General features: G+C 46.3%; 60 protein-coding genes and 1 pseudogene (2 of these 61 only partly in view). 38 read left to right on the plus strand and 23 right to left on the minus strand.

Annotated features, from left to right (window positions below; translation table 11 throughout):
• Both ecfT and CTN_RS03960 read right to left on the minus strand, forming a co-directional pair.
• Nucleotides 1-704: the 5' portion of an energy-coupling factor transporter transmembrane protein EcfT gene (gene ecfT / locus CTN_RS03955; RefSeq protein WP_015919296.1), read on the minus strand. The gene continues 100 nt to the left of window position 1, outside the view; 704 of the gene's 804 nt are visible here — the first part of the coding sequence; its start codon is at nt 702-704; the stop codon falls past the left edge of the window.
• The gene (locus tag CTN_RS03960; protein ID WP_038067177.1) at nt 701-3,082 is read right to left on the minus strand and encodes a Lon protease family protein; all 2,382 of its coding nucleotides are present in this window, start codon (nt 3,080-3,082) and stop codon (nt 701-703) included. The genes ecfT and CTN_RS03960 overlap by 4 nt, the downstream gene beginning before the upstream one ends.
• Before the next feature lie 88 nt (nt 3,083-3,170).
• On the opposite strand from CTN_RS03960, the gene minD reads away from it, so the two are divergent.
• The 3 genes from minD to CTN_RS03975 are packed head-to-tail and all read left to right on the plus strand — an operon-like array spanning nt 3,171 to nt 4,677.
• A complete protein-coding gene (minD, locus tag CTN_RS03965; RefSeq protein WP_038067349.1) occupies nt 3,171-3,986 on the plus strand; it encodes a septum site-determining protein MinD in 816 nt (271 codons plus the stop codon).
• A gap of 4 nt (nt 3,987-3,990) precedes the next feature.
• The gene (locus tag CTN_RS03970; protein WP_015919299.1) at nt 3,991-4,266 is read left to right on the plus strand and encodes a hypothetical protein; all 276 of its coding nucleotides are present in this window, start codon (nt 3,991-3,993) and stop codon (nt 4,264-4,266) included.
• Between the two features lie 12 nt (nt 4,267-4,278).
• A complete protein-coding gene (locus CTN_RS03975; protein WP_015919300.1) occupies nt 4,279-4,677 on the plus strand; it encodes a secondary thiamine-phosphate synthase enzyme YjbQ in 399 nt (132 codons plus the stop codon).
• On the opposite strand, the gene CTN_RS03980 is transcribed toward CTN_RS03975, so the two are convergent.
• On the minus strand, nt 4,674-5,834 hold the full coding sequence (locus tag CTN_RS03980; RefSeq protein ID WP_015919301.1) for a type III PLP-dependent enzyme: 1,161 nt from the start codon (nt 5,832-5,834) through the stop codon (nt 4,674-4,676). The two genes, CTN_RS03975 and CTN_RS03980, sit on opposite strands and share 4 nt — an antisense overlap.
• Nucleotides 5,835-6,064: 230 nt before the next feature.
• Between CTN_RS03980 and CTN_RS03985 the strand changes: the two genes are divergently transcribed.
• The 3 genes from CTN_RS03985 to CTN_RS03995 all read left to right on the plus strand — a co-directional run bounded on the left by CTN_RS03985 (nt 6,065) and on the right by CTN_RS03995 (nt 8,550).
• Entirely contained in the window at nt 6,065-6,265 is a 201-nt protein-coding gene (locus CTN_RS03985; RefSeq protein ID WP_038067352.1) for a cold shock domain-containing protein, read from the plus strand.
• Between the two features lie 95 nt (nt 6,266-6,360).
• Nucleotides 6,361-7,755: a glutamate--tRNA ligase gene (gene gltX / locus CTN_RS03990; protein WP_038067182.1), complete on the plus strand. Its 1,395-nt coding sequence runs from the start codon at nt 6,361-6,363 to the stop codon at nt 7,753-7,755.
• A gap of 33 nt (nt 7,756-7,788) precedes the next feature.
• Nucleotides 7,789-8,550 carry a metallophosphoesterase family protein gene (locus tag CTN_RS03995; protein ID WP_015919305.1) on the plus strand — a complete coding sequence of 254 codons (762 nt, stop codon included), beginning with the start codon at nt 7,789-7,791 and terminating at the stop codon, nt 8,548-8,550.
• Here the strand turns inward: CTN_RS03995 and CTN_RS04000 are convergent.
• Nucleotides 8,537-9,286, minus strand: coding sequence for a radical SAM protein (locus CTN_RS04000; protein ID WP_038067185.1), 750 nt, complete (start codon nt 9,284-9,286; stop codon nt 8,537-8,539). The genes CTN_RS03995 and CTN_RS04000 overlap by 14 nt on opposite strands.
• 76 nt (nt 9,287-9,362) lie before the next feature.
• Between CTN_RS04000 and CTN_RS04005 the strand changes: the two genes are divergently transcribed.
• Entirely contained in the window at nt 9,363-10,889 is a 1,527-nt protein-coding gene (locus tag CTN_RS04005) for a bifunctional UDP-sugar hydrolase/5'-nucleotidase (protein WP_015919307.1), read from the plus strand.
• 691 nt (nt 10,890-11,580) lie between these two features.
• On the opposite strand, the gene CTN_RS04010 is transcribed toward CTN_RS04005, so the two are convergent.
• From CTN_RS04010 to tsaE, 11 genes are all read right to left on the minus strand, one after another.
• A complete protein-coding gene (locus CTN_RS04010; RefSeq protein WP_038067187.1) occupies nt 11,581-13,164 on the minus strand; it encodes a bifunctional aspartate carbamoyltransferase catalytic subunit/aspartate carbamoyltransferase regulatory subunit in 1,584 nt (527 codons plus the stop codon).
• Between the two features lie 34 nt (nt 13,165-13,198).
• Entirely contained in the window at nt 13,199-13,717 is a 519-nt protein-coding gene (folA, locus tag CTN_RS04015; protein ID WP_015919310.1) for a dihydrofolate reductase, read from the minus strand.
• Nucleotides 13,696-15,099 (minus strand): NADPH-dependent glutamate synthase, encoded by a 1,404-nt coding sequence (gltA, locus tag CTN_RS04020; RefSeq protein ID WP_015919311.1) that lies wholly within the window; start codon nt 15,097-15,099, stop codon nt 13,696-13,698. Before gltA ends, folA begins: the two co-directional genes overlap by 22 nt.
• Entirely contained in the window at nt 15,096-15,929 is an 834-nt protein-coding gene (locus CTN_RS04025) for a sulfide/dihydroorotate dehydrogenase-like FAD/NAD-binding protein (protein ID WP_015919312.1), read from the minus strand. Before CTN_RS04025 ends, gltA begins: the two co-directional genes overlap by 4 nt.
• The gene (locus tag CTN_RS04030; RefSeq protein WP_015919313.1) at nt 15,926-16,477 is read right to left on the minus strand and encodes an ABC transporter ATP-binding protein; all 552 of its coding nucleotides are present in this window, start codon (nt 16,475-16,477) and stop codon (nt 15,926-15,928) included. The genes CTN_RS04025 and CTN_RS04030 overlap by 4 nt, the downstream gene beginning before the upstream one ends.
• Before the next feature lie 74 nt (nt 16,478-16,551).
• Entirely contained in the window at nt 16,552-17,172 is a 621-nt protein-coding gene (locus CTN_RS04035) for a HEAT repeat domain-containing protein (protein WP_038067196.1), read from the minus strand.
• Complete coding sequence (locus CTN_RS04040) at nt 17,165-19,726, minus strand: AAA family ATPase (RefSeq protein ID WP_015919315.1); 2,562 nt, start codon at nt 19,724-19,726, stop codon at nt 17,165-17,167. The genes CTN_RS04035 and CTN_RS04040 overlap by 8 nt, the downstream gene beginning before the upstream one ends.
• Nucleotides 19,716-20,867, minus strand: coding sequence for a metallophosphoesterase family protein (locus tag CTN_RS04045; protein ID WP_015919316.1), 1,152 nt, complete (start codon nt 20,865-20,867; stop codon nt 19,716-19,718). Before CTN_RS04045 ends, CTN_RS04040 begins: the two co-directional genes overlap by 11 nt.
• Nucleotides 20,860-21,246: a hypothetical protein gene (locus CTN_RS04050; protein WP_015919317.1), complete on the minus strand. Its 387-nt coding sequence runs from the start codon at nt 21,244-21,246 to the stop codon at nt 20,860-20,862. Before CTN_RS04050 ends, CTN_RS04045 begins: the two co-directional genes overlap by 8 nt.
• On the minus strand, nt 21,243-23,606 hold the full coding sequence (gene lon, locus CTN_RS04055; protein ID WP_038067200.1) for an endopeptidase La: 2,364 nt from the start codon (nt 23,604-23,606) through the stop codon (nt 21,243-21,245). The genes CTN_RS04050 and lon overlap by 4 nt, the downstream gene beginning before the upstream one ends.
• The gene (tsaE, locus tag CTN_RS04060; protein WP_015919320.1) at nt 23,560-24,045 is read right to left on the minus strand and encodes a tRNA (adenosine(37)-N6)-threonylcarbamoyltransferase complex ATPase subunit type 1 TsaE; all 486 of its coding nucleotides are present in this window, start codon (nt 24,043-24,045) and stop codon (nt 23,560-23,562) included. The genes lon and tsaE overlap by 47 nt, the downstream gene beginning before the upstream one ends.
• A gap of 66 nt (nt 24,046-24,111) precedes the next feature.
• Between tsaE and CTN_RS04065 the strand changes: the two genes are divergently transcribed.
• From CTN_RS04065 to CTN_RS04095, 7 genes are read left to right on the plus strand one after another with little or no spacing between them, the layout of a single operon-like run.
• The gene (locus CTN_RS04065) at nt 24,112-24,897 is read left to right on the plus strand and encodes a DUF72 domain-containing protein (protein ID WP_038067203.1); all 786 of its coding nucleotides are present in this window, start codon (nt 24,112-24,114) and stop codon (nt 24,895-24,897) included.
• Nucleotides 24,894-25,196 carry a hypothetical protein gene (locus CTN_RS04070; RefSeq protein WP_015919321.1) on the plus strand — a complete coding sequence of 101 codons (303 nt, stop codon included), beginning with the start codon at nt 24,894-24,896 and terminating at the stop codon, nt 25,194-25,196. The genes CTN_RS04065 and CTN_RS04070 overlap by 4 nt, the downstream gene beginning before the upstream one ends.
• 11 nt (nt 25,197-25,207) lie before the next feature.
• Nucleotides 25,208-26,542: a bifunctional UDP-N-acetylglucosamine diphosphorylase/glucosamine-1-phosphate N-acetyltransferase GlmU gene (gene glmU / locus CTN_RS04075; protein WP_038067207.1), complete on the plus strand. Its 1,335-nt coding sequence runs from the start codon at nt 25,208-25,210 to the stop codon at nt 26,540-26,542.
• Nucleotide 26,543: 1 nt separating this feature from the next.
• Nucleotides 26,544-27,491, plus strand: coding sequence for a ribose-phosphate pyrophosphokinase (locus tag CTN_RS04080; protein WP_015919323.1), 948 nt, complete (start codon nt 26,544-26,546; stop codon nt 27,489-27,491).
• A 22-nt stretch (nt 27,492-27,513) separates the two neighbouring features.
• Nucleotides 27,514-28,161: a 50S ribosomal protein L25 gene (locus CTN_RS04085; RefSeq protein WP_015919324.1), complete on the plus strand. Its 648-nt coding sequence runs from the start codon at nt 27,514-27,516 to the stop codon at nt 28,159-28,161.
• Nucleotides 28,162-28,722 (plus strand): aminoacyl-tRNA hydrolase, encoded by a 561-nt coding sequence (pth, locus tag CTN_RS04090; protein WP_015919325.1) that lies wholly within the window; start codon nt 28,162-28,164, stop codon nt 28,720-28,722.
• Complete coding sequence (locus CTN_RS04095; RefSeq protein ID WP_015919326.1) at nt 28,719-29,117, plus strand: UvrB/UvrC motif-containing protein; 399 nt, start codon at nt 28,719-28,721, stop codon at nt 29,115-29,117. Before pth ends, CTN_RS04095 begins: the two co-directional genes overlap by 4 nt.
• 19 nt (nt 29,118-29,136) lie before the next feature.
• Here CTN_RS04095 and CTN_RS04100 read toward each other — a convergent pair whose 3' ends face one another.
• Nucleotides 29,137-31,500, minus strand: a complete 2,364-nt coding sequence (locus CTN_RS04100; RefSeq protein ID WP_041437598.1) for a glycoside hydrolase family 2 protein — start codon at nt 31,498-31,500, stop codon at nt 29,137-29,139.
• A 101-nt stretch (nt 31,501-31,601) separates the two neighbouring features.
• Here CTN_RS04100 and lepA point away from each other — a divergent pair, with 101 nt between their 5' ends.
• The 21 genes from lepA to pyrH all read left to right on the plus strand — a co-directional run bounded on the left by lepA (nt 31,602) and on the right by pyrH (nt 49,016).
• The gene (gene lepA / locus CTN_RS04105) at nt 31,602-33,419 is read left to right on the plus strand and encodes a translation elongation factor 4 (RefSeq protein WP_015919328.1); all 1,818 of its coding nucleotides are present in this window, start codon (nt 31,602-31,604) and stop codon (nt 33,417-33,419) included.
• On the plus strand, nt 33,416-33,880 hold the full coding sequence (locus CTN_RS04110; protein WP_015919329.1) for a DUF3242 domain-containing protein: 465 nt from the start codon (nt 33,416-33,418) through the stop codon (nt 33,878-33,880). The genes lepA and CTN_RS04110 overlap by 4 nt, the downstream gene beginning before the upstream one ends.
• The gene (locus tag CTN_RS04115) at nt 33,877-34,545 is read left to right on the plus strand and encodes a glycerophosphodiester phosphodiesterase family protein (protein WP_015919330.1); all 669 of its coding nucleotides are present in this window, start codon (nt 33,877-33,879) and stop codon (nt 34,543-34,545) included. Before CTN_RS04110 ends, CTN_RS04115 begins: the two co-directional genes overlap by 4 nt.
• Before the next feature lie 5 nt (nt 34,546-34,550).
• Nucleotides 34,551-34,916 carry a carboxymuconolactone decarboxylase family protein gene (locus CTN_RS04120; RefSeq protein WP_038067212.1) on the plus strand — a complete coding sequence of 122 codons (366 nt, stop codon included), beginning with the start codon at nt 34,551-34,553 and terminating at the stop codon, nt 34,914-34,916.
• On the plus strand, nt 34,894-37,575 hold the full coding sequence (polA, locus tag CTN_RS04125) for a DNA polymerase I (protein ID WP_015919332.1): 2,682 nt from the start codon (nt 34,894-34,896) through the stop codon (nt 37,573-37,575). The genes CTN_RS04120 and polA overlap by 23 nt, the downstream gene beginning before the upstream one ends.
• 13 nt (nt 37,576-37,588) lie before the next feature.
• Nucleotides 37,589-38,053 (plus strand): chemotaxis protein CheX, encoded by a 465-nt coding sequence (locus CTN_RS04130; RefSeq protein ID WP_015919333.1) that lies wholly within the window; start codon nt 37,589-37,591, stop codon nt 38,051-38,053.
• Nucleotides 38,053-38,340 (plus strand): AtpZ/AtpI family protein, encoded by a 288-nt coding sequence (locus CTN_RS04135; protein WP_038067216.1) that lies wholly within the window; start codon nt 38,053-38,055, stop codon nt 38,338-38,340. Before CTN_RS04130 ends, CTN_RS04135 begins: the two co-directional genes overlap by 1 nt.
• A complete protein-coding gene (locus CTN_RS04140; protein WP_015919334.1) occupies nt 38,276-38,626 on the plus strand; it encodes an ATP synthase subunit I in 351 nt (116 codons plus the stop codon). The genes CTN_RS04135 and CTN_RS04140 overlap by 65 nt, the downstream gene beginning before the upstream one ends.
• Complete coding sequence (atpB, locus tag CTN_RS04145; RefSeq protein WP_038067221.1) at nt 38,623-39,465, plus strand: F0F1 ATP synthase subunit A; 843 nt, start codon at nt 38,623-38,625, stop codon at nt 39,463-39,465. Before CTN_RS04140 ends, atpB begins: the two co-directional genes overlap by 4 nt.
• A gap of 12 nt (nt 39,466-39,477) precedes the next feature.
• Nucleotides 39,478-39,735 carry a F0F1 ATP synthase subunit C gene (locus CTN_RS04150; protein ID WP_038067226.1) on the plus strand — a complete coding sequence of 86 codons (258 nt, stop codon included), beginning with the start codon at nt 39,478-39,480 and terminating at the stop codon, nt 39,733-39,735.
• A 12-nt stretch (nt 39,736-39,747) separates the two neighbouring features.
• Nucleotides 39,748-40,242 (plus strand): F0F1 ATP synthase subunit B, encoded by a 495-nt coding sequence (gene atpF, locus CTN_RS04155; RefSeq protein WP_015919337.1) that lies wholly within the window; start codon nt 39,748-39,750, stop codon nt 40,240-40,242.
• Nucleotides 40,239-40,790 (plus strand): F0F1 ATP synthase subunit delta, encoded by a 552-nt coding sequence (locus CTN_RS04160; RefSeq protein ID WP_015919338.1) that lies wholly within the window; start codon nt 40,239-40,241, stop codon nt 40,788-40,790. Before atpF ends, CTN_RS04160 begins: the two co-directional genes overlap by 4 nt.
• Nucleotides 40,787-42,298, plus strand: a complete 1,512-nt coding sequence (gene atpA / locus CTN_RS04165) for a F0F1 ATP synthase subunit alpha (protein WP_015919339.1) — start codon at nt 40,787-40,789, stop codon at nt 42,296-42,298. Before CTN_RS04160 ends, atpA begins: the two co-directional genes overlap by 4 nt.
• A gap of 21 nt (nt 42,299-42,319) precedes the next feature.
• Complete coding sequence (gene atpG / locus CTN_RS04170; protein WP_038067229.1) at nt 42,320-43,141, plus strand: ATP synthase F1 subunit gamma; 822 nt, start codon at nt 42,320-42,322, stop codon at nt 43,139-43,141.
• Nucleotides 43,142-43,152: 11 nt separating this feature from the next.
• Nucleotides 43,153-44,559 carry a F0F1 ATP synthase subunit beta gene (atpD, locus tag CTN_RS04175; protein ID WP_015919341.1) on the plus strand — a complete coding sequence of 469 codons (1,407 nt, stop codon included), beginning with the start codon at nt 43,153-43,155 and terminating at the stop codon, nt 44,557-44,559.
• 4 nt (nt 44,560-44,563) lie between these two features.
• Nucleotides 44,564-44,887 carry a F0F1 ATP synthase subunit epsilon gene (locus CTN_RS04180; RefSeq protein ID WP_015919342.1) on the plus strand — a complete coding sequence of 108 codons (324 nt, stop codon included), beginning with the start codon at nt 44,564-44,566 and terminating at the stop codon, nt 44,885-44,887.
• Nucleotides 44,887-45,708, plus strand: coding sequence for a DegV family protein (locus CTN_RS04185; RefSeq protein WP_273027517.1), 822 nt, complete (start codon nt 44,887-44,889; stop codon nt 45,706-45,708). Before CTN_RS04180 ends, CTN_RS04185 begins: the two co-directional genes overlap by 1 nt.
• A 12-nt stretch (nt 45,709-45,720) precedes the next feature.
• Nucleotides 45,721-46,257, plus strand: coding sequence for a ribosome hibernation-promoting factor, HPF/YfiA family (gene hpf / locus CTN_RS04190; protein ID WP_015919344.1), 537 nt, complete (start codon nt 45,721-45,723; stop codon nt 46,255-46,257).
• A 69-nt stretch (nt 46,258-46,326) separates the two neighbouring features.
• Nucleotides 46,327-47,691, plus strand: a complete 1,365-nt coding sequence (locus CTN_RS04195; RefSeq protein WP_038067231.1) for an Rne/Rng family ribonuclease — start codon at nt 46,327-46,329, stop codon at nt 47,689-47,691.
• Between the two features lies 1 nt (nt 47,692).
• On the plus strand, nt 47,693-48,286 hold the full coding sequence (gene tsf, locus CTN_RS04200) for a translation elongation factor Ts (protein WP_015919346.1): 594 nt from the start codon (nt 47,693-47,695) through the stop codon (nt 48,284-48,286).
• 34 nt (nt 48,287-48,320) lie between these two features.
• Complete coding sequence (gene pyrH / locus CTN_RS04205; RefSeq protein ID WP_015919347.1) at nt 48,321-49,016, plus strand: UMP kinase; 696 nt, start codon at nt 48,321-48,323, stop codon at nt 49,014-49,016.
• Here the strand turns inward: pyrH and CTN_RS04210 are convergent.
• From CTN_RS04210 to CTN_RS04240, 7 genes are all read right to left on the minus strand, one after another.
• Nucleotides 49,013-50,221, minus strand: a complete 1,209-nt coding sequence (locus tag CTN_RS04210; RefSeq protein ID WP_049750508.1) for an MFS transporter — start codon at nt 50,219-50,221, stop codon at nt 49,013-49,015. The two genes, pyrH and CTN_RS04210, sit on opposite strands and share 4 nt — an antisense overlap.
• 67 nt (nt 50,222-50,288) lie before the next feature.
• Nucleotides 50,289-50,810, minus strand: a complete 522-nt coding sequence (locus CTN_RS04215; protein WP_038067236.1) for a transcription repressor NadR — start codon at nt 50,808-50,810, stop codon at nt 50,289-50,291.
• Nucleotides 50,811-50,830: 20 nt separating this feature from the next.
• Nucleotides 50,831-52,486, minus strand: coding sequence for a radical SAM protein (locus CTN_RS04220; RefSeq protein WP_015919350.1), 1,656 nt, complete (start codon nt 52,484-52,486; stop codon nt 50,831-50,833).
• Complete coding sequence (locus CTN_RS04225) at nt 52,483-53,232, minus strand: hypothetical protein (RefSeq protein ID WP_038067356.1); 750 nt, start codon at nt 53,230-53,232, stop codon at nt 52,483-52,485. Before CTN_RS04225 ends, CTN_RS04220 begins: the two co-directional genes overlap by 4 nt.
• Nucleotides 53,233-53,254: 22 nt before the next feature.
• Nucleotides 53,255-53,623: a hypothetical protein gene (locus CTN_RS04230; RefSeq protein ID WP_015919352.1), complete on the minus strand. Its 369-nt coding sequence runs from the start codon at nt 53,621-53,623 to the stop codon at nt 53,255-53,257.
• On the minus strand, nt 53,604-54,173 hold the full coding sequence (locus tag CTN_RS04235; RefSeq protein ID WP_015919353.1) for an RNA polymerase sigma factor: 570 nt from the start codon (nt 54,171-54,173) through the stop codon (nt 53,604-53,606). Before CTN_RS04235 ends, CTN_RS04230 begins: the two co-directional genes overlap by 20 nt.
• A 32-nt stretch (nt 54,174-54,205) precedes the next feature.
• Nucleotides 54,206-55,267, minus strand: coding sequence for a lysine racemase (locus CTN_RS04240; protein ID WP_038067243.1), 1,062 nt, complete (start codon nt 55,265-55,267; stop codon nt 54,206-54,208).
• 49 nt (nt 55,268-55,316) lie between these two features.
• Here CTN_RS04240 and CTN_RS10255 point away from each other — a divergent pair.
• The 3 genes and pseudogenes from CTN_RS10255 to CTN_RS04255 form a co-directional block, all read left to right on the plus strand.
• A pseudogene (locus CTN_RS10255) lies at nt 55,317-56,115 on the plus strand (purine nucleoside phosphorylase I, inosine and guanosine-specific).
• A complete protein-coding gene (locus CTN_RS04250) occupies nt 56,116-57,117 on the plus strand; it encodes a DHH family phosphoesterase (RefSeq protein WP_015919357.1) in 1,002 nt (333 codons plus the stop codon).
• On the plus strand, nt 57,074-57,671 hold the beginning of the coding sequence (locus tag CTN_RS04255) for a diguanylate cyclase (protein WP_038067249.1). The gene runs 3,026 nt beyond the window's last position; the window shows 598 of its 3,624 coding nt (coding positions 1-598); the start codon lies at nt 57,074-57,076; the stop codon falls past the right edge of the window. Before CTN_RS04250 ends, CTN_RS04255 begins: the two co-directional genes overlap by 44 nt.

Consider the following 57,671-nt stretch of genomic DNA (forward strand, 5'->3'; position numbering starts at 1 on the left):
TCTCTGTACTTCACCCTGGGTGGCTCTCCCGTGTAAAGACGAGCCTCCATTGCTGTTGCGAGTTCCTCTGCCTTTCTCAAGGCAGAGGCCAGCAGAGGAACGATGATCACAACGAGGGCTTTCAATCTATCGATGAACCTTCCTCTTTCGAAATTTGCCCCCCTGGCTATCTGGGCCTTCAGTATCCTGTCTGCTTCCAGGGCCAGAATGGGAACAAACCTCATGGCAATTGTCATCACCATGCCGATCTCATGGCCCAGTTTTCTTGCCCCAAGAAGTGAAAAGAGACTCTCTATCGCCCGCGCCGTCAGCAAGGGAGGGGTGGTGGCGGAGAAGTTCTCTGCAAGAAGAATGATCAGAAGCAGTCTCAGGAGTATGTAAACGGCCGACAGGATCGCCTTATCCGTTATAAACCAGACGATTCTTCTGCCATCCTGAGGTGAGAGAAACTGTACCACCACAGCGAAAATTATCAGAAACCACAGGCTTTTCAATCCTGCAAGATATATCCTGAACCCAGTTCTGCTGAGAAGTATAAGCAAAAAAACGACCGCACCGGGAACGATGTAAAAAACAAGATTGGGCACGATGAGAATGGAAGTTATCAGAAGAATCATGCCCAGGAGTTTCGCACGTGGATCGATTTTGTGTACAATCGAATCTGTCGGAATGTACCTTCCGATGAGAACCGTCGGTAGCCTCATTTTTTGCCCTTTTTCTTTTTGTTCCTTTCCTCGTAAGCACCGTCGAGGAGTTTTTTCATCTTTTTCAGCTCACGATAGACAAGGTAGTTCACACTGCCCCTTTCGAACTTACCCGTTCTGGTGAGTTTTCCTGCTTTCATTCCCGTTACGATCTCTATCGCGTCGTCCACCGTCTCCACGGTCCATATGTGAAAGAGCCCTTTTTTCATGGCCTGAACGATTTCATCTTTCAACACAAGATTCTTCGCGTTGGCCTTTGGTATGATCACACCCTGCTCTCCATCGAATCCCCGGCTCTTGCATGCCCTGAAAAATCCTTCGACCTTCTCGATTATTCCTCCAACCGGCTGGACTTCTCCATGCTGGTTTATAGAACCCGTTACAGCTATTCCCTGCTTTATGGGAACTTTAGAAATGGCCGAAAGAAGTGCGAGTGCTTCCGCAAGAGAAGCACTGTCCCCTTCCACTTCACTGTAGACCTGCTCGAAACTGATGGATGCACTCACAGAGAGAGGAAATTCCTGGGCGTACCTGCTTCCGAGGAACCCTTCCAGTATCAACACCGCCTTGCTGTGGATTTTTCCACTGAGATCCGCTTCTCTCTGAATGTCCACAACCCCTGGTCTTCCAAGATAAACCTTCGCCGTGATCTTCACAGGCACTCCAAAAGAGTAATCTCCAAGATCGAGTACCGTCAGGCCGTTAACCTGACCAACTTTTGATCCGGTTACCTCGATCATGAGATCGAATTTCTTTATCATTTCATCGTATTTTTCTTCAAGAAGATTCTTCCTTTTCTCCATCGCATCAAAGGCCCTGATGACGTGCGAGGATGTGGTTACCGTTGAACCATCCATCCTTGCCAGTTCACCGGATTCAACTATGAGGTTCACTATGTCTCCAAAAACTGCGGAGAGTTTGGTGCTGTCTTTTGCGTGCCTCATGGCATACCAGATGACTCTTTTCACGGCTCCCTTGTCGAAATGAGGCAGGTTCTTCTCCCGGCAAACGGCAGATATGAAGGATGTGTACTTCTGGACGTTGAGTTCATTTCTGGGAATTTCCCAGTCGAACTCCGCCTTTATCTTGAACAGTTTCCTGAAATCCGGATCCAGTTCGTAGAGAAGTTCATAAAGATAGGGTGTTCCTATGACGACAACTTTCAGGTTGAGAGGGATTTTATCGGGCTTCAACGTGATGGTATTGGAAATTCCGAGAGTGGTTTCCAGGTTTTCCGCGCCGATTTGCCCTTCCAGGAGAACTCTCTTCAGGTTGTACCACACATAGGGTTGACTAAGGAGCCTTTCTGCTTCGAGGATCAAAAAACCACCGTTTGCCCTGTGAAGGCTTCCGGATCTTATCATCGTGAAGTCGGTCTGAAGGAATCCTCCTCTCACGTAGTATTCAATTTTTCCAAACAGGTTGGAGTACGTGGGATTTGTCTCGTAAATCACGGGGGCACCATCCAGACCGGAGTTGTCCACGATCAGATTCAGGGAGTACTTCCTCATGTAGATTTCTTTTCTCTCTTTGGCGTCCATTTTCAAAAAATCGATCAGGTTTTCCATTATGTCCTTCTTTATATCCTCCAGGAATTTCCTTATCGTTTCTCCTTCGAATTCGCTCTCCACTTCAGAAAAGAGGGGTTCTATAGCGAAAAGGGCTGTTCTTTTGTGAAACTCTTCGAGGGATTTTCTGAACTCTATATCCAGTTTTCTGATCCTGTAGAGTGTGCCATCGACAAGGTGTTTCAGTTTTATCTGTCTTTCTTCGATCTCCCTTTTTGCACTGTCTGGCAGAGCGTTTATTGCCTCTGGTGAAAGGGGTTTGCCATCCACCACGGGGAGCATCACGACACCAGCGGGCGTCAGTTGAACCATGAAACCAAGTTCTCTTGCCTTTGCTTCAAGACTTTCCCAGAGTTCTTTTCTCATACGAGAGAATCTTTCTTCCATTTCAGAAATCCTTCTGGCGAATTCTTCGCTCTCGAAGGCTTTGTTCAGAACTTCTACCACTTCGTTTATCAGATCCTCGAGCCTTTTCTTGAAAATCCTACCCTGACCTGGTTTGAAGGATATCGCCCTTGGTTCATAGGGATTTTCGAAGTTGTAAACGTAACCCCAGTCTTCTGGAACGGGAAGGTTTTTTGCTGCATTCTGGAGCATCATCTGAACGAATGTGCGTCGTCCTGTCCCGGTAACACCGGTGACGAACACGTTGTAGCCTTTCTCTCTGATCTTTATTCCCATCTCTATGGCTTCTCTTGCTTTCTTCTGACCTATGAACCCTTCACTGGGAGGAATTTCCTCTGTGGTGCGGAAATTCATGAAGTCAAGGTCGAAATTGTTTATTTCCTCCGGTTTAAGTTTTCTGATCATAATGCCACCCCTTTTTTGCGTGATCACATTTTATTGTACAATATTCGAAGAGGAAGTGACTCAGTTGAAACGAGAAAGGGTGGGATTGATGGGAAACGTCATAGTGGTTACTTCCGGTAAAGGAGGGGTGGGTAAAACCACCGTCACCGCCAACCTCGGATGTGCCCTTGCAAAACTTGGAGAAAAGGTCTGTCTTATCGATGCGGACATAGGCTTGAAGAACCTCGATATAGTACTTGGCCTTGAGAACAGAATAGTTTACACGCTGATTGATGTGGTGAACGGAAAGGTCTCCCCCCAGGAGGCCCTGGTCAGACACAAGGTGCTGAAAAACCTCTACCTTCTTCCTGCCTCTCAGATAGCCACAAAGGAGATGGTCTCTCCTGAAGACATGAAATCGATTGTCAAAGAACTGGTGCCGAATTTCGACTACATAATCATCGACTCCCCGGCGGGTATCGAGAGGGGATTCAGAAACGCTGTAGCACCGGCTGAAAGAATCCTGGTGGTCACCACCCCGGAGGTTCCCGCTATCTCCGACGCAGACAGGGTGATAGGACTTTTGGAGAACTTCGGCTTCTCGGATGATAAGATTCATGTCGTGATCAACAGATTCAAGCCACATATGGTGAAAAAAGGAGAGATGCTCACCACGGATGACATCAAACACACCCTCTCTCTGGAGATCATAGCCGTTATACCGGATTCTGAGGAGATCATCATCGCTTCTAACACTGGAACACCCGTTTCTTTGAACGGAAATACCAGGATCTCCAAAAACTTCGAAAATCTTGCAAGGAGAATACGGGGAGATAGGGTGCCTCTGGAAGAAGATTTCGCAACCGTATCCAGGGGGTTCTTTGATTCTCTAAAGGATTTCTTCTCAAAATTCAAGAGGGGATGATACGATGAAGTTTCTGTTCTGGGAGTTTGGAAAGAAGAAAAAGAGCAGGGATACCGCCAGAAAAAGACTGGAACAAATTGTCGGACAGACGAAGAGAAAGCAAATGAACATAACGGAGATCATTCCAAAGGAGGTCCTTGATAAAAACTCCGACAAGATAAAGGAGAGGATCGCAAGTTGGCTCTCTGAGACGTTCAACGTGGAAAAGGACAAGATAAAAATAGACCTGGAAGAAAGGGAAGGCCACGTTGTTATAATCACAAACGTGTTCTTCAAGTAGGGGGTGTAAAAGATGGTGAAGAAGTTGACGTTACGATCTTCCTCCCGTACTCAGTTCATCGATATCACATCAGAGGTTATTCGGGTGATAGAGGAATCGAAGGTGAAAAGCGGCATCTGTGTGGTCTTTGTTCCGCACACGACCGCAGGTGTGACGATGAACGAAAACGCCGATCCAAGCGTAAGACACGATATAATGACCACGCTTGGAAAACTCGTTCCTGCCGCGGCAAATTATACGCACCTTGAAGGAAACGCAGATTCCCACATAAAAGCTTCTCTCGTTGGCTCATCCGTTACACTCATAATAGAGAACGGCCGGCCGCTGCTTGGAACGTGGCAGGGGATTTATTTCTGCGAGTTCGATGGTCCAAGAACAAGAAGCGTTTATGTGAAAGTTATGGAAGACTAAAGAAGACTTGCCTTCATTTTCTCTTCCAGAGAAATCTCCGTGAGTTCCTCCACGAACACCATTTTCGGTGGTTCTATTCCGTTGAAATACGTGTTGTACTCCACCGTGTATGCTCCTGCATTGACAAAACAGACAAGATCGTTCAGGGTGATGGTTTTTGGGAGGAGAATCCTATCGTATATAACGTCAACACTGTCGCAAGTTGGCCCTGCAAGATGATACTCTTCCAGTTCGTCGTTTTCTTTTCCCAGCACTCTCACTTCGTACTCGAAATTTTGCATGGTTTCGGCAAGACCATGGAACACACCGGCGTCCAGGTAGACCCACTTTTCTCCATTTCGTTCGCTTTTCAAAAGCACTTTCGTGACCAGCCAGCCGGCTTCTCCCACCATGTACCTTCCAGGTTCTGAGATGAGTTTCAATCCGTGAACGAACCATAGGTTTTCATCGATGGCTTCTTCGATGACTCTTCCTATTTCTTCCATCGTTGGAATGGGCTTTCTGTGTTGAACAGGAAATCCTCCACCGACGTTCAACAGAAAGAGATTCAATCCGGACCTCATGGCTTTTTTGAAGATCTTTCCAGCAACAGAGATTGCTTTTCTCCAGCTTTCAGGGTTCAGATTCTGAGACCCCACATGGAAACTCACTCCGGCGGGGATCAGTTTCATCTTTGCTGCATAGAAAAGGAGATCCAGAGCGTGATCCGGGTCGGTACCGAACTTTCTGGAAAGGGGCCAGTCCGCATCGGATCCATCCGTTGCTATTCTCACGAAGATCCTGCTGCCCGGTGCACTGATCGCTACTTTTTCTATCTCCATTTCACTGTCAACAGCGAAAAGTCTGATTCCGTTTTTGTACGCAAACGCTATGTCTTCTTCTTTCTTTATGGTGTTACCAAAACTCATTCGCTTGCCCGAAATTCCAAGGGCAAGGAGTTTTTCTATCTCTCCTTTCGATGCTACGTCAAAATTGCATCCCAGTTTTGCCAAAAGCGAAAGAATACGGGGATGGGAATTTGCTTTCACAGCGTAGTAAATATCGGCACCCTTCAACGCTGCTTTCATTTCTAAGAATTTCTTCTCCACAACGGAAAGGTCAAAAAGAAGAAACGGTGTTTTGGTTACCTCAAGGGCTCTTCGCACCCAGTATTCCATTTCAGATCCTCCCTGAAGAGTTTTTGCATATAAAGAATAGTGGAAGATGTCCCCTTTAAAAAGTAAATTTACGTTAAGATGATCTGACGTATAATGAACGATGGTATTACAAAATACGGTATCCTTACTTCAGGAAAGAAAAACAAACGTTTTGACAAAGCGCGTTCCGGGGTGTACACTTAGGAAGTGCCGCATTGAGCGGAAAGATTTTGAAAAGGAGTGATTTTTTCATGAGAGGTACGGTTAAGTGGTTTGACTCCAAGAAAGGCTACGGTTTCATCACCATGGAGAACGGAGAAGACATCTTCGTGCACTGGTCAGCGATCCAGATGGATGGTTTCAAGACCCTCAGGGAAAACGAACCTGTTGAGTTCGATGTCCAGCAGGGAACCAAGGGCCCTCAGGCTGTCAATGTGAGACCTGTTAGATAATCGAGGACGAAACCAATCCAGGCCCCGGTGTTCATCACCGGGGCTTTTTTTGATATATTAGAAATCGGACTCAAAAAAATCGGGAGGTGCTCGATTTGGTCAGAGTTAGATTTGCACCGAGCCCAACGGGACACCTTCACGTTGGAGGAGCAAGGACTGCCCTTTTCAACTGGATGTTCGCAAGAAAAGAGGGCGGAAAATTCATTTTGAGGATAGAGGACACCGATCTGGAGAGAAGTTCTATGGAATTCGAAAGGCAGATCCTTGACTCTCTGAGATGGTGTGGACTTGACTGGGATGAAGGGCCCGATGTGGATGGAGATCATGGTCCGTATCGCCAGAGCGAAAGGCTCGATATCTACCGTGAACACGCAAGAAAACTGGTGGAAGAAAAGAGGGCCTATTACGTTGTATACGATAAAGAAGATCCCACCAGAGAACTGTTTTCCACGTTCGACTATCCCGAAGAGTACGCCAGAAAAGGCCATCCTGTCACGGTGAAATTCAAAGTCCTTCCAGGAAAGACCACGTTCGAAGACTTGCTGAAAGGACAGATGGAATTCGACAACTCCACCATAGAGGATTTCATCATCATGAAATCGAACGGGTTTCCCACGTACAACTTTGCCGTCGTAGTAGACGATCATTTGATGGAGATTTCCCATGTCTTCAGAGGAGAAGACCACCTTTCGAACACACCAAAGCAGATCATGATCTACGAAGCGTTCGGCTGGGAAACACCTGTTTTCATGCACATTCCTCTCATACTGGGACCAGACAGAACTCCCCTCAGTAAAAGGCATGGTGCAACCTCCGTTGAGCATTTCAGAAAAGAGGGAATCTTGAGCAGGGCCTTGATGAACTATCTTGCCCTTCTTGGCTGGAAAGTGGAAGGAGACGAGATATTCACCATAGAAGAGCGGCTCCAGTCCTTCGACCCAAGAGATATTTCCAACAAGGGTGTAATCTTCGACTATCAGAAACTCGAATGGGTGAACGGAAAACATATGAGAAGGATCGAACTGGACGATCTGAAGAGAGAATTCGTAGAATGGGCAGAGTACGTAGGTAAAACAATACCCGATGTTGACGATGAGTACTTCCTCAATTCTCTTCGTATATGTAGAGAGAAGGTGAACACACTCTCTCAACTGTACGATATCATGTATCCGTTCTTGAGCGAAGAGTACGAGTACGAAAAAGATTACATCGAAAAGTTCTTGAAAAAGGAGGAATCCGAAGAGGTCCTGAAAGAGGTGAAAAAAGAACTGGAAAAGCTGGACAACTGGAACATGGAGCAAATAGAAAGAGTTCTGAGAGAGGTTGCAGGAAGAGGCATTGCCTCGAAAAAGGTGGTTTTTCAGCTGGTGAGGGGAGCTGTGACGGGAAAACTGGTCACACCAGGGCTCTTTGAAACAATAGAGGTGCTTGGAAAGGAAAGGACACTGAGAAGACTCGAAAGAACTTTGCGTTTCTTAAAAGATCTGTAAAATACATATGTTAAAACAAACAAGGGTGAGAAAATGAGGTTGGCCTTTTTCGGTGATGTGCATGGTAATCTTGAGGCTCTGAACGCTGTTCTGGAAGATATACAGAGAAGAGGTGTGGACGAGATCTTTTGTCTTGGAGACCTTGTGGGATACGGACCTGACCCTGAGGCAGTCGTTCAGTTGATAAGAGAAAAAAACATCAAAACTATCATGGGAAACTACGACGATGCGGTGGGTTATTCAAAGGAAAGTTGTGGATGTTCTTACTCACCGGGAAGAGAAACTGAAGTGGGTGATATCTCACTCAACTGGTCCATTGAACGCACTTCCGAAGAGACAAAAGAATTCTTGAGATCCCTTCCAAAAAGAATGAGTTTTGAAGTCGAAGGAGTAAAATTTCTCCTCGTTCATGGAAGCCCCTTCAACGAACTCCTGGAGTATGTAAAACCAGACACTCCCTCCGAAAGGTTAAAAGAGATAGCCAGTAAAGTCGAAGAAAGCGTAATCGTAAACGGACACACGCATCTTCCCATGGCAAGATGGGTTTTGGGCAAACTCATCTTGAATCCTGGAAGTGCAGGCAGGCCGAAAGACGGTGATCCGAGGGCTTCATACATGATCGTAGATGTCAAAAGTGGTGTGATCTCTTTCGAAACGATCAGGGTAGTCTACGACGTGAAAACCACCGTGGAAAAGATCGCAAAGAAGGGTCTTCCGATTGAACTTGCAACGGTTCTGGCACTCGGCCAAACGTTCGATATGGGACCAGGAAAAGTCACATTCACTCTGAAATAGCAAAGGCACAGCAGCCTTTGAACTTTCCAGATCCATCGACAGGTTTTGTCACAACATCGACGAGGTCTTTCACGATGCTTTGAAGTTCTTTCCTGTACGTACCCTTTGGTTGCATACAGCCTAGAATAACTGTTTTGAACAATTTTCTTGCTTTTTTGAAGATGCGAAGAATTTCTTTTGGATCCGGTGGGGAATACTTGCCAAATGGAGTGTTCGGTGTTGGAATGAAAACATTCAGAACAATGGAATCTGTTTCCTTCGAGAGGATCTCCAGTGCTTTTTCCTCATGGCTGATCTGACCACCGAGTATCCCTATTGTGATGTGAAACACCACTTTCCTGTAGAAACGAGAAATGTTCAGAATGTCCTCAGGTGTAAGATCGAGTCGATAGATTTTCTTTAAAACGCTGGTATCTCCGAAGAAATCCATGGAAACCACATTAGCAAGTTCTCTTGCCAGTTGAGACTTCTGAAAACCCACATGGAAGTTGTAGAGAAGGTTATACTTCTTCTTGTATTCTTGCAATTCATCTTCATAGCGCTCAAAAGGAATGGAACCGTCGGGAAGCATACCACCACTTATCAGAAAACTTCTGTATCCTTTTTCCACATAAACTGGTATCTCCTCAACGGAGATCATGTGTTTCAGGTAATGAGCTTCGCAGTGAGGACAGTTCAGAGAGCAAAACGTTCCCGTCACACTCACAGGGATCGTGTGGGATGGATCGACCGTCACGGACAACACCTCGTTTTGTGGAAAATCGTACAAATGATACCATTATGAGGTTACAATTTGTCTGGGGGGTGATGGTATGAGAAGGTATCTGGTACTGTTTCTTGTTCTTCTGCTCAGTGTGTTTCTCCTTGGTGTAAGACTCACCATTCTTCATGTAAACGACACCCACGGACATGCCTGGACGTTCGACGAATATCAAAATCCAGGAATAGGGGGACTCGCCGCTATTGCAACGATAGTAGAAGAGGTAAAAAGAGAAGTCGAAGAACAGGGAGGATACGTGATCTTCCTTCACGCAGGTGATTTGAACACAGGGGTTCCTGAATCCGACCTTCAGGATGCGATACCGGACATCGTGGGCTACAACATGATAGGACTTTCTGCCATGGCTGTGGGAAACCATGAATTCGACAATCCGAGGGACGTTCTTCTCAAGCAGATGAAGTTCGCTGATTTTCCGTTTCTTTCCGCAAACATCTTAAAGGAAAACGGAGAGCCGTTCTTCACACCGTACATACTCAAAGATTTTGGCAAATTAAAAGTCGCCATAATCGGTTTCACTACAGAGGAAACAACGATCCTTGAACCTCTTTATCTTGAGGATCTGAAGTTTGAAAACGCTCTGAAGGTGGCACAGAAGATAGCACCTGAACTGAAAAACCAGGCGGATGTTGTGATCGCCCTTGCCCATCTTGACTGGGGAGAACCAAAAAAGGAAAATATCACCACAACACACCAGCTGGCAAAAGTCGATGGAATAGACGTAGTTGTAGCAGGCCACAGTCATGTTCTCGGCTCTGAAGTGGTGGATGAAAAGATAATAGTTTCTGCGGGTGAATATGGGAAATACGTGGGAAGGCTTGATCTGGATATAGAGGATGGAAAGATCGTAGCATGGCACTGGCAGGCCATCCCCGTTAATTTGAAGGCGTACAGAGACGGAAAGTATGAATATGTTGGAAAACCCTATCTTGAGAACAGATACGTCGCGAAAGCGCTCGAATACTTCAGAAAAGTCGGCAACGAAAAACTCGATACTGTGATTGGAGAAACGAAGATCTTCCTTGACGGTGAAAGGGAACACGTGAGATCGAGAAATACAAATCTCACCAATCTCATAACAGATGCTATGAGATGGAAAGTGAAAGCAGACATAGCGCTCACAAACGGTGAAGGAATAAGAGCCTCTATAAAACCTGGAAAGATCACTGTGAGGGACATCCTCACAGTTCTCCCGTTTGGGAACACTCTTTATGTTCTGGAACTCACCGGTGAACAAATCATGAAAGTCCTTGAATACTCCGCCACAATACCTGAAGGAAAGGGAGCGTTCCTCCAGGTTTCTGGGCTTACATGGAAGAGCAAAGATGGAAAAGTCGTGGAAGTTCTGGTGAATGGAGAACCCCTGGATCCGAAAAAAACATACAGGGTCGTGACGAACAACTACATGGCAGGAGGAGGAGATGGCTATACAATGCTCAAAGAATGGGGAGGCTACGACACAGGCTTCCTCATGTCAGACGCTGTCATAGAATACATACAAAACGTTTTAAACGGTGTGATAGAAGAGTACGATAACTCACAGAGGTACGTCAGAGAATGAGGTGGGGATTCCCCGCCTTTTATTTTTTTTCTCATTCCTGAAGACTTAGTTTGAAAATTATAAGTGTACAACAACATAATTTTATTTACTAAACCAGGGTAAGTTCCATTTATTCACAAAGTAGGTGGTGATTGTAACTGGCACAGGAAGAAGGATGTGGAGTATGCAACTGTCGGTAACAAGAAAAATTCATGCGGGTTTGAGAGAAATGATGTATGCAAGAAAAATGGAATAGTGAGTGAGAAAGTGAAAAAAGATCTGAGAATATGCCTTCATCTGCGATCATGTATCTGGCATAAATAAAGAAACCACACACTTAGTTTCTAACCTTTTAAGGAGTACCTTTTTAAACAAACTTGTGAAAACAGGAACTAGACGATTTTCCCATAAAACACCTCAAAATGGCCTGACCTAGGCTCCCTTATTCCATTTTTCCAGACAGTACTTGACTGACCCTTTCTGTGTGTTAGAATCACCTGTGATGAAACACCTTCTGTATGTCCCCTTGTACTCTTGCTTTCTGAAAAGTCCTTGTGGTATAATTTCTTTGAAATCCAATGGGTTTCAATACTTCCTTAGAGGTATGGAAACTAAGTATAGAAACGAGGTACAGACTCAAAGAAAAACAAGATACGGAAACAAAAAACAAAAAGCGGGGAAAGATCCCCGCTTTGATTGCTTTTTAAAAAGATCAAATGCTCCATATCTCTTCGAACGAGTGGGGAGTTTCACAGTACTCACAGACAAATCGGCCGTTTTCATCTCTCACAAATGAGGGAGACACGTTCTCACCGTGTGCAGGATTTGTGATGCAGTTTTCGTTTTTGCACCGCAGTTCTTCAAAACCGTATATGGTGGGTGGCAGTTTTATTCTGTACTTTTCCACAACGGAACTGTTCTTTATGATGTTCACAGTCGTGTTCGGAGAGATCGCTGCGAGTTTCTTTATCTCCTTTTTGGAAAGATATCGGTCGGGCAGACTGATGTATCCTTTGAAACTACCATCACTCGACCTGAAGATACCATCCGCACTGTCCACATCGTAGAGTTTCAAAATCTTCCTTATTTTGACGATCGTGGCGTAGATCTCCTCAGGTGTTTTTCCTTTGGCGATGTGATCTATCACGGTTCCATTTTCTATTGGTTTTATTCCCCTCTTTCCGTCTTTTTGAACACCCTTTGTACCGTGCACGATGGGAGCCGGTATGATGAAATCTTCCTCCTTCTCCGGTGCTTTTTTCGACGTATCGAAGGGAGCCTCAATAGCCCCACCGAACATGGAAAGAAGCACTATCCTCACCCAGTATCCGTTTCTTGCCTGCGTTTCCCAGCCGTTCAAAGGAAGAGAGTCGAGAAAGTTCGGTATGGTCGGATACAGTTTGTGTCGTGGAAGGGGATGGTAGAACTTCACACCTTCTGGTAGTTTCTCAAGAAATTCTTTTCTGAACGTGACAGCCTCCCGCAAAAGATGAACCTTTTCAAGGATGTCTTCACCCATTCGTTCGAGTTGAAGCCGTGTGAAATACCACATCTTTGCCACATCTTTCTGGTTCAAATACTCTTCGATCGAGGAAAAGGTTCTGACTTCAAAGCCGTTCTTTTTCATTCTCTCGATGTAGTGCTCCGGCATCATGAGTTCTTCAGGAGCCACAAGATCCACCTTCACGTTTTTGAAGATCTTCAAACCGTTCACCTTCGAGTGGACTGTTCTTCCATGGAGCAGATCCCCAACGAGTGCCAGGTGTATGTAAGAGTTGTCGAAGTTGTTCTGTTCTAAAAACGTGTACTCGTCCAGAAGTTCCTGTGTAGGATGCTCGTGTTTTCCATCTCCTGCGTTTATGAAGGACGGTATCTCTATGCCGTTTCTGAGAGCAAACTCGGAGATCCTTCTTTCAAGGAGTCTGCAGACTCCCTCGAGTCTTGTCCTCACCACGAATATGGAATAATCACTGTATCCTGTGAGCATGGCGAAGGTATCGGTGTAACTTTCCTGTTTGTTGAAGGAGGAGTGTTCAGAATCGAAGATGTTCACCTTCACGTTCGGCCCGGCATGAAACTTAGCGGCGTTTATGAAAGACTCCTTTGTTCTGGTACTTGGCTCGACGAAAACGATGTATATACCAACGTTTCTCTTTCTTATCCTGAAATCTGACACATCCTCTCCGCTGTACCATCGCTTTTTCAGTTCCCTGGTTTTCTCGTAGAGAAACATCTGCTCTTCAACGCTCAGGTCCTCTATGACGGCGAGTGTTCTTCCAAGAAAGTCTCTCTTCAAAATCAACACCTCCCCTTGATAAAAAAACTCGCACCTAACGGTGCGAGTGTTCTACGGAGTATTTGAGAAACAGTGTGCCCTTTTCGTTCAACTTCGATATCTCCAGAAGTTTCAAAGTGAAAAAACCATCGAACTCGCTGAAGAAAGGCACTCCCCTTCCAAATAAGTAAGGTTCGATGGTGATGAACATTTCATCCACCAGTTTTTCTCTCAGAAACTGAGTGAACACAGTCCTTCCCCCTATGACGGCCACCTCTCTGTATCCTTTTCCTTCGAGGAATTCTACCACATCCTTTGGCGATCCGTTGAAGAAGACGAGGGAAGGATCGCTGGAGGTCTTTCTGTTTTTCGTCAAAACCACGTTCAGTCTTCCTGGAAGGGGCTTTCCTATCTCCTCGAAAGTGATCCTTCCCATCACCACGTTTCCAATCTCTGTGGTGACCTCTCTGAAGTGCTTTCTGTCCTCAGGGGAGTTCCATCCGCTGAACGAAGATGCGATCTTTCCGGAAAGATCCATGGCAAAGATGAAGATCACTTTTGCCACGGATCCCATTCTCCCGACAGATAAGAATGGATGAACTGTGCTGCCCTTTTTCCGGCTCCCATGGCCTCTATCACCGTTGCGGCACCGGTCACTATGTCTCCACCTGCAAAGACACCCCTCACACTGGTGGCCCCCGTGTCTCTGTCTGTTTTTATATAACCACGCTCGTTCAGTTCAAGACCTGGAAACTCAGAAAGGAGCACCCTGTTTGGTCCCTGACCTATCGCTTCTATCACCATATCGATTTCGAGAACGAAGTTACTCCCTTCCACAGGAACAGGTTTTGGCCTTCCGGATCTGTCCACTCCCTTGAGTTCCATTCTCACGCATTCCATTGCCTCCACGTTTCCGTTGGCATCTCCAAGGTAGCGAACAGGAAGGGTCAGCCAGAGAAACTCTATTCCCTCCTCAAGGGCATGGTGGTACTCTTCCCTTCTTGCGGGCATTTCGTTTTCTGTTCTTCTGTAGACGATGTACACCTTTTCGGCTCCAAGTCTCAAAGCGCTTCTTGCTGCATCCATGGCGGTGTTTCCGGCACCGATGACGGCCACTCTCTTTCCGACACGAACCGGTGTGTCGTAATCTGGGAAGAGATAGGCTTTCATGAGGTTGACCCGGGTGAGAAACTCGTTCGCGGAGTAGACACCGTTCAGATTCGTTCCGGGAATTCCCATGAACTTTGGTGTTCCCGCACCGGTTCCTATGAAGATGGCATCGTACTCTTCCAGGAGATCTTTGACCTTTATGGTTTTTCCAACGACGGTGTTCAGAAAGATTCTCACACCGAGTTTTTCTATGTAGTTGACTTCCCTTTCAACGATCCTCTTTGGAAGACGAAACTCCGGTATCCCATAGACGAGAACGCCTCCTGGTTTGTGGAGTGCCTCGAAGACATCGACGTTGTATCCAATTTTTGCAAGGTCTGCCGCCGCTGTGAGTCCGGCGGGTCCAGAACCCACAATGGCGACCTTCTCCTTTCTCTGGCCAGCACTTTCTTCCACTTTCTCTTCGAGGTTTTCGGCTGCCCAGTCTGCCACGAACCTTTCCAGTCTTCCTATCGCAACAGGTTCGCTGTCCTTCATCTTTCCCACAACACAGCGGAACTCACACTGAACCTCCTGCGGACAGACCCTTCCACAGACAGCGGGGAGGTTGTTGTAACTCTTCAATATCCTGTAGGATTCTTCGAGCCTTCCTTCGCGAAGTTCTCTTATGAATCCTGGAATATCGATTCCCACCGGACAACCAGACACGCACGGATGTGTGGGACACTGAAGACACCTCTGCGCCTCCGCTACAGCCTCTTCAAGCGTGTAGCCGAGTGCGACTTCGTTGAAATTCCTCTTTCTCACATCGGGTGATTGTTCTCTCATCGGTGTTTTTTTGCTCATTTTGTTTCACCTGCCGTTTTCAGGAATCTTTCGTAGGATATCCTTTCCTGTTCTCTGTACTGGGCAAGTCTCTTCAGAAGTTCATCCCAATCCACTTCTTCTCCCCTGAACTCCGGTCCGTCCACGCAGGCAAACTTCATCTGCCCCGAAACCGTCACCCTGCAGGCACCGCACATACCGGTACCATCGACCATTATCGGGTTGAGAGAGACCCATATTGGAACTCCGTACTCCATCGCTTTCAGAGTACAGAACTTCATCATGATGGTTGGGCCTATCGCCCAGCAGACGTCGAAAGATCCTTCCCTGAAGAGTCTGTCCATCGCATCGGTGACAACACCTTTCATGCCCGCACTTCCGTCGTCCGTTACAAGGAAGACCTCGGAGATTTCTTTGAACTCATCCACCATGATCAGATAATCCTTCGTGCGGGCTCCAAGCACGGCCACTACCTCGTTTCCAGAGTTCTTCAAAGCCTTCGCTATCGGATAGAGTGTGGCTATTCCCACTCCACCGCCAACAAGAAGGACTCTGCCATAATTTCTGATCTCACTCGGGTTTCCAAGAGGGCCTACCACATCCAGGATGGTGTCCCCCTCTTTTCTCAAAGAGAGTTCGTGGGTGGTCTTTCCCACAACCTTCACGACCATTCTGAAGAGTCCTTCTTCAGGCTTTGTGTCGGCCACAGTCAGGGGAATCCTCTCTCCCTTTTCATGGAGTCTGATGATGACGAACTGTCCTGGTTTTGCCTCTTTCGATATCGAAGGAGAGTGAACCCAGAAGTCGAAAACATCGAACGCAAGACGCTTTTTTACCACGATCTCGTTCACAGTTTTCTCCCTCCATTGTTGATGAAGAATATCCTGTCACACACACTTTTTATGTCTTCCTCTATGTGTGAAGAAACGATTATCGTGATGCCTTCTTCTTTCAACCTTTTCAGCATCTCTCTCACAACGGTTGCAGATTCCACATCCAGTCCACTGGTGGGTTCATCGAGAATCACAAGTTCAGGTTCACCAAGAAGCGCCACCGCTATTGCCAGTCTCTGTTTTATCCCCTTCGAAGCGTTCTGGACGATCGTGTTCAAAAAGGGTTCCAGCATGAGATCTGATATCAACGAATCCTTCACTTTGGCACCCTTGAGTTGAGAAAAGAACATAAGGTTCTCATAAACGGAGAGTTCCTCCAGGAGGGAGGGAAACTCCGGAACGAAGGCTATCTTCTTGCGGACACTCTTGAGATCCTTGAGGGCATCTTTTCCAAAGAGGATCAGTCTTCCCTCGTCCGGTTTCAGGATGGTCGCCAGGATCTTTAAAAGAGTTGTCTTACCGGCCGAATTTTTCCCAACAACACCGAGGGACTCTCCTTTTTTCACGTGAAGGGAAACACCTTCCAGTATCTGTTTTTTACCGTAGGATTTTTTGATGTTCTCCGCAACGACAGGTTCGACTATAATCCCAACTCCCTTCTTTCGTTTTCGTCTATGAGTGAGGCAAGTTCTGGCTTTTTGTACAGTATCATCTCCACTGCCTTTCTGAAGAACTCTTTTTGATCTTCAGAAAACTCGTTGCTTTTCAGGGACCTCAGGAGTATCTTCAAAGACCTCTCGTTCGGTATGTGTGCCAGGACCATGGCCACCTGTTCGCAGAGTTCTTTTCTGTAGGAATCTTCGAACATGAGGTACTCCAGTTCCGGCAGGAACACCTCTCCCTCACCTATCTTTGCCAGCGCTTCGTATATCACAAGCAGGGCCTCTTCTGAGTCGTATTTTTCCATGAGTTCGTAGAGGATGTTTTTCATTCTCTTTTCTCCTAGATCTCCAAGGATATCCACTATGTAGAGGTTCGTGATGTCGTTCTTCTCAAAGCCCTTTTCTCTTCTTTTCTGTATCTCGTTGAAGAGAAATTCCCTCGCTCTGTCTCCGAATCTGTAGAACACCTCCGCGACGATCTCTTTCACCTCTGGATCCTCGTCCTCCAGTAGTTCTATCAGTTTTGGAAAAGCCTCTTCACCCTTTTCTTTGATGATCCTCTCTATCAGTTCTTCTTTTTTTCTCCTTTCCTCATTCATTCGACACAACAACTCCTTCCTCTATTCTCAGTTTTCTTTCGAAGGCATTCGAAAATTCCCTGTCGTGCGTTATCAGAACGATCACCTTGTTTAGTTTCTTCAATTCTTTCAAAACGGAGGCAACTTTTGCTTTGTTTTCTGTGTCGAGGCTTGAAAAGCCTTCGTCTATGAAGAACGCATCAAGCCTTCCGGAAGCAACTTCTGCCAGAGACATCGCAAGAGAGATCGCTATAAGGGAACTTTCCCCTCCAGAGAGTCCACTTGCCATTCTCTCTGTCCCTCTATCGTATATAACAAATCCTTTGCCAGAAACAAAATCTATTTCGAATCGACCGTTTGTCAGCACTTCCAGATAGGAATTTGTTCGCTTCAGAACAGCTTCGAGCACCTTTTCTGTGAAATACGAATAGAATTCATCTTTCCGGAAAAGAAGCCGCTTCAAAAGTCCGAAGTCTTCGAGCCTTTTTTTCAACTCGAGCAGTTTGCTTTCCAGTTCCTTTCTCTTTTCCTCTTTTGCTTTCACCTCTTCCAGTATGTGTCGTATGCTGCCCTCTTCTCTGTTCAACTCGGAGAGTTTTTCTTTTATTTTCTCAAGATGATCCAGAATCTTTTTGTGTTCTTCCAGTATTTCCGGGCTCAGATCCTTTTCTTTTTCGATGTCTTCTTCGAGAAGACGGATCTCTGTTTCAACGGCTTTCAGCCTGTCTTCTGCGTTCTTTGGTTCTTCGTTCACCAGTGTCCTGAATTCTTCAACGCTTAGGCCTGCGTCTTCTAATCTTTTCATGAAATCTTCCTTCAGATGGGACAGTTCTGCCTTTGAATCTTCAAGTTCTCTTCTTTTTGCTTTCATCTCATCCATTATATTTCTGATCTGATCGTCAAACTGCTCGATCTTTGTTCTCTCTGAGATTATTTTCTCTGAAAGAATCCTGCACTCTTTTTCGAGTTCTTCGACAGCTCTTCTTCTTTCTTTGAGGGTTCTTTCCATTCCTTCTCTGTAACCAAGCCGGTTGAGATCTTCTTCCATCTTTTCTTTTTCTTTTCTCAATTCACTCAGATCTTTTTCTCTGATCATCAGAGATTCTTTTGTTTCCTCGATGGCCGATGAAAGGTTTTTCTTTCTCTCTTCAAGGATCACAATTTCACTTTCCAGAGAAGACTTTCTCTTTTCCATCTCTTCAAACTGTTCACGATCGAAGTCAACTGCCTTTGCCTTACCGTGGTACTCTCCACCACATACCGGGCATGTGTCTCCATCATTCAGTTGTGAGGCTATTTGATACACCAGCCATGCAAGATGGTTCTTCTTCAACTCAGCAAGGCTCTTCTTTGTTTCTTCAAGAACAGTTTTTTTCTCTTCAACTATACCTTCAATGCGGAGAAGTTCTCTTTTCTTTTCTTCCAGATCTTTGTGAAGTTTTTCCACCTCTTCTTCTGCTTGCCTTATGGATTCAAGCGTTCTGATCATCTTTTCCAGAATCGGTCGTGATCTCTCCAATATTTCCTCAGCCTCTTCCAACCCACGGCGAAGTTTCTCGGCCTGTTCTTTCTTGCGCGAAAGATCCTCTTCGTACAGCAAAAGCCTTTTTGATGCGTTTTCTCTTTCTGTTTGAAGTTTTCTGAGGCGCTCTACATATCTGTTTATCTCATCGGAAATGCGTTTTAGATTGCTTTCTCTGATGCGCAACTCTTCAAAGATGGGCTTGAGTTCCTTTGCCTTCTTTATTTTCCTTTCCTGTTTCACTTCTTCTTCCAGCCGCGTCTTCTCCTGAAGAAGTTTTTTCAGCCTTTCTTTCTTTTCCACTATCTCCCGGTATCGTTCAACAAGATAAGACAGCCTTTTTTCTTCACCTCGAAGTTTTTCTTCTTCATCCAGAAGTCTTTTCTTTTCACTCAACAGATCTGAGAGTTTTTTCTTCAAATCTTCCAGTCTGTACCTGTCGAGGTAACTGATGATCTCTGAAAGAAGTCTTTCGTAACCTGAGGTTTCCTGGTTCAGTTCGTTCATCTTTTTGTTGAGGGTGTCTTCCAGCCTTTTCAGGATGTCCTCGTCCAGAAAGACATCCGATATGATTCTTGATATCTCACCGGGGGTTGATTTTAGAAGTTCGTCGATCTTTCCCTGTGGGAGAAAGATCGTTTTTGTAAAGGTTCTGGAGTCCACCCCCAGTATCTCTTCGATTTTTTTTCTTACATCATCCACCTTCACCGCCTGTCTTGCTTTCTTTCCTTCTTCGAGCACTTCAACGAGGACAGCAGAATGTTTCTTTCTCACACCAGATTCTATTTCTCTCAGGACTTCATATCTTTTGCCTCCACGTTCAAAACGGAAGATCAACTGTGCTCTTCTTTCTGGAGATTCTGTGTTCACATAATCATAAACGTTTCTTCCGTACCTTATACCCTCTCCAAACAGCGCAAAGGAAATGGCTTCGAATATCGAAGACTTTCCGGCTCCGTTTGGTCCCTCTATGATCGTGATACCCTTTTCGAAGTTTATATCCACGCTTTTCAAACCGAGAAAATTTTTGGCCACAAGCCTTTCAGGTCTCATTCCCTTTCACCTCTTCGAGTAATTCCTCAAAGAGCTTTATGAGATTCTCATGATCTTTCACGCGGGTCTTCACGTATTCTTTGAAGAGTTCAAAAAAGTCCAGTTTTGATATCTCCTCCCTCACGTCATCCACACCGCTTTGAAACACCTTTTCGATTCTTTTTTCCACCTTTACCACGTTGTCGATCTCACCCAGAAGTTCGTGGGCCATGTTGAGGGGATCTTCTTCGTAGGTGATCCTCACATAACCGGGAAAGGTCCGACAGAAATCCTTTATTTCTCTTCTGGCCGATGTGTCCAGTGTTCTGTAAAAGAGGGTTTTCAGAGGAAGCGGGTTGGTGTCAATTTTTCTGAAAACAGGCTCGCTGCCTTTTTTCACGACCACAAGCACGGCACCCTTTTCATCCTTTTCCTCACCGAAATCCAGTCTTATGGGAGACCCAGAGTAGATCATCAACGGTTGTTCCTGAACCACATGAAAGCCATGTAAATGCCCAAGAGCCACATAGTCAGCAAAGAACGGTATGAGGTTTCGATTTATCACGATTTCTCTTCCCTGTTCAGCGCCCGCGTAAGGCTCCAGTCCTTCCACCGTGAAATGACCCACAAACACGGCAAAATCCTCTTTGCCCGCCTCTTTGAGTTTTGCCAGTTTCTTCTCAAGCCACTGCCTGAAATCCCTTCCTCTGGAGATTTTCGCTTCGAGATCCTCCGATTCTTCTGGATATGGGAAGGGAAGGATCCTCACTTTCTGACCTCTTCCTGCAACAACATCCACGGGTTCTGGATATCTCAAAAAGACAAGGTCATCCGATAGAACCTGAAGCAGGTCTCCAAACGCCGTCAGGCCGCGCCAGTCGTGGTTGCCCAGAAGTACCACAACCGGTGCGATCTGCAGCATCTTCTTTAGGTACTCCATAACATCTTTCATCGCGGTGACACCGGGATTCGATCTGTTGTGAAGCAGATCCCCTGCCACCAGGAAAAGATCCACACCTTCTTTCCTTGCCTCTTCGATCACCCTATCCAGCGCTTCATTTATTTCGGCTCTACGGTCCCTGGGTTTTGAACTGCTCCAGGAAGTGAGACCAAAATGCCAGTCTGCGGTGTGGAGGATCTTCAGTTCTTCCAATTCAATCACCCGCCAGTTTTTTCTTGCACTCTTCTACGTAGAAATCTACTATTTTCTTGATCTCTTCGTTTTCTGTCAGATTCGATACCTTTTCGAACAGAACAAGGGCCTCTCCGTAATTGGCAAGTTTGTACAGATCCTTTGCCTCTGCAAGAAGAGATCGTGCTTTTTTCTCTTTTAGAAGGTCCATTCCCTCTATTTTAAGTCCTTCTTTTTCGACGTAATCAGCGAATTTTTCGTAATCGGAAAATATGTAGAGTTCGTAAGCCTTCACCAGTTTTTCGGTGTACTCAACCCTTTCGTTGAGTGTCCTGTAAGAAAAGTACGTGATGGTGAAAAGAAGTGCAAATACCGTCAAAACGACCACGTAGAACACGTCTTTTTTCACCCGAGCACTGCCTCCTTCAGAACATCCGTTATTTCCCTACAGAACACGATTTCCAGTCCGTTCAAATACTCCTTTGGTATTTTTTCAACGTCTGGTCTGTTGCGCTCTGGAAGGATCACCTTTTTTATCCCTGCTCTCTTTGCTGCGAGGAGTTTTTCTCTGATTCCTCCAACCGGAAGTATCTTTCCTCTTAAGGTGATCTCTCCCGTCATCGCCACGTCTTTTTTCACTTTTTTCCCTGTGACGGCAGAGTATAGAGCCACGGTGATGGTAATACCTGCTGAAGGTCCATCCTTTGGCACGGCACCTTCGGGAACATGTATGTGTATGTCGTTTTTTTCGAAAACATCCCTGCATTCTTCTCCGCACATTTTTCTCACCACACTGAGAGCGATTTTAGCGGATTCTTTCATGACGTCTCCCATGTAACCTGTCAGTATGAGGTTTCCTTTGCCCGGAACAAGAAGACTTTCCACGATCAAAACACTTCCACCTGCTGGTGTCCAGGCAAGCCCGGTGACAGCCCCAACCGTATCTTCTTCCAGCACGTCTTCCGCTCTGTAGACAGCCGGACCAAGTAGTTCCTCCACGTCCTTTGTTCCTATTTTCAGATGTTTCCTCTCTTTTTTTACAAGACTTTTTCTTACAACCTTTTCTATGATCCTTTCCAGATTTCTCACACCCGCTTCTTTTGTGTATTCCCTTATGATCTTCTTGATCGCACCGGGGGTGAATTCTATCCGTGACAGACCATACTGGTTTGCGATTCGTGGAACGATGTAATCCTTTGCGATGTGGTACTTTTCCGGATCAGAGTATCCCGGTATCTCTATGATCTCCATCCTGTCTCTGAGGGCCGGTGGGATCGTGTGGAGTACGTTCGCTGTTGTGATGAAGAGGACCTGAGAAAGGTCAAACGGTATCTCAAGGTAGTGATCCACAAAATCTTTGTTCTGCTCTGGATCGAGAACTTCGAGAAGTGCCGAGGCAGGATCTCCCTGGAAACTGATACCCATCTTGTCCACTTCGTCCAGCAGGATGACCGGGTTTTTCGTTCCAACTCTTCTGATTATCTGGATGATTCTTCCGGGCATGGCACCAACGTAGGTTCGGCGATGCCCCTTTATCTCGGCTTCATCCCTCAGCCCTCCAAGGGACATTCTTCCGAATCTTCTTCCCATGGCCTCGGCTATGGTTCTTCCAAGGGAAGTCTTTCCAACACCTGGAGGCCCGACAAGACACAGAATCGGTGCCTTGAGATTCTTTGAAAATTTCCTTGCAACGAGGTACTCCAGGATCCTCTCTTTCACCTCTTCCAGGCCGTAGTGATTCCTGTCCAGAATCTTTCTTGTCTCTTTCACGTCTATTCTGTCTTCCGTTGTAACGTTCCAGGGAAGGTTCAGCAACCAGTCCAGATAGGTCCTCACAACGGTGGCCTCAGCACTGTAGGGGGACATCTTCTCCAGTCTCTGGATTTCTTTCACTGCTTTCTCTTTCACGTACTCTGGATAGTCGCCCTTTTCAACTTTTTCGTAGAGTTCCCTGATCTCTACCTCTTCTTCCGCCCCCAGTTCCTCTTTTATGGCCCTGAGTTTTTCGCGCAGGACGTACTCTCTCTGTGTCTTTTCTATCCTGTCTTTTACCTTCTTTTCTATCTCCTCTTCTATTTCCAGTATCTCTATTTCCTTCACCAGAATGGAGAGGACCTTTTCGAGGCGATGCAAGGGATGGACCGTTTCAAGGAGTTCTTGCTTTGTCTCAAGGGGAACGGGTAGAATGGAGGCCACAAAATCAGCCAGCCTGTCTGGATCCTGCATTTCCTTCAACGTGACGAGGGTTTCCTGTGGAAACTTCCTGGTTAGGTTGAAGTACCTGATCGCCTTGTCCTTCACACTACGCATCAGTGCTTCCAATTTTTTCGTCTTCCGGTATTTCACCTTCAAAACCTCAAGTCTCACCAAAAAGAAAGGTTCTGTGGAGATGAAATCCTCCACGCGGGCTCGTTCCAGTCCCTCAACCAACACTTTGAAGGTGTCGTCGGGAAGTTTCATTATCTGAAGAACCTTGACGATCGTTCCAACTCTGTAGAGGTCTTCAGGGCCTGGATTTTCAACGGACGGATCGATCTGGTTGACAACAAAGAGAAGTCTATTGTATTTTTCCATCGCCTCTTCGAGTGCAATGAGAGATTTTTCCCTTCCAACGTAAAAGGGAACGACGGTGTTCGGAAAGACTCCCAGACCGTTTCTCAGAGGAATACAGGGAAGGCTGTCTGGAATCTCTATATCTCGCTCCTGCTGTCTGGCGTATTTTTCAAGAACCTTGAAGCTCTTTTCCACCTCTTTTGACTGCTTCGACAAGATAGTTCACCTCCTCAGGTATTGAGATTTCAACGTTCCTGGAAAGTTCATCCGCCACCTCGATCTTCACCTTTATCGCATCTTCTGGCCAGAAGTTTTCAAACAGGTCTCCCCATTCCACAACCAGCACTCCTTCTTCACTCTCCAGCACGTCTTCAACATCGAGAAGGAGAAACTCGGGATCCTTCACCCTGTAAAGATCAAGGTGGTATATCGTCTTCGCTCCGGGATAAACGTTCATGAGCGTGAAGGTAGGACTCCTCACGATGGATTCATCCAGTCCAATCGCCCTGACCATTCCCCTCACAAACGTCGTCTTTCCTGCGCCGAGTTCACCTGACAGTACAACTACCTCTCCTCCCTTCAATGCCCCTGTCATCACCTCAGCCAGTCTTTTGAGTTTTTCTTCATCGAGATGTTCAAACACGAGTTTTTTCATCTTTCATTCCTCCATGTGTGTTGTACAATACATATTGAAGTATTCTTCCAGAAGGGGAAAGAACGGATGGTTTATGTGGGAACGAGTGGTTTTTCCTTTGAAGATTGGAAAGGAGTAGTGTATCCTGAGCATCTGAAACCCTCTCAGTTTTTAAAATATTACTGGGCAGTACTCGGGTTTAGAATAGTCGAGTTGAACTTCACATATTATACACGACCATCGTGGCGCTCTTTTGTGCAAATGTTGAGAAAGACCCCTTCCGATTTCTATTTTACCGTAAAGCTTCCGGGAAACGTGACGCATGTGCTCTGGAAAGAGGGAAAAGATCCGAAAGACGAGATTGAAAGCTTCGCGGAGGAGTTGAAACCACTCATCGAAGAGGGAAGGTTGAAGATGACCCTTGCCCAGTTTCCGTTTTCGTTCAAATATTCTTCCGGCAATCTGGAGTATCTGAAGCGGTTGAATGAGAGATTTCCATATCATCTTGCGTGCGAATTTCGCCACAGTTCCTGGGACAGAGACGATGTGTATCACTTCTTGAAGGAACAGAAGATAACCTTTGTGATAGTGGACGCACCGAAGATTCCGGGTCTGTTTCCTTACAGACCCATCGTGACAACGGATTATGCTTACTTCAGATTCCATGGGAGGAACGAGCGCTGGTTTGAAGCGGAAGGTGAAGAACGGTACAATTATCTGTACAGCCGTGAAGAGTTGAGTTCTTTCTTGAACGATGTACTGAGTGTATCTCAGAAGGTGAAGGAAACGTATGTTTTTTTCAACAACTGCTATAGGGGGCAGGCGGCGATGAACGCGCTTGAGTTCAAAAAGATGCTGGAGGAGAGAGTGTGAGTGCTCTGGATGATATACTGAACGTCCTTGAGGAATCTCAGGAAGACATCTTCGATCTCATGGAAAAACACATTCACTATCTCAGAAAGAAATACTCAGATGAGGAAATTCACGAGGCGCTTCAGATGATACTGTTTGCCATGGAGATCTCACAAAAGCCGATTGTTCATCACGTTTTCGAGACTTTCCCCAGGGAAAAGAGGGTGTTCGTGGAGGACGAGATAACAAAAGAAGAGATCGAAGGATTCTTGAAGGGAGAACTGAACGAACTGGATATTGAAAAGAAAAACTGGTTTTGAGAGGTGAAACCATGAAGGCGCTCATCCTGGCTGCCGGAAAGGGAACAAGGATGAAGTCCAGAATACCGAAAGTTCTACACAGACTCTCCGGCAAATCCATGATAGAATGGGTGGTCGATACGGCGGGGAAGGTGGCCCAGGAAGTTGGTGTTGTTCTCGGTTTTGAAGCAGAAAAGGTCAGAAAACACCTTCCAGAATGGGTTAGGATTTTCATCCAGGAAGAGCAACTGGGAACAGCACACGCTGTGATGTGTGCAAGAAGTTTTTTAGAACCAGACGATGATGTTATCATCCTATACGGGGATGTCCCACTGATAAGTGAAAACACCCTCAAGAGGATGATCGAAGAACACAGAAAAGGAGCGGATGTCACGATCCTTGTGGCAGACGTGGAGGATCCTTCTGGATACGGTCGGGTTGTGGGGGACGGGGGAAGATACAGGATAATAGAGGAAGTGGATCTTCCGGAGAATCTGAAAGGAATCAAAACGATCAACACGGGTTTTTACGTCTTTTCTGGTGAGTTTCTCTTGGAAGTGCTTCCAAAGATCAAGAACGACAATGCGAAAGGAGAGTACTACCTCACAGATGCGGTGAACCTCGCTGAGAATGTTCGGGTTGTCAGAACAGCAGATCCTCTGGAGATCACAGGAGTGAACACAAGGAAAACCCTGGTCTGGCTTGAAGATCAGCTGAGAAGAAGAAAAATAGAAGAACTTCTCGAAAACGGTGTTACGATACTGGATCCGAACACCACATACATACATTATTCGGTGGAGATTGGGATGGACACGATTGTATATCCCATGACCTTCATAGAAGGGAAAACGAGAATAGGTGAAGGCTGCGAAATAGGCCCCTTGAGCCGCATCGTGGACTGCGAAGTGGGGAACAACGTAAAAATAATGCGCTCAGAGTGCTTCAAAAGCGTGATAGAGGACGATGTTTCCGTTGGACCTTTCGCAAGGCTGAGAGAGGGAACCGTTTTGAAGAAATCGTCAAAAATCGGAAATTTTGTTGAAATCAAAAAAAGTACAATTGGAGAGGGAACGAAGGCCCAGCATCTCAGTTACATAGGGGATGCTTATGTTGGAATGAACGTGAACATAGGAGCCGGCACCATCACGTGCAACTACGATGGAAAGAGGAAAAACCCCACTTTCATCGAAGACGAAACCTTCATAGGAAGCAACACATCACTGGTGGCACCTGTTCGTATAGGAAAGGGAGCCCTCATAGGAGCCGGATCTGTGATCACAGAAGACGTTCCTCCATACTCTCTGGGTCTGGGAAGAGCCCGCCAGATCGTGAAAGAAGGGTGGGTACTGAAGAGAAAGGAGGAATGATATGTCTTTTTCAAACGAGATGAAGGTTTTTGCTGGAAATTCTAACAAGCCTCTTGCAGAGAAGATAGCAAGGTACCTGAATCTTCAGCTCGGTGACTGCGAGGTTGGCAGGTTCGCTGATGGGGAGATAAACGTCCGAATAAACGAGACAGTGAGAGGCCATGACATATTCCTCATTCAATCCACATCTCCCCCGGTCAACGAAAACTTGATGGAACTTCTCATCATGATCGATGCGTTCAAGAGGGCTTCAGCCAACACGATAGCCGTCGTTATTCCTTACTATGGATACGCAAGGCAAGACAGAAAAGCAAAGGGAAGAGACCCGATAAGTGCCAAACTGGTGGCAAATTTGATCACGGTGGCTGGAGCAACGCGAGTTCTCACGGTCGATCTTCACGCAGAACAGATTCAGGGATTCTTCGACATACCGGTTGACAATCTGTGGAGTTATCCTGTGTTTGCAGAAGAACTGCAAAAAAGAGAGGAGATAGTCCCCGAAGAGACGGTGGTTGTGTCTCCAGATGTGGGTGGAGTGAGAAGGGCAAGAAGAATGGCAGAACGACTGAAAACATCCCTTGCCATACTTGACAAAAGAAGACCGAGTGACAACGTGGCGGAGGTTGTAAACATAATAGGAGAAGTGAAGGACAAGGTAGTTATCCTTTTTGATGATATAATAGATACTGCCCATTCGATAGTGAAGGGTGCTGAGGCTTTGAAGAAAGCCGGTGCGAAAAAGATCATCGCCTGTGCAACACACGGGGTGTTCTCGGAGAACGCCCTCGAGAGAATAGAGAATTCCCCGATAGACACCGTCTACATAACGGATACCATTTACCATGAAAGGCTGCCTGAAAAGGTTAAGGTTATCTCAGTGGCAAACCTGATAGGAGAAGCTATCATGAGGATCAGAAAGCATCTGTCGGTGAGCATACTCTTCAGATGAAGACCTACAGGAGGGAGAAAAGATGGTAAGTCTAGAGGTCAGATTGAGAACACCGAAGGGCAAAAGAGAAGCAAAGCGCCTCAGAAGAAGAGGAGAAGTACCAGCCGTTGTGTACGGACCCGCAACGGATCCTATTCCCGTGAAGATAAAAAGATCGCTGCTTGAAAAGGTCTTCCACACGATAACCGAAACCACTCCCATTCGTCTGGTTATCAAGGATGATGAGGAAAGGACCGTGTCTGAGAAGACCGTGTTCTTGAAGATGATCCAGAGAGACAAGGTCTCCGAAGCGATCGTCCACGTGGATTTTTATGAACCCGTCAAGGGTCACAGGATGAGGATCAACGTTCCTCTCAAAGTGGTAGGAAAACCCGTCGGTGTGGAAAAAGGTGGCTTCCTTGAAGTCTACCATGAAGAGATCCCCGTTGAAACAGACCCCGACAGGGTACCACAGGAGATAGAAGTGGATGTTTCTTCACTGGATCTTGGAGATGTGATCCACGCAAGGGATCTGAAGCTCCCAGAGGGTGTGAAATGTCTTCTGGAAGATGAAGAAGCAGTGGTATCCATCCTTGTTCCTAAAGAAGTATCCATCGAGGAAGAAGAAGTAGAAGAAGAAGTAGCAGAACCGGAAGTAATAAAGAGGAAGGAAGAAGAGGAAGAAGAGTAAATGGTCGTTGTGGGGCTGGGAAACCCAGGCCCACGTTATGCCTTCACGAGGCATAACGTGGGTTTCCTTTTTCTGGATTACTTGAAAAGCAAAGGCTGGAAGTCGGAAAAATTTTTCGAGTGGAACAAGACAGAACTGGATGGCCACGAAATTGTACTTGTGAAACCGCTGACTTACATGAATCTCAGCGGTGTTGCTATGCCTTATATAATGCGTTTCTTTCGAGTGAACGTGGATGATATAATAGTAGTGTACGACGATGTGAGTCTGAAGCTTGGAAAGATCAGGATCAGAAAGAAAGGTTCAGATGGTGGACACAACGGAATGAAGTCGATAATTCAGGCACTCGGAACACAGGAGATAAAGCGCATAAGAATCGGAATAGGAGAGAAACCAGAGGGAATGAATTTGGTGGACTTCGTTCTGGGAGAATTTTCAGAAGAGGAATTCAAAGTACTTCAGAAAGTCTTTGAGCTTTCCAGAAATGCACTGGTGACAATTCTTAACGAAGGAATAGACAAGGCAATGTCCGTTTACAACTCTTTAGAGGTGAGAGTATGAGATGCATGAAATGTGGTCAAAAAGCTTCCTATTTCTATCAAATAGATTTCGATGGTGTAGAGAAAAAGATCTCTTACTGCAAAAAATGTGTAGTCGAAGTTCTGAGAAACAGCGTGCCTCTCAGAAAGATTGCTGGTGTTCCGGACGAGACCCTCAAAAAAGGAAGACATGTTTTTGAAGATGAAATGGCTGTTTTCGTAGAGATTCCTGTCTATGTGATGGAGCAGATGTTTGGAAAATGGCATCCACAGGAAAGGGAAGTCCTTCTGAACGAAAGGAAGATAGCGTTTCTTGAGCGAAAATTGAAGGAAGCCATAAAGAACGAAGACTACAGGAAAGCGAGTCGATTGAAACAGCTGATCACTCAGATAAAGAGAAAGATGGATGTGAAATGAAAGCCCCTCAAGGGGGCTTTCATCTTTCTAGATAATCAAAAAGGGATTTCACATCGAAAAACCCACCTGGCTTTTTGAGAATGATCTTTTCTCCGGGCTCAAGGAACAGGAAGTCGTCTTCTGGCAGTTCCTCTGAGAGGATCTTGATACCGAAAGCAGGCCTTTCTGCTGTTATTTCGATTTCATTCTCTTTTTCAATCACCGAGATCCCCGGATCTGGAACGTCCATCTCTCTCCATTTCTTCAGGATCCTGTAGTTCTTGAAAGATCTGCCTTCTACCCTCACTTCTACAAAGAACACCAGATCATCCGAAGTGGAAACGGTATCCACCAGGGTTACTGAATCTGCTGGTAACGTGACATCGTAGAACTTTTCAAACACCAGATCTCCTGACACTCTGTAGGCTGCAAATCTGACACTGGCTTTTTTAAGCTCTCTGAGATCGCTCACAACAAAAAGACCCACCTTGCCATCGACTTTCTTCACAACCGGAAGCACGTCCGCGAAGAACCTTCTTGCGTAATAGTACAGTGCTTTTGGTCTTTTGAAGTAATCCACGGCAGACCAACTGAAAACAGGCCAGCTGTCGTTCAATTGCCAGAAGAGCGTTCCTGCCGTTTTGTATTTTCTGCTTCTCCAGTGTTCCACACCGAACTTGATCGCCTCTGCCTGATTGAGCTGAGACAGATAAACAAAACTTTCGAAGTCTCTGCAGCGGCCAAAGTTTCCGTAGATGAACCTGATGAGTCTTTCCTGCCCTTCGACCTGCTTGTTGTGTTTCAGCATTACCGGGTGAAATGGATCTCTTTCCTGTGGTTTTGAGAAGAATTCAATCGTCTTCATATGGGGGGCTCCCTGAAAACCGAACTCGCTTATGAACTTTCCGGTGTCTTTTTCGTAATGATCGTAGTTCATCCAGCCGCTCCATACGTTCCAGACGTGCCTGTCACCTTCTTTTTCACTGTTTGCCTTCTCTCCACCGTACGGGCTGGAAGGCCAGTACGGAGTTGCGGGATCTTCCTCTGCACATATTCTGGGAAAGTCGAAAAGGTAGAGTCTGTTTCCCAGATTGATACCGTCCACTTTTCTTGACATGTTACCCCATTCGTCAAATCCCCAGTTGTTCTCGTTGTTACCACACCACAAAACGATGGAAGGATGGTACCTGAGTTTTCTCACGATCTTTCTTGCCTCATCGTTTGCTAACTTTCTGAACCATGGCAGATGATCTGGATATTCCAGACACGCGTACATGAAGTCCTGCCATACCATGATCCCAAGTTCGTCACACAGTTTGTAGAAATCTTCGCTCTCGTAGATCCCGCCACCCCAGACCCTCAGCATGTTCATGTTGGCCTCTTTTGCCATCTTTACGAGTTTCTCGTAATCTTCTGTTTTCAACCATGTGAGGATGTTGTCCGCCGGTATCCAATTTGCTCCCTTTGCGAAGACTTTCTCACCGTTGATCTCGAAGATGAAAGTCTTTCCTTCACCATCTGGTTCCTGTAAAATCCTTACCTTTCTCAAACCGATTTTTTTCTCTTCCCTGTATACTTCTTTTTCCGATTCTTTCAGAATGAAGGTGAAATCGTAGAGGTACGGTTCTCCAACATTCCAAGGGTACCAGAGTTTCACGTTCTTCAGGCTGAAAACACCCTCGAAGAACTTTTCACCGTTTTTCTCCATCACCTGATAACTTCCCATCTTCTCGCCGTTTACAAAAACATCGACTGAAAGATCCCCTTCTCCATAAACGAACCCGTTCACTTTTACCACGGCATCCTTTCCCTTCAGATCAACGAGGTAAGCGGTGGAGTCCTGAAGACGGGCTTTTCTGTACGTTTCAATGTAAACGGGTCTCCAGATACCACTCGTTACAATTCGAGCACCCCAGTCCCATCCGTAGGAGTACTGAGCTTTTCGAATGTAACCCCTGATGCTGTCCTCTGGACCACCCAGCACCCCGTAATTTTGTTCAAGGGTCTTTGGAACTTTCACAGGAGACTTTATGAACACCCTGAGGTGATTCTTCTCTTTCAGCACACCTTTGATGTCGAACCGATACTCCAGGAACATGTCTTCTGTGCTTCCAAGATACACATCGTTCAGGTAAACGTCGGCCAGTGTATCTATTCCTTCGAAGACAAGGTCGACCCTATCTTCGTCTAAGAGATCTTCCCGAAAGTTGAACTCTCTCTCGTAGATCCACTCTCTATCTTCGATTTCTTTAAAAAGATCTTCGTTGGTTCCCACATAGGGATGGGGAAGCAATCCCTCCCTGACCAGATCAGCCTGAACGACTCCCGGGACAAGCCCCACAAGGGAGAATTCCCCCTTCGAATCTCTGATTTGCCATCTTCCGTTGAGATCGATTCGTCTCATAAACCTCCCTCCTTCCTTTTGAATGTATATCACAGAGAAGTTGAAAAAACGAAATGGTAAAATTCAAAAGTGAGGTTAATTTCTCCGGAGGTGATCTGTGAGTGTACAGACCCGACCTGATCAGGAACATCTGTATAATCGCCCACATTGATCATGGAAAGACAACTCTTGTGGACAGAATTCTCGAGATCACAAACACAGTGGATAAAAGGAAGATGAGAGACCAGTACCTGGATATGATGGACATAGAAAGAGAGCGTGGTATCACGATAAAGGCCCAGCCGGTGAAGGTTATGTACACAGCCGAAGACGGGAACACCTACGAGATAAACATAATCGATACACCGGGCCATGTGGATTTCTCTTACGAAGTGGGAAGAAGCATGGCAGCCTGTGAAGGAGCCGTGCTGCTTGTGGATGCAACTCAGGGAGTAGAAGCCCAGACCGTTGCGCACACCTATCTTGCCATAGAGCACGACCTGGAGATAATCCCTGTGATAAACAAGATAGATCTTCCAAACGCAAACATCGAAGAGACAGCCCTTGAGATAAAGGATCTTCTCGGTGTGAAAGACGAAGAAATACTGCTCGTCAGTGCCAAGGAAGGTACGGGTGTTAGAGAACTTCTTGAGGCCATAGTTAAAAGAGTTCCTCCACCTAAAGGGGACATCAACGGAAAACTCAAAGCACTCATATTCGACGCCAAATACGACAACTACAAAGGTGTTATTGTGCACATTCGTCTCTTCGATGGGCAGGTCAAGCCCGGCGATCGCATCATGACCTTTTCAAACAAAAAGGTCTACGAAGTGCAGGAAGTCGGAGTGTTCCTACCAGAGATGACACCAGTGGACGCACTCAGTGCGGGAGAAGTTGGATATGTGATAGCAGGTATAAAAGAAGTGGGAGACGCTCGGGTGGGAGACACCATAACATCCGCCGACGATCCGGTCGAAGAGCCGCTTCCAGGATACAGAGAGATAAAACCCATGGTATTCGCAGGGATGTTTCCAGGACTTCCAGAGTACTATGAGGAACTCAGAAAAGCCCTTGAAAAGTTGAAGCTCAACGATTCTGCCCTGTATTTTGAACCCACCATGTCTCCTGCTCTGGGATTCGGTTTCAGATGTGGTTTTCTCGGACCTCTTCATATGGACGTTGTGAGAGAAAGAATAGAGAGAGAATTCGATCTGGCAGTCATTTTGACGGCTCCGAACGTCAGGTACAAAGTTGTTTTGAGAAACGGAGAAGAACTGGAGATCACCGATCCTTCAAAATTTCCGGAAGAGGGAGAAATACTGGAAGTGTACGAGCCCTACGTTGATCTTTCGATAATAACGCCCACCGATTACATAGGACCACTCATCAACCTCGTTCAGAACGAAAAGAGAGGAGAACTCAGGGCAACAGAGAACGCCGGGAGAAATCGTGTGATACTGAGGTTTGATGCTCCACTTTCTGAGATAATCTACGACTTCTTTGATAAAATGAAGGCAGTGAGCAGAGGCTATGCATCGATGGACTACGAATTCAAAGAGTACAGAAAAAGCGACCTGGTGAAAGTGACGATTCTGGTCAACAAAGAACCTGTCGATGCACTCTCTTTCGTCGTTCATAGATCGAAGGCTTACCCGGTGGCAAAAAAGATGGTGGAAAAACTGAAAGAGTTGATCCCGAGACATCAATTTCAGATACCGATTCAGGCAAAAGCAGGAGGCAGGATAATAGCAAGAGCCGATATAAAAGCGCTCAGAAAGGACGTCCTCGCCAAGTGTTACGGTGGAGATGTGACAAGAAAGATGAAACTCCTGGAAAAACAAAAGGAGGGAAAGAAAAGACTCAGGGAAATAGGGCGTGTTACCATTCCCCAGGAGGCATTCCTGGCCCTTTTGAAGATAGGAGAAGGTGATGAAAAGTGAGATGGTTGCTTCTGATAGCGATCGTTTTTCTTCTCTCTGCCTGCTCGTTTTTTCAAATAGAGGTTCCACCTGATGCCTACTCTGTGGAGACCGCTCTTCAGATACTGGAGAATCAGGAGTACAGACTGGTAGACATCAAAGAGGTGGATCAATACAGGGATGTGGAAATGAAGGGAAAAGTGGCAATCTTCGAGTCGAAAACAGGAGATGTTTTGCTTCTTTATGCGTACAGGGGAGAAGATGCCAAGCAGGTGTGGAAGGCGGTAAAAAAGAAATCGGGGTTTCTCTCGGTGAGAAGCATCCTGGAACTGCCGAACATGGGAAAGTTTTCCACGATACTGGACGGAAAAAGGATCGTCTCTTGGTGGAAAAAAAGATGGTTTTTCACCGTGGAAGGTCGAAATGGGGTTGACAAGTTTGTGAAGCACGTTTTCAGAGTGTACGGGGTGTTGAAAGAATGATCGTGCTTGGTCACAGGGGCTACTCAGCGAAATACCTGGAAAACACTCTGGAAGCGTTCATCAAGGCCATCGAATACGGTGCGGATGGTGTGGAACTCGATGTGAGGCTTTCAAAGGATGGAAAAGTGGTGGTGTCACACGATGAGGATCTGAAAAGGCTATTTGGAAAGAATCTGAAGGTGAAAGATGCCACGCTCGATGAGTTGAAAGAGCTTTCAGATGGAAAGATAACTACTCTGGAAGAGGTGTACGAACACATCTCTGACGACAAGATTGTGAACGTTGAAATAAAAGAACGAGAAGCGGCAAGACCTGCCCTTGAGCTTTCGAAAGGCAGAAAAAACGAGATCTTTTCTTCTTTCGACCTGGACCTTCTGGACGAAGAATTCAAAGGGACAAGATACGGATATCTTATAGACGAGGAAAACTACGGAGACATCCAGAGCTTTGTTGATCGTGTTGAAAGAGAACGCCCTTATTCTCTACACATTCCGTACCAGGCGTTCGAAAGCGAGTTCGTGGTAGAGCTCTGTGATAGATTCAGAGAAAAGGGCATCAGGATCTTCGTCTGGACTCTGAACGATCCCGAGATTTTCCAGAGAATAAAGGCTCATATCGATGGTATCATAACAGACGAAGTGGAACTTTTCTCGAAAATGAGGTGAAAAGCATGGAATACAGAAAATTCGTCGAGACCAGGCGGAAACTGAACGAGAAGGTGCTTTCCAGGGGAACGTTGATCACCAAGCGATTCTTCAACCTGGATACGTCCGTGTACAGACCGGGAAAGCTCGATACGAAAACCAAAGAGTTGATGGGACTTGTTGCATCGATGGTCCTGAGGTGTGATGACTGTATAAGGTACCATCTTGTGAGGTGTGTACAGGAAGGTCTGAGCGACGAAGAGATATTCGAGGCCTTCGATGTAGCCCTTGTAGTGGGAGGATCAATCGTGATCCCACATCTGAGACGGGCGGTGGATTTTCTGGAGGAGCTCAGGGGGATGCAGGAAAATGGCGAGACTATTTCTCTTTGATGGCACAGCCCTGGCCTACAGGGCATATTACGCCCTCGACAGATCCCTTTCCACATCCACAGGAATTCCAACGAACGCCGTCTATGGCGTTGCCAGGATGCTCGTTAAATTCATAAAGGAACACATTATACCCGAAAAGGACTACGCGGCTGTGGCCTTCGACAAGAAGGCAGCGACGTTCAGACACAAACTGCTCGAAGCGTACAAGGCGCAAAGGCCAAAGACGCCGGATCTTCTAGTTCAGCAGCTACCTTACATCAAGCGGCTGATAGAAGCTCTTGGTTTCAAAGTGCTGGAGCTGGAAGGATACGAAGCAGACGATATCATCGCCACGCTTGCAGTCAAGGGCTGCACGTTTTTTGATGAGATTTTCATAATAACCGGTGACAAGGATATGCTTCAACTTGTAAACGAGAAGATAAAGGTCTGGAGAATCGTCAAGGGGATATCGGATCTTGAGCTTTACGATTCGAAAAAGGTGAAAGAAAGATACGGTGTGGAACCACATCAGATACCGGATCTTCTAGCACTGACGGGAGACGAGATAGACAACATTCCCGGTGTAACGGGAATAGGTGAAAAGACCGCTGTACAGCTTCTCGGCAAGTACAGAAATCTTGAAGACATTCTGGAGCATGCCCGTGAACTCCCCCAGAGAGTGAGAAAGGCTCTCTTGAGAGACAGGGAAGTTGCCATCCTCAGTAAAAAACTTGCAACTCTGGTGACGAACGCACCTGTTGAAGTGGACTGGGAAGAGATGAAATACAGAGGATACGACAAGAGAAAACTACTTCCGATATTGAAAGAACTGGAGTTTGCTTCCATCATGAAGGAACTTCAACTGTACGAAGAAGCAGAACCCACCGGATACGAAATCGTGAAGGATCATAAGACCTTCGAAGATCTCATCGAAAAGCTGAAGGAGGTTCCATCTTTTGCCCTGGACCTTGAAACGTCCTCCCTTGACCCGTTCAACTGTGAGATAGTCGGCATCTCCGTGTCGTTCAAACCGAAAACAGCTTATTACATTCCACTTCATCACAGAAACGCCCAGAATCTTGATGAAACACTGGTGCTGTCGAAGTTGAAAGAGATCCTCGAAGACCCGTCTTCGAAGATTGTGGGTCAGAACCTGAAGTACGACTACAAGGTTCTTATGGTAAAGGGTATATCGCCAGTTTATCCGCATTTTGACACGATGATAGCTGCATATTTGCTGGAGCCAAACGAGAAAAAATTCAATCTCGAAGATCTGTCTTTGAAATTTCTCGGATACAAAATGACGTCTTATCAGGAACTGATGTCGTTTTCCTCACCACTTTTTGGTTTCAGCTTTGCGGATGTTCCGGTAGACAAGGCTGCGAACTACTCCTGCGAGGATGCAGACATCACTTATAGGCTCTACAAGATACTCAGCATGAAGCTCCATGAAGCGGAACTTGAGAACGTCTTCTACAGGATAGAGATGCCGCTTGTGAACGTTCTTGCACGCATGGAATTGAACGGGGTGTATGTGGACACAGAATTCCTGAAAAAGCTCTCGGAGGAGTACGGCAAAAAGCTCGAGGAACTGGCCGAAAAAATCTACCAGATAGCAGGTGAGCCCTTCAACATCAATTCTCCAAAACAGGTTTCAAAGATCCTTTTTGAGAAGCTGGGAATAAAACCCCGTGGAAAAACGACAAAAACAGGAGAGTACTCTACCAGGATAGAGGTGTTGGAAGAGATAGCGAATGAGCACGAGATAGTACCCCTCATTCTCGAGTACAGAAAGATCCAGAAACTGAAATCGACCTACATAGACACCCTTCCGAAACTTGTGAACCCGAAAACCGGAAGAATTCATGCATCTTTCCACCAGACGGGTACCGCCACTGGCAGGTTGAGTAGCAGTGATCCAAATCTTCAGAATCTTCCGACAAAGAGCGAAGAGGGAAAAGAAATTAGAAAAGCGATTGTGCCCCAGGATCCAGACTGGTGGATCGTCAGTGCGGATTATTCCCAAATAGAACTCAGAATCCTCGCTCATCTCAGTGGTGATGAGAACCTTGTGAAGGCCTTCGAGGAGGGCATCGATGTGCACACCTTGACTGCCTCCAGGATCTACAACGTAAAGCCAGAAGAAGTGAACGAAGAAATGCGACGGGTTGGAAAGATGGTGAACTTCTCTATAATATACGGTGTCACACCGTACGGTCTTTCTGTGAGACTTGGAATACCGGTTAAAGAAGCAGAAAAGATGATTATCAGCTATTTCACACTGTATCCAAAGGTGCGAAGCTACATCCAGCAGGTTGTTGCAGAGGCAAAAGAGAAGGGCTACGTCAGGACTCTCTTTGGAAGAAAAAGAGATATTCCCCAGCTCATGGCAAGGGACAAGAACACCCAGTCCGAAGGCGAAAGAATCGCAATAAACACCCCCATTCAGGGAACGGCGGCAGATATAATAAAATTGGCTATGATAGATATAGACGAGGAGCTGAGAAAAAGAAACATGAAATCCAGAATGATCATTCAGGTTCATGACGAACTGGTCTTCGAGGTTCCCGATGAGGAAAAAGAAGAACTAGTTGATCTGGTGAAGAACAAAATGACAAATGTGGTGAAACTCTCTGTGCCTCTTGAGGTTGACATAAGCATCGGAAAAAGCTGGTCTTGAAGGAGGAATTGGTATGGATGCGAAGATAGTGAACGCCCTCATTGGATCTGTGTACGAGACCATAAAAAGTGTGTTGAGGGTGGAACCAAAACTGGGAAAGCCGTCTGCGGTGTCGCACATAGAGATTCCCCACTCGGTGGTTACCGTTATCGGTGTGACGGGTAGTATAGAAGGAAGCCTGATTTATTCTTTTTCTTCAGAAACGGCTCTGAAGGTCGTTTCTGCAATGATGGGCATGGAGTACGGTCAGCTTGACGAGCTTGCCATGAGCGCCATAGGAGAGCTTGGAAACATGACGGCTGGAAAACTCGCGATGAAACTTGAAACCCTTGGAAAACACGTTGATATCACACCTCCCACGGTGGTGAGTGGAAAAGACCTCAAGATAAAAAGCTTCGGAACTGTTTTGAAACTACCGATCTCTGTTTTCTCAAACGAGGACTTCGACCTTCATCTGTCTGTAAAAAGTGGAGGGTGATGCATATTTCAAAGAATCTTTTTAGGGACTTTGGGAAATACAACATGGTTGTCATGTTTACTACAACGTTGATATCGAACATAGTGGTAGGGGCTTTGCTGGGGTACTATCTGGACAAATGGACGTTCAAAAACGGAATTTTACTCTTTGTTTTTACAATTTTAGGGATCTTTTCTGGTTTGTATAACGGTTTCAAAATACTTTTGAAAGAATCCGAGAGGTATGATAAAAGTGAAAAGACTAACAAAAAAGATGACGGCAGTGATAACGATTCTGGGACTGGTTGAAGCGTTCATCTTCAGTTTGATCTTTGGGTTTGAAAAGGGATGGGGACCGATCCTTGGAAGTACTGGAGCGATAGCAAATCTCTTTTCTCTGAAGAGAGATATAGAGAGAATGGTAGCCAGAAAGACAACGAAAGGCTGGGTTCTGGGGTATCTGGGTAGGTACACGTTCAACGCCGCTCTTTTTCTGATAGGTGGACTGGTATCACTTGAAACACTCATCGGTGTCTTTGTTGGATTGATGAACCTGAAAATCGTTTCTTTCGTTGCCTGGAGGTGGCTGGATTGAAGATCACGTTCAGCAAAAAGGAGAAGATATTTCTCTCGATCTTCATTGCGGCTTACATAGTGGTTGCTATTTTGAACATCCAGCAGCTGAAAAAGACTCCGATGGAAGAAATCTTCGGAGGTCTTGGGAAAAGGTGGATAGTGGATATAAACGGTTTCAGGTTCAACCCGATGACGATAATGGTGGGAGCCGGTATAGCCGTTCTTCTCATCCTCATTGCGTACAGATTGAGAAGGTTTGAACTGGTACCGAACAGAAAACAGGCCCTCATAGAGTCCATCCTTGAGACGTTCTATGAGATCGTCGATGAGTCGATACCGGACAAGAGGTTTGTAAAACCCACCTTTGTGATCGCGACCACACTGTTTCTTTTCATAGCCTTCTCCAACGTGATCGGCGGGGCGGTACCTGGAATAAACGTTGTTGCTGCCGAAGATGGATCCATCCAGAAAATCACCCTCTTTTCCGACATCTGGCCCGCTCCTACGGGGGATCTGAATACGAATCTCACCTACGCCGTTCTTGTTTTGATCATCAGTCACGTGTTTGCGATAAGATCCAAGGGGTTCAAAGAGTGGCTGAAAACCTGGTTCTATCCGAATCCTGTGATGTTCCCGATAAACCTCATCGGTGAACTGGCAAAACCCATTTCTCATTCTTTGAGGTTGTTTGGTAACATAGGTGGTGGTGCCATACTCGTTTACATTCTCTCTTACATGACGAAGTACTTCTTTGCACCCATAGTCTTCTGGGGATTCTTTGGAATATTTGTGGGACTGGTGCAGGCTTTCGTGTTCAGTATGCTCGCTGTTGCATACATCAGTTCACAACTTTCGTGAGGAGGGATGAAGATGGAAAACCTGAGCGATCTCGCACAGGGACTGGCACTTCTTGGGAAATATCTTGGAGCGGGACTCTGCATGGGAATAGGTGCCATAGGACCGGGTATAGGAGAAGGTAACATAGGTGCCCACGCCATGGATGCCATGGCAAGACAGCCTGAGATGGTCGGTACCATCACTACAAGAATGCTCCTTGCTGACGCTGTGGCAGAGACAACCGGTATATACTCACTTCTCATAGCCTTCATGATCCTCCTCGTGGTGTGAGGAGGGATAACTTTGGGTTTTCTGGAGATAAACTGGACTTCAGCAGCAATGTTGATGCTCTTTGTACTGATGGTCTATTTTCTGAATAAGTTTCTCTACACTCCGTTCATAGAAATGGCTGAGAAGAGAAAAAAGAAGGTCGAAAGTGATCTAAAAAGTGCCGAAGAACTGAAAAAAGAAGCAGAAAAGATGAAAGAAGAAGCTGAAAAACAACTGCTGGAGGCTCGCCAGAGAGCCGATGAAATAGTTGAGAGTGCAAGAAGGGAAGCAGAAACAATAGTTGAAGATGCAAGAGAAAAGGCAAAAAAAGAGGCACAGAGCATCATAGACTCTGCAAAAGCCCAGATAGAGGTTGAGTACAAAAGAGCCCTGGAGCAGATCCAGGAACGTGCTGCGGAACTTTCCGTGGTTATGGCCACCAAATTGCTTCAGAGGGTTTTCCAGGATGAAAGGGCAAAGAGGGAATACCTCATCAAAATTCTCAAAGAGGAGATAGAAAAGTCATGAAGCTTTCCGCGGTAGCCGGAAGATACGCCAGGGCTTTCCTGAACATCGCCATCGAAAATGAAAAAGAAGATGAATATCTGAGATTTCTGGATTTCGTTTGCAATGTTTATGAGTCGAACAAGGATCTGTTCGACAATCCGGTTGTAAAACCGGAAAAGAAGGTGACGTTGATAAAGAGTGTCCTGGAAGAGTTCGGAGAAGAGATGGATGAATTTCAGGAAAGGTTTTTGATGCTTCTTTTCGAGAGAAAAAGGCAGAAACTTCTCAGAAACATTCATGAGTTGTTCGAGTACGAAAAGATACTTTCAGAACAGAAGGTACCCGCAGATCTGAGAATAGCACACGTTCCGAAAGAAGAAGAGCTTACTCTTCTCAGGAAATTCATACGAAAATATGCACTCAAAGATCCTGTGTTCAAAACGACCGTAGACGAATCCTTGATAGCGGGAGCCGTTGTGGAATTCGAAGGATTCAGACTGGATACGACCGTTCAGGGCAGACTGAAAAGGCTCTCCCAGGAAACCCTCAAAAGGGGTGAGATGAGTTGAGGATAAATCCCGGTGAAATCACCAAAGTACTGGAAGAAAAGATAAAGAGTTTCGAAGAGAAGATAGACCTTGAGGACACCGGAAAGGTCATCCAGGTGGGAGACGGTATAGCCCGTGTGTATGGTTTGAACAAGGTGATGGTGAGTGAACTTGTGGAGTTTGTGGAGACAGGCGTCAAGGGTGTGGCCTTCAACCTGGAAGAAGACAACGTTGGTATCATCGTGCTCGGCGAATACAAGGACATAAAAGAAGGACACACCGTCAGAAGGCTCAAAAGGATCATAGAAGTGCCTGTTGGAGAAGAACTCCTTGGAAGAGTGGTGAATCCTCTCGGTGAACCCCTCGACGGTAAAGGACCTATAAATGCAAAAAATTTCAGACCGATAGAGATAAAAGCTCCTGGTGTCATCTACAGAAAACCCGTTGACACACCCCTCCAGACGGGTATAAAGGCCATAGACTCCATGATTCCTATTGGTAGAGGCCAGAGAGAGCTGATCATAGGCGACAGACAGACCGGAAAGACCGCCATAGCCATCGACACGATCATCAACCAGAAGGGACAGGGTGTTTACTGTATATACGTGGCAATCGGTCAGAAAAAATCTGCAATAGCAAGGATTATAGACAAACTCAGGCAGTACGGAGCCTTGGAGTACACCACGGTGGTGGTGGCTTCCGCATCCGATCCCGCCACACTCCAGTACATAGCGCCCTACGCGGGATGTGCCATGGGAGAGTACTTTGCTTACTCTGGAAGAGATGCACTCGTGGTGTACGATGATCTCTCGAAACACGCCGTTGCCTACAGGCAACTCTCACTTCTCATGAGGAGGCCTCCTGGAAGAGAGGCATACCCCGGTGATATATTCTACCTGCACTCCAGGCTCCTTGAAAGAGCGGTTCGACTGAACGACAAACTCGGTGGTGGTTCTCTGACGGCACTCCCAATCGTTGAGACCCAGGCAAACGACATATCCGCTTACATACCAACGAACGTGATATCCATCACAGATGGACAGATCTACCTCGAACCCGGCCTGTTCTACGCAGGACAGAGGCCTGCTATAAACGTCGGTCTGTCCGTGTCCAGGGTGGGAGGAGCCGCACAGATAAAGGCCATGAAGCAGGTGGCTGGAATGTTGAGAATAGAACTTGCCCAGTACAGAGAACTAGAAACCTTCGCCCAGTTTGCAACGGAGCTGGATCCGGCCACAAGGGCTCAGATCGTAAGGGGTCAAAGACTCATGGAACTTCTGAAACAGGAACAATACAGTCCAATGCCCGTTGAAGAACAGGTTGTTGTTATATTTGCGGGAGTCAGGGGCTATCTGGACGATCTGCCTGTGGAGGCAGTCAGAAGGTTCGAAAAAGAGTTCCTCAGGTTCATGCATGAGAAGCACCAGGATATACTGGACGATATCAGAGAGAAGAAAGAACTTACCCCCGAGACAGAAGAAAAACTCAAGAAGGCTATCGAAGAGTTCAAAGCTGTGTTCAGGGTGTGATGGGACATGAGCAGAGGTCGAATGTTACAGATAAAACGGAAAATAAACGCCACACAATCTCTCATGAAGATCACACGTGCCATGGAAATGGTGGCACGTGCGAAATCGAGAAAGATGGAGGCAGAGTATCAGAAATTCAAACCCTTCTACGAAGAGGTAAAACGTCTTTGGTCACTGATACCGGATGAGAGTCTCGATCCAGTCTTCTTCGAAGAAGGAGACAGAGATCTGATCGTGGTGATAACGAGTGATATGGGACTCTGTGGTTCTTTCAACAGCGAAATCATAAGAGAAGCAGAGAAGGTGATCTCCGAGTCGAAAAATCCCCATCTTATACTCATAGGTCTCAAGGCAATAAACCATTTCAGAACGGGGAACATTTTGAAGATGTACGATAGATTCTATGAAATACCAGATTTCAGGAACGGTTCAACGATCGTGGAGGATATCTACGAATTCATGGACGGCAGACCTGTGAACGTCAAAGTGGTGTTCAGTCGATTCAAGAACATACTCATTCAAAGACCAGAGGTGTACGATCTCATTCCTCTCAAAAGAAAAGAGAAGAAGAGAGAAGATTTCGAATTCGAACCTCTTCCTGAGCAACTCGTTCCCGTCGTACTCCATTACTATCTGTCTACCACTTTGATGGAACTCATGTTCCAGACGAAGATAGGGGAGTTCTATGCCAGACAGAACGCCATGAAGAACGCAACCGACAACGCCCAGGAAGTGATCAGAGAGCTGACACTGGCTTACAACAAAGCACGTCAGGCTTCGATCACCCAGGAACTCATAGAGATAGTGACGGGTGCTGAAGCACTGAAGGAAATCGAAAAATGAGGTGATACGGTATGGCAAAGGGTTCAAAAGGATACATAGTGGGAGTGATGGGGCCCGTCGTGGATGTGAAGTTCCCCGAAGAAGAACTTCCAGACATATTCAACGCCCTTGAGGTCGTGAATCCTCAAACGGGGCAGAAGATTGTTCTTGAAGTAGAACAACTCATAGGAGACGGTGTCGTGAGAACGGTGGCGATGGACTCCACCGATGGGCTCATGAAGGGTCTGGAAGTGGTTGATACGGGTGAACCAATTACCGCTCCCGTGGGAAAAGAAGTACTCGGAAGAATACTGAACGTTATAGGAGAGCCCGTGGACGAAGCCGGCGAGATAAAGTCGAAGGAAAGGTGGCCGATCCACAGGCCTGCTCCTGAACTTATAGAACAGTCCACCGAGATCGAAATCCTCGAGACGGGGATAAAAGTTATCGATCTGCTTGCACCGTTTCCAAAGGGTGGAAAAATAGGTTTCTTCGGTGGTGCAGGTGTTGGTAAAACCGTGCTCGTTATGGAATTGATCAGAAACATCGCTATAGAGCATAAGGGATTTTCCGTGTTCGCGGGTGTTGGTGAGAGGACAAGAGAGGGAAACGAACTCTGGCTTGAAATGCAGGAAAGCGGCGTTCTTGGTAACACTGTCCTCGTCTTCGGACAGATGAACGAACCACCGGGGGCAAGGTTCAGGGTTGCCTTGACCGCGCTCACAATAGCCGAATACTTCAGGGACGTTGAAGGAAGAGACGTTCTTCTCTTCATAGACAACATATTCAGGTTCGTTCAGGCGGGAAGTGAGGTTTCTGCTTTGCTTGGAAGAATGCCGTCCGCAGTTGGTTATCAGCCCACCCTTGCAACCGACATGGGAGAGCTCCAGGAGAGAATCACCTCGACCAGGAGAGGATCCATCACTTCCGTTCAGGCCATTTACGTACCCGCAGACGACATAACTGATCCTGCCCCCGCAACCACCTTCGCTCACCTGGATGCGACCGTCGTTCTGTCAAGAAGAATAGCAGAGCTCGGGCTTTACCCTGCTGTTGACCCGCTCGATTCTTCTTCGAAGATACTCGATCCCGCTGTCGTTGGAAGAGAACACTACGAAGTGGCAAGAGGTGTTCAGGAAGTACTCCAGAGGTACAAGGACCTGCAGGATATCATAGCCATCCTCGGTGTAGAGGAGTTGTCTCCGGAGGACAAACTCGTTGTTCACCGCGCAAGGAGAATTCAGAGGTTCTTGAGTCAGCCTTTCCACGTTGCTGAAAGGTTCACAGGAAGACCCGGTAAATACGTTCCTCTTGAGGAGACGATCAGAGGTTTCAAAGAGATCCTCGATGGAAAGCTTGACGATGTCCCTGAACAGGCGTTTCTCATGGCCGGAACCATCGACGAAGTCAAAGAGCGCGCTAAAGAGATGAGGAGTTGAAAGCGTGAAGGTGAAGATCGTAACACCCTATGGAACGGTGTTCGACAGAGAAAGCGATTTCGTTTCCTTCCGTACTGTCGAAGGTGCGATGGGTATTTTGCCGAGAAGAGCTCCTATCATCACACAGCTTTCCGTGTGTGATGTAAAAATCAAATCTGGTGAAGAGGAGTTTCGTCTCAAAGTTGCAGGTGGTTTTCTCGTGTGTGATGGAAAAGAGGTGACCATAATAACTGAGGAAGCGGGAAGAGAAGAGGACATCTCTCCGGACAGGTTCATGGAAGCCAGGGAAAGGGTAGAAAGGGTGAGAAAATTCTTCCAGTCTTCGTAATCGACAGTGCCGTAACCGTTGGAGATTGGAAGCTCCCGTTTCCGTTGAAGACCGTGGGAATAAAGGTTTACATCGACGATAGAGAGTTCACCGATGGAGTGGATCTTGATTCGGAGACGTTTTACAGCTTTTTTGGGAGAGCAAAAGACTTCAGAACAGCTGTTCCTTCTCCAGTTGAAATGGAGAAGGTTTTGCGTGATATAATTTCTGAAGGCTACACGAGGATATACTGTGTTCACCTGTCCGCGAAGCTGAGTGCTTTTTATAGCGTAATGAACGGTGTTGTGGAACGCTTGGAGGAGGAATTTCCAGATGTAGAATTCAAGGTGATAGATACCAGGCAGGTCTCGATCGGAGCGGGATACGTGCTGCTGGAACTGATGAGAGCTGTCGAAAGAGGAGAGGAAGACCTGGAAACAGTCGTTGAAAACGTGAACAGGAGGATAAAAATAAGATTCTCTGTTCTTGAGTTCAACTACCTCATAAAGAGTGGAAGGGTCAGAGCAACAGTCGGCATACTGGGAAATCTGGCGAAGATATTCCCTATCATGAGTCTTGAAAACGGAGAACTGAAGGTCGTTGCAAAAAAACGTGGCTTGAAAAACGTCGTCGAAAAAATCGTGGAGGATCTGAAGACAGAAAAGCCTAGAATGCTTGGGTTGGCTTATGCCGGCGAAGAGATGAAGGAGATCGTCCTTGAACTGAAGGCAAGACTTCAGGATGATAAAGTGGAAAGAGTGGACATCGTCAGATTACCCCCTACCCTTGCCGTTCACTCAGGGCCCAAGATGTTTGGCGCAGGGATTCTGACACTCGAATGAGGAGGTGTTCTCATGGATTACAGAATAACGGGAAAAGGTGTAGAGATATCGGACGCCATAAAGAACTATCTCGAAAAGCGCCTCGATAAAGTTGACAGAGTGATCTACGATGACGAATTGGTTTCGTTCAACGTCAGAATAGAGAAAGACGGAAAGAACCAATATGTTGTGAAATTCAACATGAACCTGAAGGGGAACATCATAAACGTGGAAGAAAGGCATCCAGACATCTACACGGCGATAGATTTCGCATCCGACGCTCTGGAAAAACAGGTGAAGAAGCTGAAAGAAAAGATAAAGAACCACGATCACAGAAGGTCGGTCCCGGTGGAAAGGCCTCTGGAAGAACCCGGGGAATTTTCTCCTTCTGATAAGATCTCTTCTGTGAAGAGAGTCTCTCTGCTCAACATGGATCTCGATGAGGCGGTCATGCAGATGGAAGAATTGAACCACAAGTTCCTTGTTTTCAGGAACGTCAACACCGGAGAGATAAACATGCTCTACCGTGACGAAGACGGTGAAATTCACCTTCTCGAAATGGCAGAGTAAACCGGAGGTGTCGAAGATATAAGAGAGTTCCTCCTGAACGTACAACCAGACAGTTTATCTTACGCGATCCTGAACGAAGGTGATCTGGAAGAAATCTTCCTCGATGAAATAGAGACGATCACGGGAAAGATCTATCTTGGAAAGGTAGAAAGGATCGTACCTGGCCTCGAAGCAGCCTTTGTGAAGATCGGAAAGGGCAGAAACGCTTTCTTGAAGCTCAACGAGATAAACGAGTCCTACAGAGAGATTGTTCTGAAAGGACAGGAAGTAACAGAGGGAGCAAAGGTGCTTGTCCAGGTGAAGAAGGACGCTTCTGGAAAAAAGGGGCCACAGGTGACAGCACAGATCGGAATCGCTGACAGATTCGTGGTAGTCTTTCCCTTCAAGAAAGTAGTGGGAGTCTCCAGAAAGATCGAAAACAGGCTGGAAAGGCGAAGGTTAAGAAGTCTTGCCATCGACTTGAGAAAGAGATACGGCATCGGAGTTATCATAAGAACGGCCGCTGAAGGAGTTGAAGAGGAAGAGATCGTCAAAAACTTTCAAGAAGCTATGAATAAGTGGAACGAAGTTCTTCAAAAGTTCAGAAGATCGAGAAAACCAAAACTCCTTTATGAAGAGGATCCCATCGAGCAGATAGTGAAAGAGAAAGTAAATTCAAAGATCGACAGGTTGATTTACAACGAAAAATCGATCCTGAGCACTCTGGAAAAGTACGTTCAAACGCTTCCGAAAAGACCAGAACTCGTGTATACAGAAGGCGATCTGTTTGAAAAGTACTTCATCTACGACAGACTGAAACAGCTTCTCTCTCGAACGGTGCCGTTGAAGAGTGGTGGAAACATAGTGATAGACAGGACAGAAGCCCTTACGGTGATAGACGTGAATTCAGAAAGCTACACAGACGCTGAAAATCAGGAAGAACTCGCTTTGAAAACCAACCTGGAGGCTATCGAGGAGATCATCAGACAGTTGATTCTCAGAAACATCGGTGGTATCGTTGTGGTGGATTTCATCAAACAGCGGGATCCAAAGAACTATGAAAAGATTCTGGAGCGCTTCAAGGAACTCGCAAAGAAGGATGGAACGAAAATAGAAGTCTTTGGTTTCACAAACCTGGGTCTTCTGGAAATGACAAGAAAAAGAACAACCAGACCACTGGATGCTTTTCTTTTCACCAGATGTCCCGTCTGTGGTGGTACCGGAAAGGTCATCTCGCAGAAGGTCCTTCTAAAGAGGATAAAGGAGGATTTGAAGAAGCTGAGAGAGTTCGACGAAGTCACTTTGAAACTTCATCCGAACATGTCCGGCTATTTTAAGAAAGAGGATGTGAAAAGACTGGAGAGAGAATTCAAGGTGAAAATTTCTCTGGATTACACCTGGAACGACCCAAATTCTTATGAACTCAGTGCAAAGACCAAGAAAGGAGGAAAGTGAAATGGAAGTATCCATGGATCTCATCAAAAAACTCAGAGAGATGACGGGTGCAGGAGTGCTCGATTGCAAGAAAGCACTCGAAGAGTCCGAAGGAGACATAGAAAAAGCAGTGGAAATTCTGAGGAAAAAGGGAGCAGCGACCGCAGAGAAGAAGGCAGGAAGAGCCACGAAGGAAGGCATAATAGTTGCCTACGTCCATTTCAACGGAAGAATAGGAGTTTTGCTCGAGATGAACTGTGAAACGGATTTTGTGGCAAGAACGGATGAATTCAAAGAGCTGGCTTACAACCTGGCAAAACAGGTTGCTGCAATGAAGCCGAGGTACGTCAGAAGAGAAGACGTTCCAGAGGAAGTCATAGAGAAAGAAAAGGAAATCTACAGAGCCCAGATAAAGGACAAACCAGAACATGTGATCGAGAAAATCGTCGAGGGAAAACTGGAAAAGTTCTTCGAACAGGCGTGTCTCTACGAACAGACTTACATATTCGATGACTCGAAGAAGGTGAAAGACCTCATCAACGAGCTCATAGCAAAAACTGGAGAAAACATAAGAGTTTCCAGGTTCACAAGATACGAAGTCGGAGAAGAAGGGTGAGCAGAAAGCTCACCCTTTTTTTGGAGGTAGAGTTATGAGAGTGCTGGTGAAACTGAGCGGAGAGGCACTGTCCGGTGAAGGACGAAAAGGTTTTGATCCAGAAAGGGTGTCGTATCTCACCTCGGAAATAAAAAAGGTGGTCGAAGAAGGTTACAGAGTGGGAATAGTGGTGGGAGCGGGAAATCTGTTCAGGGGAATCGAATTGAGAGGTCTTTCCAGAGAAAGGGCAGACCAAATTGGCCTTCTTGGAACCGTCATGAACGCGGTGTATCTGAAAGACCACTTTGAAAGGGAAGGTTTGAAAACAAAGATATTCTCTCAGATAGTGAACCTCCCCGATGTGGAAAGTGTGAGTTACGATTCGATCGAATCGGCCATTGAAAACGGTTTCGTTCTGATATTCGCGGGTGGAACGAGCAATCCATTTTTCACCACAGATACCGCCGCCGTTTTGCGTGCGAAAGAGATGAAAGCCCAGATCATCGTCAAGGCAACAAAGGTGGATGGAATCTACGACAAAGATCCCAAACGATTCTCAGATGCCAGAAAGATCGAGCGGCTGACCTTTTCCGAAGCGATGAAAATGAGAATCGAAGTCATGGACGCCGAGGCCTTTGCACTCTGTAAAAAGTTAGGCATAACCGTCAGGGTTATAAACTTTTTCGAGCCGGGTTCACTTTTGAGAGCCCTGAAGGGAGAAAACATAGGAAGCATCGTTTTGCCTGATTAATCGATATACCTTCCTTTTGTCTCTCTTCCGAAGATCAAAACAGCGATTCCTGCTGCCACGGCCATCGCAGAGATCCATGAAAGGGTTTCTGCGATGCTCTTTCCTCTTTCCATCATGAAACCCGTGTAGTACGGTGCTATCATTCCAGCTACCCTTGCCCATACACCGGCTGCTCCATTCCCGGTGCCCCTGAGTGGTGTGGGGTAGAGTTCGGGAGTGTAGGCATAGACCAGCCCCCATACTCCCAGACAGAAGAACGAAAGAACCATGGCAGAGACAAGAAGTGAAACGTCCCCACGCACGTTGGCCCAGAGCAGAGCGGCAGCTCCCGTTCCTATGAAGTAAACCCCCAGTGAAGTCTTTCTTCCCCATTTTTCTATGAAGTAAGCCGCCGAAAGGTATCCAGGAAGCTGTGCCACCATCATATAAAAGGTGAACCATGAGGATCTGAGCACACTTATACCCTGAGAGGAGAAGATTCGTGGAGCCCATGTGAATAGAGCGTAGTATACGAAGCTGACCACAAACCATACAAACCAGATCAATAAGGTATCTTTCAGGTGTTCTTTCTTCAAAAGTGAAGCTATGGGTACCCTTTCTTTCTTCGGAGGAACGATCTCTTCTTCCACTTTTCTTCCAAGAACCTTTTCCAGAGAGTTTTTTCCACCTCTTAAGAGGGCGTATTTTGGAGTTTCTGGCATTCTGGAAAACACGGGAACGAAGATGTATCCAAGGCCGAAGATCCAGAAGATCCATCTCCAGTTTGGAAGAACGAGAACCGAAAAAAGCCCGATCAGAATACTTCCAACCGCCCAGCTGGACTCCAGAAGAACAAGGTACCTTCCCCTGAGTCCAGTACTGGTGAACTCGGAAAGGTACGCGTTGAAAGACGGCATCAACCCGCCGTATCCAAAACCAGACAACGCCCTTAAAACCACAAGGGCACTGAACGACTTCGAGAATCCTGACAGGAACGTGAAGGTGATTGTGACAACAAAAAAGAGAAGGTTCGAGGTCTTCCTTCCAAGAAGGTCTGCCACAAATCCGACGGAGAGAGCACCGAGGAGCATCCCCAGGAAAGTGGCACTCGCTATTGCGGCTCCCTGAGTGGAGGTGAGTTTCCATTCCTCGATCACGTAGGGAAGAACGAACGAGAGAAGCATGACACCCGCCGCATCGAACATCCAAGCGATCGAGGTAAGCATCAGAAATTTTCTCTGAGTTTTCCTGTCAACGTACTTTTCGACGATTTCGTCTATTCTTTTCACGGCTTCATACCTCCTCTATCAGAAAGCCTTTCTCATTCAGTTCTTTCAGTATTTTTCTCATAGTTTCCTCGTCTGGAGCTTCTATGGTGTGAAGATGCACTCCTCCTGACAGTTTCAAAAGTGGTTCCGTCTTGGTCATCTCCATGAGGCTGATGAATTTTAGAACATCCTCTTCTGTGGAGACATCGATGATTCCCCTGATCTCACCGTAGACAGGATGTTCCACGATCACGTCCAAAACTCTTCCACCGTTTCTTACGATACAGAGCAGTTCCTCCTTTATATCTTCCGGTTCATGTTTTACGGCGACAAGCTTTGAGACCTTTGCTTTTCCTTCACTGAGAACGTAACCTCTGGGAGTTGCGATTATGCTGTATCCCTGACTTCTCAGATAGGCAATGTCCTGAACGATTATCTGTCTGCTCACACCGAGCTCTTCTGCCAGTTTAGAGCCACTGACAGGTTCTTTCGATCTTTCGAGAATCTTCAGAATAGACCTCAGACGCTCCTTCTTGAACTCTCTCATGTTCGTCACCCGTAAATATTTTACACCTGCTGTAAAGAAATGCCAATCTTCTTCAGCACTCTCATCGTTTCAGGGGGAACAATCTTTTCCAGTTCACTCCAGTTTCTGAACGGACGATTCAGGATGATCTTTCTCGCCAGTGCCTGGCCGATTCCGGGTATCGCGGTGAGTTCCTCGAGTGACATGCTGTTCAGGAAAGGAGGATAGGGGATGGCAGTGACGGACCGCTCTCCGTGCGATACGACCACGACGTCCATCACATTGGAGTGAACACCGGGGATTCCCACGAGAATGGGGTAGCTTCCGAGTTGTCTTCCAAAGGTGAATTTCCCTTCCACATACTCTGGTATCACTTTCCTCAGGATGGTTCCCACAGGAAAGACCCGTTTTAACATCTCGTGGTCGATCTCCTCACGGATCTTTCTTTTCCATTTTTCATGGAGGTGGCTTTTGATCTTGTGCTTTCTAGTTTTGAAATATTCGTAGACAGGAGTTCCCGGATAAACAAGAAGTTTTCTTATGTTGATCCTTCTTAAGAGATATCCATCGTCCAGAATTTTTTTCAAATAAAAGTAGTCTTTCTCGAGGGTCTGTTCGGTCTCACCGGGAAGACCGAAAATCAGGTTTACACCAGGAAGAAGTTTTGGGACTCCTTCCACACGTTTGCCACCTATTTCGTTCACTATGAAAACAGCCCTCAGGAATTCTTCGGGAGAGCCCTGTATGTTGTTTCTTTTCAGAACAGTTTCATCGAAAGATTCCACACCGAAGGAGAACACATCCCCGGGTGTGTTGTATCTAACGATGGTTTCCACGATCTTTCTACACGCTTTTTCGTGTCTGACAAGATAAACAGGGTTGGCGTTGTCGGTGTGAAGAACCTCAAGTGAAGGAGCAACTGTTCTGGTGCCAGAGTACAGCTCTTCAATTATCTCTGGAGAGGGTTTCCCAGCGTTCATGTCGGATCCGTAGGCCAGGATGTTCGCTGTTCTGCCAAAGCGAAACGCTTTGCATCCTGCCCTGTAGAGAGACTCTATCTCTTCAAGGACAGACCTGACCTTTCTTGAAGTTAATCTTCCATGGAGTATGGGTTCCGTACAGAAAGTACAGAAGGTCTCTCTTTCACATCCCCTTGAAAGTTCTATTTCGCAGATAATGTGTGGAAAATTGGGATGTTTTTTGAGAATAACCGCACCGTGTGGTGCTACCATGTCGATTATTTCGTAGTCGCTTTTTGCTGTTGGATCGGGCTCTCCTCGAAAATAAGAGAGGGCAAAGGCCTCCAGATCACCTGTCACCAGGTAATCTGCTGGTATTTCCGAAAGTTTGGCAACGGTCCCTCCTCTGAGGGAATAGCCCCTGACGATGGGACCTCCCACGACTTTCAGAGGCCTTCTGGCAAGGTTCAGTATCCTCTGGAGCTCTCCAAGGGTCAGAGGTGTTCCTCCCTTGTACCGTCCCGGAACGGTGATACCCGCCACCACGAAGAGATAATCGTATTCGTTGACGATCTCCCACAACTGTTCCTTTCTCATCCTGTCTATGGTGATGTAATCAACTTCCAGTCCCGCAAGAACAAGAGCACCCGCGAGGTACCTTACGTAGGGGCTTATGTAAGGTGGGACACCGAAAACGGCGGGCTCATCAACGTATCCATCGAGAATCAGAGTTTTCATTTTTTCAGAATCACCTTTATCTCTTCAAGTGTTTCCTTGTCGGCAACTATTGCTATCTCCAGACCGTTCACGTTGATCTTCATTGCACCGTCTGGAAGGTCACTCCCGATGAATATCTCCACCTTCTGCCCGTTCTTGTAGATACCCTCTATCTCAAGTCCGGAGGCACCTTCTCTGATGATGATGAACTTGAAGTTGTTCAAAACGTTCACGAGTTCTTTCGGAAACTCGATTTCTGTGTCCACAAGGGAGTAATTTTTCAGAACATCCTCTTTGGAAAGAGAAAGAGACCTGACTTCTTCATAAATCAATCGACTCTTCGTGTTCATGTAGTTTCTCTCTATTTCTTTTGGAAATCCTTCTTTTGTCAAAAGGATCCTGTAATTTCCGGTATCCTGCAGTGTGATCTCGTATCCATCGTCTGTTTCTCTGAGTGTAAGATTTCTTCCCTGCAAAATCTCCTTGAAAGCAAGATCTTCAAGATCCAGGATCAGCATCGGTGACCTTCTTAGTGTTGTATCGGACCCCATGTAACAACTCTGGCCCAGCCTGACCCAGTTCACCCTGATTGGTTCGTGAACGAGGACCATCTTGTCGGCTCCCCACTTGTAGACTTCCTCGTATCTGAAGCGCGTCTTGAGACCTATTTCGATCATGACTCTTTTGGCGTAGTAGTTCGAGTACAACCACCTTTCCACGATATCAGGTAGTGCGAAGATGGTGGCCGCTATTAAGAAGAGGAACATGAACGCCTGTTTTTTCACGTTCTCACCATCCGTCGTTCACCATTTCCACCGTTTTTATGTAATTTATGACCTCGTTGACCACGGGTTTCTGATTTTGAACCACTTCTGTTCTGGAGGGAGAGATCGGTAGAATATCGAGAACAAGAGAAATCAGAAGCAGCGAAGCGATCGCTCCCGTAAGAACGAAAGAAAGAATGAGCTTTTTACGCCTTCTTGTTTTCAAAATCTTTTCCATCAATCTGCCGCTGGGGATGTACTCACAGCGCATTCTGTATATCGACATCGCCTCTTTGTAAATCCGGTAATCTTCGAGCAATTCCCTTGGCAGATTTTCGAGGGGTTCTTCTCCATCGAGAATCCTGTTCAGCCTGTCATCTTTCAACCCTTTCACCCTCTTTCAAGAGTTTCCCCAGTCTTTTTCTGGCGTAATGAAGCCTGCTTTTGACAGTCCCAACAGGCTTTTGAAGAACGGACGCTATCTCTTCGTAACTCAATCCATCTATGTCTCGAAGTTTTATGAGCAATCGATCCTCCGGTGAAAGTTTCTCCAGGGCTTCCTGTACTTTTTCGGCCGTTATGGAACGCAGTACCTCTTCGAGTACATTCTCTCTGGCCTGTGGCTGGATGTAGATTTCGTCCTCGTTGTCGCTTTCCTGAAAATCCGTCAGAAATTCGTTTCTTTTTTTGTATTTCTGAAGGTAGTCCTTGCAAACGTTCACCGCTATTCTGTAGATCCACGTGGAAAGCTTCGAATCTCCCCTGAACTTTTTTATACCTTTGAAAATCCTCACAAAAACATCCTGCACCACATCGTCCACATCGTCCGTGTTCAGATAGCTTTTTGCTATGCTTCCTATTTTGGGTGCAAACTCTCTATACAAAAGCTCGTAAGCCCAGTTTTCTTTCTTCTTCAAGGCTTCCACGAGTTTTTTCTCGTTCAAAGCAGTTTCCTCCTCGTATTAAGACTCACCCCTCAAATCGACGGTTCATATCGCTTTTCCACGAAGGGAGAGGTCATCGCTTTCAGAAGGCACGAGTACGTCATTCTGAACCTGAACACATCCCCCACTTTCACATCACCGTATTCTGTTACGTCCAGAACTATGTGGTCGCTGGAGGCGTGAAGTACCTCCACTCCCTTGTCCACCGGTATGAGTCCTCTGCTGTCTATGTCCTGCTCACCGAGAGCACAGATTGCCCTTCTTCTTATACCCCTATCAACGAACTCCACCTTTCTACCAAAAACATCCAGGCCTCTCCTCCCAACAGGGATCGAGGGTTTTTCTTTCACTTCGATCACTTCCGCTTCTACGATGAACGTATCCTGAGACAGCCAGTCTATCACACGGTTGTTCGTTATATCTCTTCCGAGCGCGATCGCCTCTCCTATTCTCAGCTGATTAACGCCCTCTGGAATCTCACCGCTTTCCAGTGCAAGCAACGTGGGTGTGTTCCCACCAGACACTATCTCTATGTTGAAGCCGTGTTCTTTTTCCAGTTTTTCTTTTATGCTGAGAAGCATCTCGAACTTCTCCTTCGTGGGAATGATCCCTCCATAGCAGCCAAAGTTCGTACCTATTCCCGATATACTAGAAGGGTTGCACTGAGAGATCTCTTCCACTGCTTTTTCGTACCACACACCCTCTCTCAAATCTCCCACATCTATCATGTAGATGATCTTCACGTTCCTTCCTGTTTCCTTTGACAACTCTTCCACCATCCGGGCAACTTTTGGATCGGAGACCATTATGTAATCGAAATGCTTCACGTCTTCGACCAGCTCGCTCATCATGGGAAGCCTCAACAGCATAAAAGGTCCTTCTATCCCCGCTTTTTTCATCCTCAGAACGTTCTTCAGTCTTGATTCTCCCAAAATTTTTATTCCTGCTCTTTTCAAAGCCTCGGCGAACCTCGGATCTCCCAGTGTCACCTTGGTGACTCCCACTATCTCTATACCTCTTTTTTCTGCCATCTGGACAACTTTTCTGGCGTTCTCTTCGATCTCCTTCAGGTTTATCAGAACTCTTGGATACATGCTGAACACCTCTTTTTTGTAGTAGAATAGTATGGAGGTGGTAAGAATCATGATCACAGAGATCAAAGAAGCAAGTGAATACATAAAAGAAAGAACGAGTGTTTCACCTGAGATCCTCATCGTTCTTGGATCTGGCTTCAGCTCTTTTGTGGAAGCCATGGACAACTGTACTACTATAGATTATAAAGACATTCCACACTTTCCACAACCAACGGTGGAGGGTCACAGTGGAAAACTGGTCTTCGGGATTGTGAAAGATCGTCCTGTTATGGTGATGGCAGGAAGGTTTCATCTCTACGAAGGACATGCTCCCCAAAGGGTTGCTTTTCCCATCTATGTTGCGAAGTTCCTTGGAGTAAAGGGCGTGATCGTCACAAACGCCGCTGGTGGCGATAAATCAGGAGTTCAAACCCGGAGAAGTGATTCTGGTGCGGGATGTTATAAACTTCATGTTCAGAAACCCTCTGAGGGGCCCGAACGATGAAAGGCTTGGTCCCAGATTTCCCGACATGTCGTCGGTGGTGGATCCAGAATGGGCCAAAAGAGTGAAAGAAAGAGTGGAATTGAAAGAAGGTGTTTACATAGGAGTGCTGGGACCAAGTTACGAAACACCAGCTGAAATAAGAGCTTTCGAAAAACTTGGGGCCGATCTTGTGGGAATGTCCACAGTTCCGGAACTGATAGCAGCCAGGCATTGTGGTTTGAAGACGATCGTGTTTTCCTGTGTGACCAATATGGCCTCGGGTGTCAGCCACGGAAGGCTTTCCCACGAGGAAGTGATAAGAACAACGAAAATGGCACAGGGCAGAATAGAAAAGGTGCTGAAGACGGCCGTGGAGGTGTTTTGAGTGAAGGAAATAGTAGATGCCATATCGCAATACAACAGAATACTCGTTGTGGGACACATTATGCCAGATGGTGACTGTGTAAGTTCCGTTTTGAGCCTGACACTGGGTCTGGAGAGGATAGGTAAAGAGGTGAGAGCCGCTATAGATTACAGGGTTCCCTACGTGTTCGAAAACTTCCCACACATCGAAAGAATTGAACAGAATGTTGACTTTGAACCCGAACTTGTGATAGTGGTGGATGCTTCGTCTCCGGACAGAATAGGAAGATTTCAGGATCTTCTGAAAGAGGTTCCATCTGCTGTGATAGATCATCATTCGACGAACGTTCTCTTTGGAAAGTGGAACTGGGTGGATCCTTCGTTCGCCGCCACAGCACAGATGGTCTTCAGATTGAACAGAAAACTCGGTGTCGAGTACGATCCTGTCCTTGCCACCCTGAACTATCTTGGAATAGCAACGGACACAGGGTTTTTCAGGCATTCCAACACGGACGCCAGAGTCTTTGAAGATGCTTACGAACTGGTGAAAATAGGGGCGGATGCTCACTTCGTTGCAAAGGAGATTCTGGAAAACAAAAGGTTCGAACAGTTCAAACTCTTCGCAGAAGTTCTGGAAAGACTCCAGCTTCTGGAAAATGGAAGGATCGCTTACTCTTACATCGACTACGATACTTATTTGAGGCACAACTGCACTGACGAAGACAGCGCCGGGTTCGTTGGTGAACTTCGCTCCATAAGGGGTGTAGAAGTCGCCGTTTTGTTCATGGAGTTCCCGAAGGGAAAGATACACGTCAGCATGAGATCAAAGGACTGGTTCAACGTGAACGAGGTGGCCTTCGAACTTGGAGGAGGGGGACATCCCAGGGCAGCGGGTGTGACTTTCGAAGGGGAAAAACTGGAAAATGTGATTTCGAGAGTTATAGATCATCTCCTTGGAAGATTCAAAGAAGGTGTAAGCCGTGAGGGTGAAAAGACTTCTCAGAGAAGCGTACTGGGGAGATGAATTTCTCGTAGAAGAAGACGGCGAAGACAGAGTTCTCAGGATCGTGAACGTTCCTCTGGACAGATATTTCTTCTTCAACGAGTACTCAAAGCTGAAAAGACTGAGGGTTCCAAACGTCCTCATACCTGAAAAGATCAAAATCTCAGACGGAAAGTATCTATTTTTCTATCCTTACTATCAATCTCTCAAGCCGCTTGAAGTCTTGAGTGAAGAAGTTTCAGGGCAGATTTTAAGGCTCTTCACGTTTCTTTCAAAAGCGGGAGTGATTGTTCCAGTTCTGGGACTGGACGATTTTTTGCTGGGCAGTGGTGTGGTATTCGTTCCCTCGTTCATCAGTGACTTTCCGGATAGGGCAAAAGAAGTGGTGTTTTCCGTCGAAAAGACCCCTCAGGCAACCCGAAAGGTATGCTATCAGTTTCTGAAAAAACATGGAATGGATCCGATTGAAATTGGAGACGATCTGCCAGCTACATTGACCACAGAGATCAGGTTTCCGTACATACACAGGGAAATCGAAGGAGAGATAAAAGAACGTATAGACCAGACCACCCGTT

It is taken from the genome of Thermotoga neapolitana DSM 4359, from assembly GCF_000018945.1.
GTDB classification, from domain to species: domain Bacteria; phylum Thermotogota; class Thermotogae; order Thermotogales; family Thermotogaceae; genus Thermotoga; species Thermotoga neapolitana.

What these genes read in the sequence shown, in the direction of transcription:
- CTN_RS03960 (WP_038067177.1), bottom strand. Translation starts at nt 3,082, where the DNA reads ATGATCAGAAAACTTAAACCGGAGGAAATAAACAATTTCGACCTTGAC.
- minD (WP_038067349.1), top strand. Translation starts at nt 3,171, where the DNA reads ATGGGAAACGTCATAGTGGTTACTTCCGGTAAAGGAGGGGTGGGTAAA.
- CTN_RS03970 (WP_015919299.1), top strand. Translation starts at nt 3,991, where the DNA reads ATGAAGTTTCTGTTCTGGGAGTTTGGAAAGAAGAAAAAGAGCAGGGAT.
- CTN_RS03975 (WP_015919300.1), top strand. Translation starts at nt 4,279, where the DNA reads ATGGTGAAGAAGTTGACGTTACGATCTTCCTCCCGTACTCAGTTCATC.
- CTN_RS03980 (WP_015919301.1), bottom strand. Translation starts at nt 5,834, where the DNA reads ATGGAATACTGGGTGCGAAGAGCCCTTGAGGTAACCAAAACACCGTTT.
- CTN_RS03985 (WP_038067352.1), top strand. Translation starts at nt 6,065, where the DNA reads ATGAGAGGTACGGTTAAGTGGTTTGACTCCAAGAAAGGCTACGGTTTC.
- CTN_RS03995 (WP_015919305.1), top strand. Translation starts at nt 7,789, where the DNA reads ATGAGGTTGGCCTTTTTCGGTGATGTGCATGGTAATCTTGAGGCTCTG.
- CTN_RS04005 (WP_015919307.1), top strand. Translation starts at nt 9,363, where the DNA reads ATGAGAAGGTATCTGGTACTGTTTCTTGTTCTTCTGCTCAGTGTGTTT.
- folA (WP_015919310.1), bottom strand. Translation starts at nt 13,717, where the DNA reads ATGGGATCCGTGGCAAAAGTGATCTTCATCTTTGCCATGGATCTTTCC.
- gltA (WP_015919311.1), bottom strand. Translation starts at nt 15,099, where the DNA reads ATGAGCAAAAAAACACCGATGAGAGAACAATCACCCGATGTGAGAAAG.
- CTN_RS04035 (WP_038067196.1), bottom strand. Translation starts at nt 17,172, where the DNA reads ATGAATGAGGAAAGGAGAAAAAAAGAAGAACTGATAGAGAGGATCATC.
- CTN_RS04040 (WP_015919315.1), bottom strand. Translation starts at nt 19,726, where the DNA reads ATGAGACCTGAAAGGCTTGTGGCCAAAAATTTTCTCGGTTTGAAAAGC.
- tsaE (WP_015919320.1), bottom strand. Translation starts at nt 24,045, where the DNA reads ATGAAAAAACTCGTGTTTGAACATCTCGATGAAGAAAAACTCAAAAGA.
- CTN_RS04065 (WP_038067203.1), top strand. Translation starts at nt 24,112, where the DNA reads ATGGTTTATGTGGGAACGAGTGGTTTTTCCTTTGAAGATTGGAAAGGA.
- glmU (WP_038067207.1), top strand. Translation starts at nt 25,208, where the DNA reads ATGAAGGCGCTCATCCTGGCTGCCGGAAAGGGAACAAGGATGAAGTCC.
- CTN_RS04080 (WP_015919323.1), top strand. Translation starts at nt 26,544, where the DNA reads ATGTCTTTTTCAAACGAGATGAAGGTTTTTGCTGGAAATTCTAACAAG.
- CTN_RS04085 (WP_015919324.1), top strand. Translation starts at nt 27,514, where the DNA reads ATGGTAAGTCTAGAGGTCAGATTGAGAACACCGAAGGGCAAAAGAGAA.
- pth (WP_015919325.1), top strand. Translation starts at nt 28,162, where the DNA reads ATGGTCGTTGTGGGGCTGGGAAACCCAGGCCCACGTTATGCCTTCACG.
- CTN_RS04095 (WP_015919326.1), top strand. Translation starts at nt 28,719, where the DNA reads ATGAGATGCATGAAATGTGGTCAAAAAGCTTCCTATTTCTATCAAATA.
- CTN_RS04100 (WP_041437598.1), bottom strand. Translation starts at nt 31,500, where the DNA reads ATGAGACGAATCGATCTCAACGGAAGATGGCAAATCAGAGATTCGAAG.
- CTN_RS04115 (WP_015919330.1), top strand. Translation starts at nt 33,877, where the DNA reads ATGATCGTGCTTGGTCACAGGGGCTACTCAGCGAAATACCTGGAAAAC.
- CTN_RS04120 (WP_038067212.1), top strand. Translation starts at nt 34,551, where the DNA reads ATGGAATACAGAAAATTCGTCGAGACCAGGCGGAAACTGAACGAGAAG.
- polA (WP_015919332.1), top strand. Translation starts at nt 34,894, where the DNA reads ATGGCGAGACTATTTCTCTTTGATGGCACAGCCCTGGCCTACAGGGCA.
- CTN_RS04130 (WP_015919333.1), top strand. Translation starts at nt 37,589, where the DNA reads ATGGATGCGAAGATAGTGAACGCCCTCATTGGATCTGTGTACGAGACC.
- CTN_RS04135 (WP_038067216.1), top strand. Translation starts at nt 38,053, where the DNA reads ATGCATATTTCAAAGAATCTTTTTAGGGACTTTGGGAAATACAACATG.
- CTN_RS04140 (WP_015919334.1), top strand. Translation starts at nt 38,276, where the DNA reads ATGATAAAAGTGAAAAGACTAACAAAAAAGATGACGGCAGTGATAACG.
- CTN_RS04150 (WP_038067226.1), top strand. Translation starts at nt 39,478, where the DNA reads ATGGAAAACCTGAGCGATCTCGCACAGGGACTGGCACTTCTTGGGAAA.
- CTN_RS04160 (WP_015919338.1), top strand. Translation starts at nt 40,239, where the DNA reads ATGAAGCTTTCCGCGGTAGCCGGAAGATACGCCAGGGCTTTCCTGAAC.
- atpG (WP_038067229.1), top strand. Translation starts at nt 42,320, where the DNA reads ATGTTACAGATAAAACGGAAAATAAACGCCACACAATCTCTCATGAAG.
- atpD (WP_015919341.1), top strand. Translation starts at nt 43,153, where the DNA reads ATGGCAAAGGGTTCAAAAGGATACATAGTGGGAGTGATGGGGCCCGTC.
- hpf (WP_015919344.1), top strand. Translation starts at nt 45,721, where the DNA reads ATGGATTACAGAATAACGGGAAAAGGTGTAGAGATATCGGACGCCATA.
- tsf (WP_015919346.1), top strand. Translation starts at nt 47,693, where the DNA reads ATGGAAGTATCCATGGATCTCATCAAAAAACTCAGAGAGATGACGGGT.
- pyrH (WP_015919347.1), top strand. Translation starts at nt 48,321, where the DNA reads ATGAGAGTGCTGGTGAAACTGAGCGGAGAGGCACTGTCCGGTGAAGGA.
- CTN_RS04210 (WP_049750508.1), bottom strand. Translation starts at nt 50,221, where the DNA reads ATGCTTACCTCGATCGCTTGGATGTTCGATGCGGCGGGTGTCATGCTT.
- CTN_RS04215 (WP_038067236.1), bottom strand. Translation starts at nt 50,810, where the DNA reads ATGAGAGAGTTCAAGAAGGAGCGTCTGAGGTCTATTCTGAAGATTCTC.
- CTN_RS04220 (WP_015919350.1), bottom strand. Translation starts at nt 52,486, where the DNA reads ATGAAAACTCTGATTCTCGATGGATACGTTGATGAGCCCGCCGTTTTC.
- CTN_RS04225 (WP_038067356.1), bottom strand. Translation starts at nt 53,232, where the DNA reads ATGTTCCTCTTCTTAATAGCGGCCACCATCTTCGCACTACCTGATATC.
- CTN_RS04240 (WP_038067243.1), bottom strand. Translation starts at nt 55,267, where the DNA reads ATGTATCCAAGAGTTCTGATAAACCTGAAGGAGATCGAAGAGAACGCC.